Genomic DNA, 57,418 nt, shown 5'->3' with positions numbered 1-57,418 from the left:
CGGGGCCGGGGTGGAGAGCCTGGTGCTGTTCGGCATCGCCCTGGTGTTCAGCTGCAATGCGCTGGTTTCGCTGCTGCAACTGCTGGCGACCGAAGATGTGCTGCAACAACTAGTGTTCTGGACCTTGGGCAGCCTGGCCCGGGCCGACTGGCAGAAACTGGGCATCCTGGCCCTGGTGCTGGCGGTGCTGCTGCCGTTTTCCCTGCGCGCCGCGCCGGCCCTGACCCTGCTGCGCATGGGCGAGGACCGGGCGCGCAGTTTCGGCGTGGATACCAAGCGTTTGCGTATCGCCTCGCTACTGCGCATCAGCCTGCTCTCGGCCACGGCCGTGGCCTTTGTCGGCACCATCGGTTTCATCGGCCTGGTCGGGCCGCATATCGCCCGCCTGGTGGTGGGTGAAGACCAGCGCTTCCTGCTGCCGGCCAGTGCCCTGGTCGGCGCCTTGCTGCTGTCGCTGTCGTCCATCGCCAGCAAGCTGATCCTGCCCGGGGTCATCGTGCCGGTGGGCATCGTCACCGCATTGGTCGGCGTACCGGTGTTCGTGGTCCTGGTATTCCGTCGGGGGAGAAAACTGTGAGCCTGTCGATCGATGCAGTGTCCGTGGCCTATGGCGCCCGTTCGATCATCCGCGACCTGAGCCTGCCGGACCTGCCGTCAGGCAGCCTGGTGGCGCTGGTCGGGCCCAATGGCGCGGGCAAGTCCACCTTGCTTCGGGCCCTCGCCGGGCTGGAGCGGATGAAGGGACGGGTGAGCCTGGATGGCGAGGATGTGGCGCGGCTGAGTTTCGCCGAGCGTTCCCGGCGCCTGGCCTACATGCCCCAGCAACTGCCGCCGGGGATTGCCCTTGGAGTGCTGGAAAGTATCGTCGCGGCGTTGCGCGTCAGTGGTGGCGAGGACCTGCTCGGGACTGCCTATGACGCCTTGCAGCGGCTGGGGATCGAGCATCTGGCGGAGTATCCGCTGGACAGCCTGTCCGGCGGGCAACGGCAACTGGTGGCGCTGGCCCAGTTGCTGGCGCGCAATCCCCGGGTGTTGCTGCTGGACGAGCCGACCAGTGCGCTGGATCTGCATTACCAGTTGCGGGTCATGGATGCGGTGCGCGAGCGGGTGGTCGCGCACCAGCTGTTGGCGGTGGCCGTGCTGCATGACATCAACCTGGCCGCCAGTCATGCCGACTGGCTGGTGGTGTTGCACCAGGGGCAGGTGGTGGCCAGCGGGACGCCGGAACAGGTGCTTGAGCCTGGGTTGCTGGCCAAGGTGTATGGGGTGGAGGCAAGGGTCGAACGGTGCTCCCGGGATCGCTTGCAGGTGTTGGTGGACCGGGCACTGGCGGTGGGCTGAGGTTTTTGCAGCGTTCTTCAGGGCGCTATCGCTGGCAAGCCAGCTCCCACAGGGCTTTGTGTCGGTCACAGTATTTGCGGCCGACGCAGTCATTGTGGGAGCTGGCTTGCCAGCGATGAGGCCATCAGCCTCTACACGCATTCACCGCCGGAACCCGACCAACCCAAGGCTGCAACTGTTCCAACTGCGCAGCCAGCCCCAGCAACGTCCCTTCCTCGGCAAAGCGCCCGGCGAAATGCGCCCCGATCGGCAGCCCCTCCGGCGTCCAGTACAGCGGCACCGACATCGCCGGCTGCCCGCTGGCATTGAACAGCGCGGTAAACGGCGAATAGCTGTGGAAGTCCTCGATCACTGCGGCCAGGTCCAGCGTGTCATCGAACCGGTCCAGGCTGCCGATCAGCGGCGGCTCGCGGGTAAGCGTCGGCGTCAGGATGAGGTCGTAGTCCTGCAGAAAACCGGCAAGCTGCCGCCCTAACGCATGAATTCCCGCCACCGCCGCCGAATACTGCGCACCGCTGATCCCGCCTTTTTCCCGCAGGATGATCCGGGTGCGAGGCTCCAGTTCTTCCAATGTCACGGGCCGCCCGCGCATCTCACCGAGCAGATCGACGTAACTGCGAGTGCTGGCCCCGATTACATCGAACACCTGGTCGAGAAACGCCAAAGGCTGCACCGGCAAGTGCGCCGGCTCGACCCGGTGCCCGAGCGATTCGCACAAGCGCGCCGCATGTCGCACTGCCGCCACGGCCTCGGGACTGCTGGTCCAGGGCGCCAGGTGCTCGACCAGGGCAATGCGCAACGGCCGGAAGGGCTGGTGCAGGGTGTCGACGAAGGGCATGTCCTGCCAAGGCGCGGCATAAGGGGCGCCGAGGTCGGCACCGGCGGTGATATCCAGCAGCGCGGCGCTGTCGCGCACCGACAGGGTAATAGCGTGAGGCGTGCCCATCCCGGCCCAGCCTTCACCGACCAAGGGGCCGCAAGGCATGCGCCCGCGACTGGGCTTGAGGCCGAACACGCCACAGCAGGAGGCTGGCACGCGCAATGAGCCGCCGCCGTCGTTGCCATGGGCGAAAGGCACCACCCGCGCCGCCACCAGGGCCGCCGCGCCGCCACTGGACCCTCCGGCGCTACGCCGGGTATCCCACGGGTTGCGGGTAGCGCCGAAACGGGTCGATTCGGTGGTGTAGGACGTGCCGAACTCCGGTGAAGTGCTGGTCCCGATAAACTGGCAACCGGCCTCGCGCAGGCGCCCAACCAGCGCGTCGTCGAGGCCCGGGCGCGCTTCGCCCAAGGCCAGGGAGCCGTTGCTCATCCGCGCTTCACGCAAGGGCGAGAACAGGTCCTTGACCAGGGTTGGCACCCCGGAGAAGGCTCCGTCCACCGGGACCGCGCTACGGGCGCTGTCATAGAGCTTTTCGGCAACGGCATTGAGGTGCGGTTCGACCTGTTCGAGGCGGGCAATGGCAGCTTCCAGCAGTTCTTCACGGCTGATCTCGCGGTCGTGGATCAAACCGGCCAGGCCGGTGGCGTCGTGTTGGTCCATCAGGGCTTGAATGTCGTGCATGTTGATTTCCGGATCATTGGGCAGTGGAGGAAGCGCTTGGGCGGATCAGCGTGGCGCCGAGGCCCCAGGCGAAGGCCCCGGCAAGGCTGGCGAAGGCCAGCCAGTGGATGGCACCGCGCAGGTCGGCACCCAGGGCCATGACCAGCAGCGGGCTGGCGAACTGGCCCAGGTACAGGCAGGCAGTGAAGCCGCCAAGGCCGCGCCCCCGGGCCCGGGCGCTCAGGGCATTCATCACCGGGGCCATGGCATTGGGCACCAGCAGACCGGCGCCGACCCCGTGGATCAGCACGGCCCAGAGCACATCGGCGTAGCTGCGCGCGGCGCCCAGCCACCACAGGCCGGCAGCCAGCAAGGCGAGCAGCAGCGCATTGCCGCCACGAATCCCCAGGTAGGTGCGCACCAGCGGCCACAACAGCGATCCGGCGAGACTGGCCAGCAGCCCCAGCCCGGCAGCAAGGCCGATCAGGGTGCTGGAGGTGATGCCGATGCTCACCAGCAGGGCCGGCGCCTGCACCGGGACGATGAAGTTGAGCAGCATGCCGGCGAAGATCAGCAGGTAACCCAGGGCCACGGTGGGTATGGCGCTGCGTGACTGATCGTCCTGCCCGCTGTGCACCTGTCGCTGCGGTTCCCATAACCAGCGCAGCATCGCCGGCACCAGCAGCAGCGGCAGCAGATAGAGATAAAAGGGCGCGCGCCAGCCATGCTCGCCCGCCATACCGCCGATCACGAAGAACAGCGCGCCGACCAGGCCGATGCTGATCACCTGGTAGTTGATCAGGCGCAGGCGCTGTTCGCCCTGCCAGTAGTCAGCGATCAGGGTGGCGCAGCAGGTCATGATTGCCGCCTCGGCGCAGCCGAACAGCAGGCGGCTGATGACGATGGATGGCAGGTCGTGGAGTAACGCCGGCAACACGCCGAGCAGCGCATAGAGCAAGGTGGCGATGATCAGCAGGGCCTTGCGCCCGACCCGGTCGGCGAACCAGCCGGCCAGCGGCGCACAAAGGGCAATGGCCAGGGCCGGGCCGGTGACGGCCAGGGGAATCAGCGCGTCGGCATGGGGGGTGACCGGGCCGAATTCGGCCGCCAGCCGCGGCAGGATCGGCGCGACCATCACCGCGCCCATGATGGTCAGGCTGCTGCCCAGGACCAGGACGGCGCCTTCGCGGCCGACACGAGGAGTGTGTGGGTGCATGTCCGGCTCCTCAGAAACTGTGGGCGAAGCGCAGGGCGACGGTGTAGCCCTCGGCGCGGTTGACTGCGTCAAACTCCTTGTAGGCATGCAGCCAGACTGGCGGCATCCCCGGCTTGAACCAGCTGATCGCCGGGCCCACGGCCAGGACCCGGGCGCGGTTGCCATCGGTGAGGTTCGGGCCGTCGTCATCGCTCAGCTGGCGGTAGTAGTAGCCACCGAGGCCCACGGTCCACGGCCCGAAGTGCTGGCCGACGGCGAACTCATGGCGGTACTCGACGCCGTTGCGGTAGTCGGTGGCGTGGTTGCGGGTGTTGACGTCCACTTCGAAGCTCGACGACAGCTCCAGGCCGCTCGGGCTGATCCAGGTGGCGTTGAGGATCGGCGAGAAGGTCCAGTGATTGAGGCCCGGCGAGACCAGGCGGTCCTTGTCGTAGTCGCCGGTCGGCGCCTGGATCTGCAACTGGGTGTTGATGCCCAGGTTGGGCGCCGGGGTCCATTGCAGGATCAACGGAATCACCTGGGCGTCGGCCTGGCGAAATACCCGGGCATCCCGGGAAATCGTGCCGAAGGGCGTCGGTACGTCCAGCGAGGCGCTCATGCTGAAGAACGGCAGCACGGCGGCGTAGCCGTAGCGCGCACCGAACAGCTCGTGCTCGGTCATGCGCCCGTAGAACGCGCCGATCGACAGGACATCGATGGAGAAATCCACCGGTGCCTTGTTGCCGTCGCCATCCATCAGGCGATTGGCGGAATAAAAGGCAGTGCGCAGGCCGAAAGTGCCGGTCGGGGTGGGAGGCGGGGTGAACCCGGCGCCGAAATCGTAGACCCCGTTGGGCGTGGTGGGCGAGCCGTTTTCCACGGCCATGGCGCTGCTGCTGAGGCACAGCGCGAGGAGCGCTGCGGTTGTCTGGTTGAACATGATGATCCCCGGTGTTGGCGTTGTTGTGCCTCGATCCTGGGGCCGGGGACCCGCGACGGGTTATCCGGAATCGGCACAACCCAGGCTGCGCCGGCGGGTTTGCGAAGGCAGTTCGCCGAACAGCTGGCGGTAATCATTGGCAAAGCGGCTCAGGTGCCAGAAACCCCAGTGAGCGGCGATGTCCTGTACCGGTGCGGGTTGCTCGTCGAGCAGGGCGCGGTGCACGGCATTGAGGCGCACCGCGCGCAAATAGGCGAGGGGGTTGATGCCCAGGGTTTCCTGGAAGCAGTACTGCAACTTGCGCCGGCTGGCACCGATGCGGTTGCACAGCTCGACGATGGACGGCGGGTTGTCCGGGCTGGCCAGCACCACCTCACGGGCGCGGTCGACCATGCGCTTGCGGGCGCTGGGGGCGAGGGGCTGGACATCGTCCTGGTCCACCAGGTCGAGCAGGTGCATCAGCACGGTATCGCGGATGCCGTCGCGGATGGCCTGGTGTCCCAGAAGTGGCGCCTGCAAACCGTTTTCGGCGAACAGGCCGTGGAACAGCTCGATCAGCCCGGTCTGGCTGCCGCCGGCTTGCAAGCGGTAACAGCGGGGCAGGGCATCGAAGTCGAAGCTGTGCTTTTGCTGGTGCAGGGTCTGTTCCAGCAGGGTTTCGTCGATGCTGACGCTGAGCAGGTCGAGGCCAGCGGGGGCGCGCAGTTCGGGCAGGTTCTGTCCGCGCGCCACCAGCAGGTTCTGGCCGTTGATGGCATGGCCGGCGCAGTGGAAGTCGCCCGGATGGGCTTCGAGGGGCATGCTGAAGCTGATCGCGCCTGTCCAGGTCGAGCCGTTCTTGACCATGGCCTGGTTGGCCCGGTCGCGGACCAGTTGCATGCCGTCCAGGCGCAGCTCGCTCAACTGTCCGGCGAAACGCCCGGGCGTGAGCTGGTCATAGCGCAACTGCCAGCCGGCCAGGCGCTCGGCGTGTTCCTCGATATCCAGGGTCTGGTGGTGGTGCAGGACGCTGCTGGGCATTTCGGTAACCGTTTTGCGGGAAAGTGCTGACGAAGCAAGTTTTGCTCCGTAGCGGGTTGCAAAGCGGATGGTTTGCCGAAATCGGATAGTGAGTGCACTGAGAACCCTGTGGGAGCTGGCTTGCCAGCGATGAGGCCAGCCCCGACAACATCTTCGTCAATGCCGGCCAAATCGCTGGCAAGCCAGCTCCCACAGGGTTGGATGTCAACCTTTAGACCTTGAACTGCGCCACCATCCCGTTCAGTTCCACCGCCAGCCGCGACAGGTCCTGCGCCGCCGCGCTGGTCTGGTTGGCACCCGCCGAGGTCTGCATCGACAGGTCACGGATATTCACCAGGTTGCGGTCCACTTCCCGCGCCACCTGGGCCTGCTCTTCCGAGGCACTGGCGATCACCAGGTTGCGCTGGTTGATCGAGGCGATGGCTTCGGCGATCAGTTCCAGCGCTTCACCGGCCGCCTGGGCGATATCCAGGGTGCCGGTAGCGCGACCCTGGCTGCTGTGCATCGCGCCGACCGCACGCTCGGTACCCGTCTGGATCTCGGCGATCATCTGTTCGATCTCGCCGGTGGACTGCTGGGTGCGATGGGCGAGGGCGCGGACTTCGTCGGCAACCACGGCAAAACCACGGCCCGCTTCACCGGCCCGCGCCGCTTCGATGGCCGCATTGAGGGCCAGCAGGTTGGTCTGCCCGGCAATCGAACCGATCACATCCAGCACCCGGCTGATTTCATTGGCACTGGCCGCCAGTTGCTCGATATCCCCGGCCGTGCTGGTCACTTCGCTGACCAGCGCCTGGATCGATTGCAGCGCCTGGTTGACCTGGTCGCGGCCATCGCGGGTGGTCTGGTCGGCGCCCTTGGAGGCGTCGGCCGTGCTGACTGCGTTGTTCGCCACTTCTTCCACGGCCGCAGTCATCTGGTTGACCGCCGTGGCCGCCTGCTCGATTTCCGCGCTCTGCTGGTGCAGGCCGCGGCTGGTGTCTTCAGTGACCGAGTGCAGTTCTTCCGAGGCCGAGGCCAGTTGGTCGGACGACGCGCTGATGCGCGCCAGGGTCGAGCGCAGGCTGTCCTGCATGCGTTTCAGGGCAGTCAGCAGCAGGGCGGGTTCGTCCTGGCCTTCGATGCGGATGTCCTTGGTCAGGTCGCCAGTCGCGACGCGCTCGGCCACCGCCACGGCGTCGGCCAGGGGCACGACGATGCTGCGGGTGAGCAGGGTGGCGATGGCGACCAGGGCGAACATGATCACGACCAGGGCGATGCTGATCAGCAGGAAGGATTCGGCCGAGGCGTCGGCACTGCGCTGGGCAGCCTGTTCGGCCCCTCCGACGTTGTACGTGACCAGGTTGCGCAAGGCGGTCTGCATGGCGTCGGTGGCGTCACTCAGCGGGCCGTTGACCAGTTGCCGGGCATTGTCCATGCGGTTGTTGAGCACCGCATCGGTCACGTTGGCCTGGATGCCGGCATAGCGATCGCGGGCGCTGGCGAAGGCGTTGAACATCTCCCGGTCCTTGGCTTCGAAAATGGTCTTCTCGTATTCATCCAGCGGCTGCTGGATGCCCTGCATCACTTGCTCGGCACGCTTGAGGGTGGCTGCCCGGGCCTCCGGTTGGTCTTCGAGCAGGCTGCGCAGGATGATGGCGCGGACCCGGTTCAGATCGGTGCCGACCTGTCCCATGGTCACCACCGACGGCAGCCAGGTGACGCGGATCTCCGACGAGGCCTTGTCCATCTGTCGGGTCTCGTACAACGAAACCAGGCCGAGAGCCAGAACCAGTAGGCCGAGCACGGTGAACATGCTGGCGGCCCGTTTGCCGATTTTCATTTGCCTGAACTGCATGGGTACTCCTTGGGAAAAATCTGGCAGTCATCGAGCGACTACCCGGTCACACAACGTCGCAGCTCCGGGTTGAAACCGGATAACTGATGCGTTGGCGCCTCTCTTCGATGATGTCAGTTAGACATCGTTCCCCAAGGGTACCCGGTATTGATGAATAGATGTTTCAAATGAGTGATTCGATTCAGCCCCTTACGCCAGAGCCCTAGAGGAAATCCCTAGGGCATGTCGGCGAGGCTCAGGCCAGGCGTTCGAAACGGTAGGGCGCCGGGTCGATGATCGGGGTATCCCCGGACACCAGGTCGGCGGCCAGATGACCCGCCGCCGGCGATGTACCGAAGCCGTGGCCGGAAAAGCCGGTGGCCAGGGTCAGCCCTGGAATGGCTGCGACCCTGCCGATCACCGGGTTCGAATCCGGCGTGACATCGATGGTGCCGGCCCAGGCCTGGGCGATTCGCGCCTGTTCGAATACCGGCCAGGCGGCGCGCAGGTTGCGCAGGGCGTCGTCATTGAGGGTCTGGTTGGCCGCCGGGTCCTGGACCCGGACCTTTTCGAACGGACTGACCGCGCCGGCTTTCCAGCGCCGGGCCAATGACAGGTCGTCGAGGAAGTACTTGCCCAGGGAGATCTTCAGGAAATCGCGCTGGGCCTTGAGTTGCGGCAGGTAGCGCCGGCCCAGCAGCAGGTGATCGAGGGTGAGGAAAGCGTCCAGCTTGCCGCGCTGGGTGATGATGAACCCGCCGTCCTTGTGCTTGCGGAAGGAGAAGTCCGGCGCGCCGACGGCGATCTCGGTCGGGCCTTCCATGGGTTCGGTCCGCAGCACCGAGCAGGTCAGCGGCAGGGTCGGCAGGTCGACGCCGTGGTTGCCGAGGAAACGCCGCGACCACAGGCCGCCGGCCAGCAGCACCTGGTCGCAGCGGATCTCGCCGCGCTCGGTCAGCACGCCGCTGACCTTGCCGGCCGCAGTGACCAGAGTGCGTACCGCACAGTTTTCGACGATGACCACGCCCTTGGCCATGGCCGCTTTGGCAATGGCGCTGGAGGCCTGGGTCGGTTCGGCGCGGGCATCGGACTGCGTGAAGATCCCGCCCACCCAGTTGCCCTGGCCGCCGGGCACCTTGTCGGCGATTTCCCGGCTGCTGAGCAGGCGGGTATCGAGGTTCAGGTGCTCGACGCTTTTCAGCCAGGTGGCATGCATGTTCATCTGCGCCTCGTTGCGCGCGATGAACATGATCCCGGCCTGGCGATAACCCACGTCGGCGCCGACCCGTTCCGGCATTTGAGCCCACAGGCGGTCCGCGGCCAGGGCCAGCGGAATGTCGTCGGCGTGACGGCTGGTCTTGCGCACCCAGCCGAGGTTGCGCGAGGACTGTTCGCCGGCGATCCGGCCTTTTTCCACGACCACTACCGGGATTCCGCGTTCGGCGAGGGTCAGGGCGGCGGTCAGGCCGATGATGCCGGCGCCGATGATCACCACGCTGGTGGCGGAAGGCAGTTGCGGGCTGGTCTGTACGGGGTCGATGCTGGGCGACATGGGGGAGACTCTTTGAATGAAATTACTGGCCGAGGTTGATGTGCACGACTTCGGCTTTCGACGCGCCGCGATAGGCGGTGACCTCCAGCTCCACCTTGTAGACCGTGGAGCCCAGAGGCGGGCAGGTGGCGGTACAGGCCGGGTCGATACCGCGGAACTTCGTGCCGATGAAGTCCATGACCTTCGCCACATCGGCCGGATCCTGGATGAACACCCGCGAGCAGACCACGTCGGCCAAGGTTGCATCGACCGCGGCCAGGGCCCGCTCGATATTGGTGAAGACCTGTTCGGCCTGTTCGATCACGTCTTCCGGGATCAGCTTGGTGTCCGGGTTGCGCCCGGCGGTATTGGACACATAGATCCAGTTGTCGACGGCGACCAGCCGCGAGTAGCTGGCCTTTTCCTCGAAGATGGAGCCGCTTTTCACTTTGGTGATCTGGGTCATGGGGAAACTCCTCGTTGAATGGATAAAGGGGGAAATCAGCGCAGGACCGGCTCGTCCCACAGGTTCAGTTTCACGCCGATGCCCAGTTCCACGGCCTTGCGGTACACCACGGTGCCCCAGGCCAGGTCCTCGACCGGCATGCCGCCGACCGACATCAGGATGATTTCCTCGTCGTTCAGGCGGCCCGGGGCGTCGCCGGCGATGATCTTGCCGATGTCCTCGACCTGTTCGGCCTGCAGCGAACCCTCGGCGATCATGTCCATGAAGCGCACGCCCACCAGCGGCACGTAGTTGTGTGCGGGTTTCGGCAACTCTTCGAACCAGGCCTGGTACAGGCCGGTGTTGTCGACCACCTTGCGGATATCGTCCTGTTCCATGCCCGAGCAGATGCTGCACGGCGCCGGCATGGCCAGGAAGGCGCCGGGCTTGACCCACTCGCGGCGCACCAGCGGATAGGTGCTCGGGTCGCCGACTTCGCCGGTGCTGCAATAGGTGACCAGGTCGGAGCCGCGTACCACTTCTTCCAGGCTGTCGACGATGCGGATCGTGGTGATCTGCGGGTAGGTCTGCTCGACCCAGGTAATGAAGCTGTCGAGGCTGCGCTGGCCGCGGCCCTTGATCTTGATGGTGTCCACCTGCGGGCAGGCGGCCATGAACGCAGCGACGGTGGTCTTGCCCATCACGCCTGGGCCGAGCAGGCCGATGACTTTCGAATCCTTGCGAGCCAGATGGCGCGCGCCGACCCCCGGGATCGCCCCGGTGCGGTAGGCCGACAGCAGGTTGGCCGACATGTAGGCCAGGGGCGCGCCGCTATCGGCGTCGTTGAGGGTGAACATCAGGATCGAGCGCGGCAGGCCTTTGTCGCGGTTGGCGATATTGGAGCCGTACCACTTGCAGCCGGAGGTGCGGAAATTGCCGCCGAGGTAGGCGGGCATGGCCATCATGCGCCGGTCGGCGGTGGGCTTGGGCATGTCCGGGAACGGCGAGTTCTCCGGGAAGGTGATCATCGCCCCGTGGGAATCGTTGTTCGGCCCGGCCATGCGGTAATCGCCCCGGTACAGCAGCCCGAACATTTCCTCCATGGTGTCGACGCAGGCCGGCATATCGGTGACACCGGCGCGGATCATGTCCTGCTCGGAAAGGTAGATGAAGTCGATTTTGGTAGTCATGGGGTGATCTCGTGGTACGGCGGGTGTTGTTTTGGGTGTCGACGAGGACGGGTGAAGGTCTCGGCAGCGCCGGTTGGCAGCGTGCGGAGCGATGGCGGGGAGTGTTGCTAACGAGCGGTAGGCAAGTCTTGAGTCTGCGTGTCAGCGGGTTTGACTGTGCGTGACATGGGGGAGGTGTGGTGGGGCTGATGGCGTCATCGCTGGCAAGCCAGCTCTCACAGGTTTTTGTGTTGACCGCAGGATCCGTGACCGACTCGGATACTGTGGGAGCTGGCTTGCCAGCGATGAGGCCCTGAAAGCCAATACACAATCACCGGTGCTACTCTGCCCACCCAAGCCACCCCCGGAGCCCCCATGCCCCAACCCTGGCAAGGTCAGCTCTGGCTGGCCACCGACTACTGCCTGATCGTCGGCAAGGCAGGCGAGACCGGCGTCCATGCCCATTACCCCCACCAACTGCTGATCGCCAGCAGCGGCCAAGTCGAGGCGCTGATCGACGACGTCCCGGCGCACGGCCCGGTGCTCTCCATCGCCTCGGGCCAGTCCCACGCAATCATTGCGACCGGCCAACCCACCCTGACCCTGTACGCCGAGCCACTGGCCTTCGACCTGCCCGAATTACGCCAGCTCTGTGCGCAAACGAACCCGGATAGCGAACAGCTGATCGCAGCACTGTCCGCAATGCCACGCCGCCCCTTGCAACCCCGCCTGTCCAAGGCCCTGCAACGCATCCGTCAACTCGACGCCGACGCGCTACCCGCCGCCGAGATCGCCAGCGCAGCCGCGTTGTCCCTCAGCCAACTGGAACGCCTGTTCAGCGGCGAACTGGGCCTTTCCGTGCGCCGCCTGGTGCTCTGGCAGCGCCTGCGCTTCGCCCTGCAACTGGCACTGTCGGGCTACAGCCTGACCGACGCGGCCGCGACGGCGGGATTCTCCGATTCTGCCCATCTCTCGCGCAGCATCCGCCAGCACTTCGGCATCCGCGCCGACCGCAACCTGCGCCATCTAGACCTTCGCGTACTCGGCTAGCGCATCGCGCAGTCCGGCGGGCACAACGGCCGGCGGGTGGGTTGCCTGGGCGCCATGGAACGGCTGGAGCAGTTGCGCCGCATAGTCCACGGGATAATCCGGGCAGTCACCGATACCCAGATCGTCGTCCGCCAGTTCATAGTCCGGCAGGTACAACGCCGTACCTAACAAACGGTCCCAGACCGGAAAGAACAGGGCGAAATTCACATCGCCGTGGCGCCCGTACTTCAGGTGATGCAGGCGATGCAGCGGCGCCCAGGCGAACACATGGCGCAGCACGCCGAGGCGCATGTCGACATTGCTGTGCTGCAGCAGCAACTGGATCGAGATGCTGAACGCCAGCAGCGCCGTGACCTCCTGGGGCAAGCCGCACAGCAGCAAGGGCAGGGTGCCGCCGAGGGCTTCGAGCAACTGGTGCAGGGGATGCTTCATCAGGCCGTTGAAGCCGTACATGCGGGTGACGCTGTGATGCACCGCATGCAGGCGCCAGAGCAGCGCCGAGCAGTGGCTGGCGTAGTGGACCAGGGTGATCCCGAGGTCGGCGACGACAATCGCCAGCAGCAATTGCAGGCCCAGCGGCCAGTCGGCGGGCCAGATCCCCAGGTCCGGCAGCCACGGCGCAATAAGGGGGATCGCGGCGATGCTGAGCACGTTGAGGGATTCGTTGACGCTGGCGTGGAGCACATCCCGCAGGCGGTCGCGGCGATCGCGGTTCCAGTGCGGGCGATAGGACCAGCGCCATTCGCACAGCAGGCTTACGGCAATCGCCACCAGCAACAACGCCAGCAACCAGCCGAGGCCGGCGCCCCGGTCAGTGATAAGCACCGCAGTGCCGATGAATCCGAAGAAAAACAGCGGGGCGTAGACAAAGCGCATTTCGCGGCTCCAGAACGAGTGGAGCCACGATTTTCAAGCGCCGGCGAGGCATGGCGCTTGTAAAAACGGCGCATCCGGCGTCAGTGAATACTCGACGCCAACTCGAAGATCGGGATGTACATGAGGATCACGATCACCCCGATCAGCAACCCGATAAAGGTCATCAGCAGCGGCTCGAACAGGCGCACGAACCATTCCAGCCAGCGGCTGACTTCTTCGTCGTAGAAGTCGGCGCTGCGCTCCATCATCAGCCCGAGATTGCCTGACTGCTCACCTGCCCGCAGCAGGCGCAGCGACACCGGGGTGACCAACTGGTTGCGCTCCAGCGCGGTCGACAGCGACTGGCCCTCGCGCACCCGCTCGCAGGCCTGGTCGAGGCGCTGGCGGGAGGCGGGGGTGAGCAGGCCTCGGACCATGCCCATGGCAGTGACCAGGGGAATGCCACCTTGCAGCAGGATGCCCAGGGAACGGTAGAAACGCGCCAGTTCATACATGACGATGCGCTGGTGCACGGCCGGGAGCCTTTCGATCAGGCGATCAAGGCCGCGGCGAAACGCCGGCCGGCGCTGGAGCACGGCGAGGGCGCCGATGGCCGCGACGGCGAAGGCGAGAAATTCACCCTGGTGGGCATGCAGGAACAGCCCGCCATTCATCAGGATCCGTGACAGCCAGGGCAGGTCGTTGCCCAGCCCTTCGAACACCAGGCTGAAGCGCGGCACCACGTAGCCCATCAGGAACAACACCACGCCACTGCCGACCACCAGCAACAGCAGCGGGTAGACCGAGGCGCTGATGATCTTCTGCCGTACCTCGTCCATGCGCTGGCGGTAACCGACATAGCGGCCCAGCGCTTCGCCCACGGCCCCGGTCTTTTCGCTGGACTGCACCAGGGCGACATACAGCGGCGGAAACACCGCCGACAACTGGGCCAAGGCCTGGGAGAAGGACTTTCCTTCATACAGCAGGCGCACCAGTTCGCCGAGGGTCTTGCGGGCCTGGGGCGCGCTTTCCTTTTCGGCAAGGCTTTCCAGGGCGTCGATCAACGGCAGGCCGGCGTTGAGCAGGGTGGTCAGCTCCTGGCTGAACAGCACCAGGTTGAAGGCCTCGGCCCGGCGCAGGCGCAATGCCCGCCAGTGTCGCTCGGCCTGCAGGCTAAGCACGCGCAGGCCCTGGTCCTCGACGATGCGCCGGGCTTCGCCGTCGCCCGGGGCCTCGACCGTCAGCGAAACCACACCGGCCTTGCCAACCGCCTTGAGGTGATAGCGCATGGTTGCGGCTCCGGTCATTGCCAGCTGGTGACTTCGGCATTTTCGCCGTCGCCGCCGGGCTGGCCGTCCTTGCCCATGGACAGCAGGTCGTATTCGCCGTGTTCGCCGGGATAGCGATAGGTGTAGGCGCGGCCCCATGGGTCCTGGGGCAGGCTTTTCTGCAGGTAGGGGCCGGTCCAGCGGGACTCGTCGCTAGGCGCGCTGACCAGCGCCTGCAGGCCCTGTTCGGTGGACGGGTAGTGACCGACTTCCAGGCGATACAGATCCAGGGCCTTGGCCAGCCCCTCGATCTGCGCCCTGGCCACCTTGACCTCGGAACGGCCCAACTGGGCGAAGTACTTGGGCGCGACGATGCCGGCCAACAGCCCGAGCACCACCAGGACCACCAGCAGTTCGAGCAGGGTGAAGCCGCGCTGGGCGCGAGGGGAACAACGCAGGTGCTGATTCATGATGACCTCGTGCAGTTGGCGGCGCAGGTGCCGAAAGGACTTATGCAATAGCCGTGCAATAGCCGTGCTCATGCCCGGCATGTTGCCGCACGCCGCGAAAGGCGTGGCCTGGCACTTGCGGCATGGTGCTTGCGTAGGGCTGATCCACGACCGGCGACTGGGGCATAACCCCCACTTTTCGGGGCTGGTCGGGGAGGCCTGCATGACCAGATCACTTACCACCACGCTGCTCGGCGGACTGCTGCTGAGCAGCATCGTCCACGCCGACGTGTTCGTTTCCGTGGATGCCAATGGCAGCTACGTCCTGTCCAACGTCCACCGCCCCGGGCGCCACTATGAACGGATCATCCGCGATGCCGGGACGGCGCAAGCCAGCGTCGAATCCCAGCCGCAACTGATCGCCGGCAAGCCCTACGCCGAGCTGGTGCGGGCGGCGGCGCAGGCCAATCGCCTGCCGGAAGCGCTGCTCCACGCGGTGATCCAGAACGAATCGAATTACGACGCCAGCGCCACGTCGCGCAAGGGCGCCGGTGGCCTGATGCAACTGATGCCCGACACCGCACGGGAAATGGGGGTGGCCGATGTCTACGACCCCCAGGCCAACATCCAGGGCGGCGCCCGCTATCTCAAGCGCCTGATGACCCTGTTCGACAACGACATCAGCCTCGCCGTGGCCGCCTACAACGCCGGGCCGCAAGCCGTGCTCAGCCGCGGCGGAGTGATTCCGCCGTTCGCCGAAACCCAGCGTTATGTCCCCAGCGTGCTGCGCCAGTACCGGCGCCTGCAGGGCCTGGCCGTGGACGCGCCGCTGTGAGCGTTCCCCAACAATGGGTGAAGACCGGTGCTGCGCAAAGTGGGGAAACGGGTGGGGAATATCCCCCGATCCCTCAAGTGGGTGATGCAAGCAACTGAAATTAATAGGGATTTTTTGTGGCACAGGCTTTGCTCCGGCTGGTTCCAGTGAGAATCATCCCCCATGAGCGCCTACAGCGAGGTCCTTGATCATGACCGGCATTCCCCAGGCTCATCACTTGTTCACCCTGTTGTTGCTGGCCACGCAGCTGCTCGGCATGCAGGCGGCCACGGCCGCCGCCCGTTGCGAACGCAACCTGGTGGCGAACGTCGTGGCGCTGGACCAGCCGCTGATGTTCAACCGCCTCGGCGCGCAGAACGCCAACGGCATGATGTTCGCCCTGCGCCGCGATGTGGTCGACGAACATGACCGCTCGCTGGCCGACGGCGGCGCCGCCGTGCCGGGCAAGGTCTCGCTGCGCCCCGACAAGCGTCCGCGGCCCCTGGTGCTGCGGGTCGCCGCCGGTGACTGCCTGACCATCAACCTGCAGAACCTGCTGGCCTACCAGGCCAACCCCGGCAGCCACGAGCAGGGCGACGAGGGCGAGGTCGAAGGCGAAGAGGACATCCGCAACGACGACTTCAAGGTCGATGAACAGGTCACCGACCGCCATGTCGGCTTCCAGGTCAACGGCCTGCAGGCGGTCAACAGCATCGACGACATCGCCAGCTTCACCGGGCGCAACGCCAATACCCTGGTCGCCCCTGGTGGCAGCCGCAGCTACACCCTGTACGCCGAGCGCGAGGGCGCCTTTGCCGCCAGCAGCCGTGGCGCGACCTTCGGCGGCGAGGGCGATGCCGGCAACGTCGCCAACGGCCTGTTTGGCGAGGTGGTGGTGATGCCCAAGGGCGGGCGCAGCTACCGCAACACGATCACCGAAGAAGAAATGCGCCTGGCCTCCACCGGCCGCGCGCCCACCGGCCAGCCGATCGTCGACTACCAGGCGCGCTACCCGCAGCGCGAGCCGTGGATCCGCGAAGGCAAGGCCGGCACGCCGATCATCAACATGGTCGACGGCAATGAAATCGTCTCCAGCGAAAGCGATGCGATCGTCATGGGTAGCAACGCCGACGGCAGCTTCCCGCCTTCGACCTACGCCCTGGAAGCCGTTGGCAAGCGCAACCCGGCGGTGCCCAACCGGCTCGAACCGTTCCGCGACTTCGCCTCGCAATTCCAGGACGAAACCGCCGCCACCCAGGCCTTCCCGGCGTACTGGGACGACCCGGTCATGGCCCATGTGCTGGAGCCGACCCGCGATTCCTTCATGATCAACTACGGCTCTGGCGGCATGGGCGCCGAAGTGGTTGCCAACCGCCTGGGCGTGGGGCCGATGCATGACTGCCTGTCGTGCGCCTACGAAGAGTTCTTCCTCAGCTCCCACACCGTCGGCGACGTCGCCATGCTGGTGGACGTACCGGCCAACGCCGGCCTGGAGAACATCCGCCCCGGCGAAGTGCCGCGTGCCGACCAGATCGGGGTCAAGGCGAGCATGGCGCTGTACCCGTCGGAGCCGTCGAACGTCAACCACAGCTACATCGGCGACTTCGTCAAGTTCCGCAACACCCACAACGGCCATGAGCAACACATCTTCCACCTGCACGGGCATCAATGGCTGTTCAACCCCAACGACGACAACTCCGACTACGTGGACGCCCAGGGCATCGGCCCGGGCGCCGGCTACACCTACGAAATCGCCAACGGCGGCTCGGGCAACCGCAACCGCGTGGCCGGCGACGCCATCTATCACTGCCACTTCTACCCGCACTTCGCCCAGGGCATGTGGGCCATGTGGCGGGTCCATGATGTGTTCGAGGAAGGTACCCGCCTGGAAGTCTCGCAACAGGGCAACGACGGCTACCACACCGAACCCTTCGCCCTGCGCAGCGGCAAGCCGGCAGCCGGTGCCCGGGCCTTGCCCGATGGCGAGATCATCGCCGGTACGCCGATCCCTGCCGTGGTGCCGCTGCCGGGCAAGGCCATGGCGCCGATGCCGGGCAAGGTGGCGGTGGTGCCACGCATCAGCGAGACCCTGATCGCCGGCAACCACGATGATGATGACGAGGAAGAGGACGATGACGACGGCGGCCATCACGGTGGCGGCGCCCAGGCCATCGGCTCGCTGGCCCTGGTGGACCGCAGCGAAGCCAACCGCAATGCCGACGGCAGCCTGAAGAACCCCGGCTATCCGTTCTGGATCGGCGGCATGGAAAGCTCGGTCGGCCAGCGCCCGCCGACGCCACCGCTGGACATGCTCGACGCCGCCAAGGCCCAGGCCCTGAAGAACAGCGGCAAGGCGCTGTGGGCCAATATCGACCCGGCGCAGTCCGGCGGCTGGGACGGCGGCCTTGGCCGGCACTCGCTGGACGGTTTCTCGGCCGGCGGCGAGGCGCACACCATCACCACTTCCCTGGACTTCTCCAAGGAAGTCACCCGGGCCAAGCCGCTGTACCTGCCGGAGGAGGGCACCGAGGTGGAACAGGCCGCCATGGCCTTCCACGCGAAAAAGGACCACCCCAGCTACGCCTTGCTGCCCGGCAGCCAGATCGTCGCGCGCAACTTCCGCACCAACGGCGCCTTGCCGGTGGCCGGGGCGCCGTACTACGAGCCGTGCATGGATGACCGGCAGAAACGCCTGACCAGCAGCGCCGGCCTCGGCGAGTTCAACAGCGGCGAGCGCATGGACGGGCTGTCGTTCACCGGCTCGTCGACCTACACCGCCGATCGCCCACGGGTCTACAAGGCCGCCAACATCCAGTTCGACGCGGTGTACAACAAGGTCGGCTACCACTTCCCGCAGGCGCGCATCCTCGCCCTGTGGGAAGACGCCTGGCCGGTGATCACCAAGCAGCGGCCGCCTGAGCCGCTGGTGATGCGCATGAACACCTTCGACTGCGTGCAGTACCAGCAGACCAACCTGGTCCCGGCCACCTACGAGATGGATGACTACCAGGTGCGCACGCCCACCGACGTGATCGGCCAGCATATCCATCTGCCGAAATGGGACCTGACCGCCGCCGACGGCTCGGCCAACGGCTGGAACTACGAAGACGGCGTGCTTTCCCCCGGCGCGGTGCAAGAGCGCATCCATGCCATTCGCGTCTTCAACCAATGCAGCGAGGCTGACCCGCGCGACGGCACCCCGGCCTGCCCGAAAGCCCGCAACCACCCGTACTTCGGCCAGTTCGGCCGGGCCGACTGGGTCGGGGCGCGGACCGCGATGCAGCGCTGGTTCGTCGACCCGGTGGTCAACACCAAGGGCGTCGATCGCGGCCTGGGCACCATCTTTACCCACGACCACCTCGGCCCATCGACCCACCAGCAGATCGGCCTGTACGCCACCGTGCTCGCCGAGCCTGCCGGCTCCACCTGGTTCCACGCCGAGACCGGCGAGCCGCTGTACAGCGGCGCGCGCCAGGACGGCGGTCCGACCTCGTGGCAGGCAGTGATTTCCACCGGTGATCTGGACGGCGACGGCAAGAACGACAGCTTCCGCGAGTTCTTCCTGGAATACAGCGACTTCCAGCACGCCTATGAAGCCGGCGTGTATGTCGGTGCCGGGCCCAACGGCGTGCCCAATCCACAGGCGTTCCCGGCCACGGCGGACAGCTTCCGCTACGCCATCAACCCGCCGGTGCGCAACAACGCCAGCAACCTGCTCGAAGGCATCCTCGAAGTGCAGGGCGGCCAGGTCCCGGGGTGCCCGACCCGGCCGTGCCCGCAAGCCATCTCGGTGGATGACCCGGGCATGTTCGTCATCAATTACCGCAACGAGCCGCTGGCCCTGCGGGTCTACGACCCGAACAAGGTCGGCCCGGACGGCAAGCGCGGCATGCAGGCCGACGGCCTTGGCGGCGATCTCTCCTACGCCCTGCAAAGCCGCACCGACCGCGCCATCCCGGCGATGAACCTGGCGCCCAACCTGATCACCAGCGCCACCGGGCCTACCGGCGGCACCACCCTGTTCCCGCCGCACATCAACCGTGGCGGCGCCGAGCCGGGCGACCCGTTCACCCCGATGCTGCGCACCTACACCGGCGACAACGTGCGCCTGCGGGTGCATGCCGGCGGCCATGAAGAGGAGCACAACGTCACGCTGCACGGGGTGAAATGGCTGCAAAGCGGCTCCGGGTTCGGCAACAGCTCCAACTCCGGCTGGCGCGCCTCGCAGATGATCGGGATCTCCGAGCAGATGGGCTTTATCGCTCCGGTCTCGATGCTCTCCAGTTCGGCGGCGACCACCGGCGACTACCTGTACTCCATGGACGCCTCGCTGGAAGGCTACTGGAGCGGCATCTGGGGCGTGATGCGCAACTACACCGCGCAACGCGCCGACCTGTTCGCCTTGCCCAACAACCCGAAACCGGCGGGCATGCGCAACACCGTGGCCTTCGACGGCACCTGCCCGCGGATCAGCGCCAACCCCAACGGCATCGGCACCCGGCCGACGGTGCAGCGCAACTATGAAGTGGTCGCGGCGCTGGCCAACGACATCCTCGGCAACTCCCTGGGCCTGACCATCGGCGACCCGGCCGGCCTCGGCCAGCACGTCGGCGGCCCGCTGAATCCGGCGGGCGGCACCCTGGTCTACAACGCGCGGCCAGTGAATATCCCGCAGGTCACCGTGACCGACCCCGAGGATGGCGTGACCATGACCATCGGCGGGCAAAGCGGCCCGCTGCATGATCCGACCGCGATCCTGTACGTACGCAAGGCCGATCTCGACCCGGTCAGCGGCAAGCTGAAAGCCGGCGTGCCGGTGGAGCCACTGGTGCTGCGTGCAGCGGCCGGCGACTGCCTGAACATCACCCTGGAGAACCGCCTGCCCAGCGTCATGCCCGACCTGACCCAGACCGCCGTGATGCAGGGCGTGGTCAAGCGCGACCGCAACGCCGGCACCGGCTCGACCACCTTCAGCAACAACCTGATGCGGCCGTCCAGCCACGTTGGCCTGCATGCGCAACTGCTGGCCTACGACATCACCAAGTCCGACGGCGTCAACGTCGGTGCCAACCCGATCCAGACCGTGCCACCCCGGGTCGGCAACAGCGGCGCCTGGCCGACCCGCACCTACCAGTACTACGCGGGGCACCTGGAGCGCGAAGGCAAACCGGTGACCCAGGTGGGCCGCAGCGTCGACAACATCAACGCCACGGCAGTCGAGTTCGGCGGCCTCAACCTGACCCCGGCGGACGTGATCAAGCAGGGGCAGAAAGGCCTGGGTGGCGCCATGAGCATCCTGCCGATCGGCGCCACCTGGGTCGAAGACGCGCGCAAGGTCAACGCCACGGTGACCGCACCGGGGCAAACCCCGTACCGCGATTTCGCCATGGTCTGGCAGAAGGCGCTGAACCAGCGCTGGGCCAATGGCCGGCCGGTGGAAGGCATTGCCGCCGAAGGCATGGGCGTACCGACCGACCCGCAGGACAACTCCAGCATGGCCATCAACTACAAGACCGAGCCGCTGTGGTATCGCTTCGGCCTGGCCCCGGACGCGCCGTTCGGCCACGCCGATGGTGCCGGCTACGGCGACGTGCCCAATGCCCACATGGCCTACAGCAATGCGCTGGTGGGCGGCGATCCGCAAACTCCGGTGCTCTACGCCAGGCCGGGGCAGCCGTTCCGCACCCATATCCTGATGCCGACCGGTGGCAGCCGCGGCACCACCTTCCAGCTCGACGGGCACGTCTGGTCGGTCAACCCGTTCGTGTCGGAGAAGAGCGATACCGGTGGCTACCCGATGGGCGCGCCCGGCGTGGGTTCGGTGCGTTTCGGCTGGAACCCGATGTCGATGTTCATCGGCGCTCATGAAAGCGTGCTGCCTGCGGCGCACTTCAGCTTCATGCACCCGAGCGCCGGGGGCATCAATGCGATCCCCGGCGACTACCTGTTCCGCGACTACGCCGCCTACGGCAACACCGCCGGGCTCTGGGGGCTGCTGCGGGTGACCAACGACCCTGAACCGGCACCGCCAGCCCAGTGAGGAGCAGCGCCATGAACAAACGCGCATATGGATGGCTGGCCGCGGCCTGGCTGATGGCTCCCGGGGCCCAGGCCCTGGCAACCGGGGCCGAGCAGACGCTGGTCCGCGACGGGGTGTCCGTCGCCCTGCAAGTCGCGCCGCTGGCCAGGGACGGTGTGCTGCGCGAAGGGGAATTTGCCGATGTGCGCTTTCGCATCACCGACAGCGCCTCCGGCCAGCCCCTAGCCGGTGTGGCACCGGGCGCCTGGATCGACCCGCAGGTGGCGGCCGCCGATGCCGCCCAGGGCCGCGAACAAAGCTGCAAGGCGCGGGTCGGGGTGTTTCTCAAGTCGAATATCGGCGCGCGGCCGGTGCTCGACCTCAACAGCTACTTCCTCCTGGTGATGAACCGCGACGCCAGCGTGGCGGTGGTCGATCCGCAGGTGTCGGTCGGTGGTATCACCAGCACCCTGGCGCGGATCGAGCTGAACAAGCCGCCCATGGACTGGGTCACGCCGAAGGACAACAAGCGGGTGTTCGTCTCCATGCCTGCGGCCGGTGAAGTGGCGGTGATCGACAGCGAGCAGTTCAAGGTCATCGACTCGGTCAAGGCCGGCGACAACCCGGTGCGCGTGGCCCTGCAGCCGGACGAGCGCTTGCTGTGGGTCGGCAACAATGCCCCGGAAGTGGGGCAATCCGGGGTCACGGTGATCGATGCGCAGCGCCTCAAGCCGCTCAGGCACCTGGTCACCGGCGCCGGTCATCACGAGATCGCCTTCAGCAAGGACAGCCGGCATGCCTTCGTCAGCAACCGCGACGACGGCACGGTCAGCATCATCGACATCGCCAGCCTGACCCTGGTCAAGCAGCTCAAGACCGGTGCGCACCCCTTGTCGCTGGCGTACTCGCCGTTGTCCCAGGCGGTGTATGTCGCCGATGGCCGCGACGGCACGGTGACGGTGATCGACGCCGCCAGCTTCGCGGTGCGGCGTGTCGTGCAGTTGCAGCAGGGGCTGGGTCCGATGGGCTTCAGTGCCGACGGGCGCTTCGGCATCGTCCTCAATACCCTGGAAAACCGCGCTTCGGTGATCGACGCGGGGAATGACGCGCTGATCCATGAGCTGGAGGTGTCCGCCGAGCCGTACCAGGTGGTCTTCACCCAGGCCTACGCCTATATCCGCGGCCTGGCCTCGCCGAAGGTGACCTTGCTCAACCTGGCCTCGCTGGGCGCCGGGCGCACGCCGATCAGCCAGACCTTCGAGGCCGGCCCGCAGGCCCCGCGCCTGGCCGGCGACCTGCCGCTGGCGTCGAGCCTGGCGGTATCGCGGGATGACAACGCGGTGTTCGTGGTCAACCCGGTGGACAACACCACCTACTTCTATGCCGAGGGCATGAACGCGCCGATGTCCGGCTACCCCAACCGCGGCCAGGTGGCTCGCGCCGCGCTGGTCATCGACCGCAGCCTGCGCGAGCAGGAACCGGGGCTGTACAGCGCGCGGGTGCGGCTGCCACCGGCCGGGCGCTTCGACGTGGCCTTCCTGCTCAACCAGCCGAACATCATCCATTGCTTCAGCACCCTGGTCGAGCCCGCCAGGGACGTAGCCAGCGTTCCGGGCGTGGCCAAGGTGGAATTCCTCCTCGACAGCAGCACCGCTGCGATCGGCAGCCCGTACCTGGTGCGCTTCCGCATCGTCCAGGGCAAGCAGGCCGTGCAGCGCAGCGGGCTCAAGGACGTCCAGTTGCGCTACTTCCGCGCGCCATCCTCGCGGGCCACCACCGTGGCGGCGCGGGAGGTGGGCGAGGGCGTCTACGAGGTGCCGTTGACCCTCGACCAGCCCGGCGCCTGGTACCTGCATGTACGCGCCGCGTCGCTGGGCGCGGGGTTCGGCGACAAGACCTTTGCCAGCGTCCGGGTCGTGCCCGGCGCCGCCCACTGAGAGGACATCGACATGAAGCGATTCGCAAAAGCCGGCCTGCTGAGCGTCTGCCTGCTCGCCGCCGGCATTGGCCAGGCCCTGGCCCATTCGACGGGCGAGCACGCCGGACACGCCATGAAAGCCGCGCCGGCCGGCTTCCAGAGCACCGAGATCAGCATCGCCGACGTGCCCCTGGTGGACCAGGACGGCAAGGCGGTGCATCTGGAGAGCGACCTGGTGGCCAACCGCATCGTGGTCATGAGCTTCATCTACACCAGCTGCACCACGGTGTGCCCGGTGGTGTCCTCGATCATGGCGAAAGTGCAGAAGCAGCTCGGCTCGCGGGTCGGCGCCGAGGTGCAACTGGTGTCGCTGAGCATCGACCCGCAGCGCGACGATGCCCGGCGCCTCAACGACTACGCCCGCGCGTTCCAGAACGGCCCGGGCTGGAGCTGGCTGACCGGCTCGCCGCGTTCGGTGAGCGACACCCTCAAGGGCCTGGGCTCGGTCGGCGGCGACCTGAACAGCCATGCGCCACTGATCCTGGTGGGCGATGGCAACAGCCGACGCTGGACGCGTTACTACGGCTTCACCGATCCGGCGCTGCTGGTCCAGGAAGTCGAAAAACTCAGTGCGCAACGCAGTGCACACGCCGGCCACGCCGCAGTCGCAATGGAGCAACAGCCATGAAAAGCACCGAATGGATTGCCCTGGGCCTGTGTTTCTGCATTTTTAGCGCCGTCGCCTTCGCCCATGAGGAACATGCGCCGCCGCCCGCAGCGCCACAGGCCACCCAGGTCGCGCCACCGGCCAGCGGCACCCGCGATGCCCGCACCTGGTTCACCGACACCCTGCTGCAGGACCAGAACGGCGAAACCCTGCGCTTCTACAGCGACGCCCTGGAAAACCGCGTGGTGCTGCTCAACGTGATCTTCACCAGCTGCACCGACGCCTGCCCGCTGATCACCCGCAAGCTCAAGGAAGTGCGCGAAGTGCTGGGCGACCAGGCCGAGGGCGTCACCTTCATTTCCCTTACCAGTGATCCGCTGCGCGACACCCCGGCGGTGCTAAAGGCCTACACCTTGAAGCAAGGGGTCGATGACCCCCACTGGCTTTTCCTCACCGGCGACAAGGCGCAGATCGACCTGGTGCTCGGGCGCATCGGGCAGATCATTCCGTCGCCGGAGCAGCACTCGACGCAGTTGATCGTCGGCGACGTGGCCAACAAGCGCTGGAGCAAGATCCGTCCGGATGCCCCGGCGTCCGCCATCGCCCAGCGTTTGCAGTTGCTGCGCATGCCCGTGGCCAGCCGTTGAGCGCGCCCCATGAAGACCTTCCTTGTCCTCGCCCTGTGGTGGCTCGCCGGCCTGGCCGGCAGCGCCGCGGCGTTGCCGCTGGATGCCAGCGAAAGCGCCGGCAAGCGCCTGTACCGCGAGGGCCTGTCGGCGAGCGGTGAGGCGGTGATGGCGCGGGTCGGGGCGGCGGACATCATTCTGCCGGCGACCCGCTTGCCTTGCGCCGGTTGCCATGGCACTGACGGCCGCGGGCGGCCCGAGGGCGGTTTGCAACCACCGGACCTGAGCTGGTCGCGCCTGAGCAGTGTGCACGGCCAGCAGCAGGTCAACGGGCGCAGCTATCCGGCGTATTCCGACGCTGCCCTGGCCCGGGCGGTCCAGGAAGGTCGAGACCCGGCCGGCAATCGCCTGAGCCCGGCGATGCCGCGCTTCGTCCTGTCGATGAACGACCAGCGCAACCTCACCGCCTATCTCAAACGCATCGCCGATGACCAGGACCCAGGCCTCGATGCCACCAGCGTGCACCTGGGTACCTTGCTGCCCGGCAGCGGGCCGCTGGCCGAGGAGGGCGCCACCGTGGCGGCGGTGCTCAAGGGCTGCGTGCAGCGCATCAACGCGGCGGGCGGGATTCACGGACGGCAGTTGCGCTTGAGCATCGTCGATCCCGGCCCTGACCGGGCCAGTGCCGAGCAGGCGCTGGGGCGGTTGATCGATGAAGCGCAGGTGTTCGCCCTGGTCGCACCGCTGGCCCCGGCTTTGGGCCCGACCCTGGCGACACGCCTGGAGCGCGCGGGCATTCCGTTGATCGGCGCGGTGTCGTTGCTGGGTGATGCGCAGTCCAGCCGGCAGGTTTTCGAGCCGCTGCCGGGGCTGCGCGAGCAACTGATCGCCCTGGCCGACCATGCTCGTGAGCAACTGCAGGTGCAGCAGGGCCCGACCCTGATCACCTACCCGGACGAACCGGGCCAGCAACGGGCGGCACAGGCGTTGGGCAACCATCTGCAGGCCAATGCCTGGCTGGACGTCCGCGTGCAACCCTACGACCCGGCGCAGGAGGCGCTGCCCCTGGGCTTTCGTTCGATCTTCTACCTGGGCAGCGGCGCTGCGTTCAGCCGCTTCGCCGGGCATTTGCAGGAGGCCGGGCAGGCGCCGTACCTGTTCGCCGTGGCCAGCCAGGTCGCCGGCGATCTGTTCCAGGTGCCCGAAGGGTTTTCCCGGCGGGTGTTTCTTGCTTATCCGTTCATCCCGGGGGACTGGACCGCTGCCGGGCGCCAGGCGCTCGGCGAGGTGCGCCAGGCCGCAGGATTGGGCGGGCAGCATGCGGTCCTGCAAGTGGGCGCGTTCAGTTCGATGCTGCTGCTCGGCGAAGCCATGAAGCAGGGCGGACGCGACCTCAGCCGCGACAAGCTGGTCCGGGCGCTGGAAGGCCTGCATGACTTCGCCACCGGCCTGACGCCGCCGATGAGCTTCGGGCCGGGCCGGCGCCTGGGGCTCAGTGGCGCCCATGTGGTCACCCTGGAACTGCCCGGGCAGCGCTTCTACGTGGTCGCACCCTATAAACCGATTGCGGCACTGCCATGACGGGGGTTCACTCATGAAACTCAACGGCTGGATGATCCTGCTGACCTTGTGGGCGCCCGCGGCGCTGTGCAGCAACGAGCCTGTGGTGGCGCGGGTCAATGGCGAGGAAATCCCGGCGTTGCGCCTGGAGCGCTATTTCGCCGAATACCTTGAAGACCAGGGCAGGGCAGTGGGCAGCATCCGCAGCCCCAAGGCCTATCAACAGCTTCGGCGCCAGGCGCTGGACGCCCTGATCGACCGGGAACTGCTGTGGCAGGAGTCGCAAAAGCGCGGCGTGGTGATCAGCGACGAAGTGGTCAAGGCCCAGGTCGAGCAGACCCGCCAGGCCATGGGCGGCGCCGAAGTGTTCAGCCGCCGCCTGGAGGATGCCGGCTTCGACGAGGCCGGCTTTACCGAGTACACCCGCCGCGAACTGGCGGCGAAACAGGTATTCACCGAGCTGACCGAGGTCAGCCCGCCGGATGAACCGACGGTGCAGGCCTTCTATGCGCAGCACCGCGCCGAGATGAGCCGCCCCGAGCAGGTCCAGGCCCGGCATATCTTGGTCAAGGTGGCGCGCGATGCGGATGCCGCCACAGTCGAAGCGGCGCGACTACGCTTGCAGGAAATCAGCGGGGAAATTGCCCGCGGCGAAGATTTTGCCAGTGTCGCCAGCCGTCGCTCGGAAGATGCCTCGGCCAGCGCCGGCGGCGACCTGGGTTACTTCTCCCGGGGCCGGATGTTTCCCGAGTTCGAAGCGGCGGCCTTTGCCTTGCGCCCGGGGGAGATCAGCCAGCCGCTGCGCACCGACGCCGGATGGCACCTGATTTATTTACAGAACCACTTGGAGGCAGCCGATGTCTCAGAGGAACAAGGACTGGAAATGGTTCGCACTTACCTTCTCCGCGAGCAGCGCACGCTGGCTCGACAGCAGGCTTTGGCGCACTTGCGCGCGCGCAATCGAATCGAACGGATCGACGACCACTGAAGCGGTTTTCCCCACTATCGGGGAAAACCCTCAAGCCGTGCCCGTGGCCATCCCCGCCTTTGGGGGATGCCCGCCCGGTGTGAAAATCTTCTTCATGAATATCAACTACATGCAGCGGTAGTCGGACCGCCCTTCAGCCTGGCACGAAGCGTGCTCAAGCCTATTCAAGGCGCACGCTCCACCAGGCCCGGCACTCGGACCTGCGGTTACAAGGAGTCTGCCTTGTTAAACAAAGTACTGGTTGTTGAAGACGAACAGCTGCTTGCCCAGAACCTCCAGAATTATCTGCAGGCGCAAGGGCTGGAAGTCCGCGTAGCGCACGAAGGTGCAGCGGCCATCGGTGAAGCCGAGGGTTTTGCTCCCAACGTGATGGTGTTCGATTACCGCTTGCCCGATATGGAAGGTTTCGACGTTCTCGATGCAGTCCGCCAGGACAGGAAATGCCACTTCGTGCTGATCACCGGGCATCCCACCACGGAAGTCTGTGATCGGGCCCGCAAGCTGGGGGTCAGTCATATCCTGTTCAAGCCGTTCCCCCTGGCGGAACTGGCCCGCGCCGTCTTCGACCTGCTGGGCGTGGAGCGTGAGTCCACCACCAGCGCCAAGCGTTCCGAGGGCTTCGTCGAACGCCGCCAGCACAAGACCGAAAGCTTCCCGCTGCAGCTGTACGACGGCAGTTGGGTGCTGGCGGATCGCCGGAAACCCCAGGCATCCGTAGCCCCGGACGACGAACAGCTGCTCACCGGGAAGGACTGACGCGGCGGACCGCAACCGCTCGCCGCGTCGACAGGGCCCCAGGCCCCCGGCGTTGGAGAGCAAGCCATGGACCGTCGATCCCTTGCCGTCGAACCGGCACCGCAGGACTGCGTAGTCCCCCGATTCTCCAGTGAACAACTGGCCCAGGCCCGCTCCCGTGCTGCCACCTCCGGCGAACGGCTCCTCGACGCCCTTGGCGTGCTCTGCGAACTGGCGCCCATGCCGTTCATCCACTGCCTCGGTGCCACCCTGCATTACCCGGTGCTGGACACCGACAGCCTGTTCAAGGCCAGCCCGGTGTTCGACCGGGTCACCCTGGCGCAGTGCCTGAAGCGCGAATTCATTCTCCTGCGTCACGAGGACACGCTGGTCGGCGTGTTCGCCGATCCCTTCGACAATGCCCGCCTGGCCTGGATCGACGACTGCCTGCACGGCGCGCCGCTGTACCTGGTGCACGCCGACGACCTCAAGGCCTACCTAGCCCGCCACGAAGAAAGCTTCCATGCCGTCGAGTCGCTCAATACCCAGGCCGATGCCCAGGTCGAGCGCGACACCCTGCAAAGCCTGTCCCTGACCAGCATCAGCGAAGACGCCAGCGTGGTGGTCAAGCTGGTCAACTCGACGCTCTACGACGCGTTGAAGATGCATGCCAGCGATATCCACCTGGGCACCACCGGCAACGGCCTGGTGATCAAGTACCGCATCGACGGCGTGCTCAACAACATCAGCAAGGTCCAGGGCAGCGAGTTCGCCGAGCAGGTGATTTCCCGGGTCAAGGTCATGGCCGAACTGGATATCGGCGAAAAGCGCGTGCCCCAGGACGGCCGTTTCAAGATCGGCATCAGCGGCCGCCAGATCGACTTCCGCGTGTCGATCATGCCGAGCATCTTCGGCGAGGACGCGGTGCTGCGGGTGCTGGACAAGCAGGACCTGGCCGACAAGGTCAGCGGGGTGCAGTTGCAGGCCCTGGGCTTCGCCGACGAAACCCTGCGCCAGTTGCGCCGCCTGGCCGCCGAGCCCTACGGCATGGTGCTGGTCACCGGCCCCACCGGCAGCGGCAAGACCACCACGCTGTACGCGATGATCAGCGAGATCAACCACGGCGTGGACAAGATCATCACCATTGAAGACCCGGTGGAATACCAGCTCCCGGGGGTATTGCAGATTCCGGTCAACGAGAAAAAGGGCCTGACTTTCGCCCGGGGCCTGCGCTCGATCCTGCGCCATGACCCCGACAAGATCATGGTCGGCGAGATCCGCGACCCCGACACCGCGCAGATCGCCGTGCAATCAGCCCTGACCGGGCACCTGGTGTTCACCACCATCCACGCCAACAACGTTTTCGACGTGATCGGCCGCTTCACCCAGATGGAAATCGACCCCTATAGCCTGGTTTCCGCACTCAACGCCGTACTGGCCCAGCGCCTGATCCGCCTGGTCTGCGCCACTTGCGCCGCGCCGCACCAGCCCGATGCCGAGGAGCTGCAGCGCTCCAACCTCGACCCGCACCAAGTCGCCCATTATCACTTCGTCCAGGGCAAGGGCTGCGGCCATTGCCGCGGCAGCGGCTATCGCGGGCGTACCGCAATCGCCGAGCTGCTGAAACTGGACGACGAGCTGCGGCAGATGATCGTCGAGCGCCAGCCGGTGGCGAAGATCAAGGCCCTGGCCTGTCGTCGCGGTTTGCGCCTGCTGCGCGAATCGGCCCTGGAACTGGTCCAGCAAGGGCGTACCACGCTCGAGGAGATCAACCGTGTCACGTTTATCGCCTGATCGTTATATCGCCGTGCTCGGCGCCAGCGGCGTCGGCCTGGGCCGCCGCCAGGGCAGCGAAACCCTGTGGCTGGGCAGCGTCGGTTTCATCGACGAAGGCTTCCAGGCCTGGAGCGTCGCCCTGGACACCCTCGACCGCCTGCTCGGCGAACACTGCCCGGCAGGTGCTCAACTGAGCGTGGTGGTTTCCGCGCACTTCAGCCGCTTCTGCCTGGTGCCCTGGAGCGAGCAGATCGCCCGCCCGGATGAGCTGCTGGGCTTTGCCCGGCTGTGCTTCGAAGACCTCTACGGCACGGCGGACCAGCCCTGGGACCTGACCCTGTCGCCCGAGCCGGCCGGCTGCGACCGGATCGCCGCAGCCTTGCCCCGGGCCTTGCTCGAACGTCTGCGCAACGTGGCCAGCGGGCGCGGCCTGCGCCTGCGCTCGGTGCAGCCGTACCTGATGGCGGCCTTCAACCACTTCGACAAACAGCTTGATGCCGGCGACCTGCTGTTCGTGGTCGCCGAGCCGGTGCGCAGCGTGCTGCTGCTGGCCAGGGCAGGGCGCTGGGCGGCGGTGCGTTCGGTGGGCAGCAGTGACAGCGACGCCGCCCTGGGCGCGTTGATCGCCCGCGAAAGCCACTTGCAGGCGTCCAGCAGCGAGCGGCCCTTGAATCTCTACCTGCATGCCCCGGCGCGCCTCGAGTCGCCGGCGCAGGTAGCGGGTGTACGGGTGCTGGATGAAGCGGGCAGCGGCAGCCGCGACAGCCTGCACGCCATGTCACGGGCGGTGGCCTGAATGCGCCCCCTGACGCTGGAATTCCAGCCACGTCGCCGCTCTGGTCCGCTGGGCTGGGGCCTGCTTCTGGCCGGCGGGCTGCTCGCCGTGGCCTGCCTGGCCGGCCACTACGTCGTCGACAGCGGCACGGAACAACAGCAGGGCCACCTGCAAACCACCCGGCATGCCCTGACCGGCAGCAGTCCCGCCGCTGCCAGCCTGACCCCGGCGCAGACCCGCGAGCAGGCGCAGAACCTGGCGGAGATGAACAAGGTCTCGCAACAGCTGCGCCGACCCTGGGAACGCCTGTTCGCCACCCTCGAACGTCTGCCACGGGACAACATCGCCTTGCTTGCCCTGACCCCGGATGCGCGCAAGGGCCAAGTGCGGATCAGCGCCGAGGCCCGCGACCTGGAAGCGATGCTCGACTTTCACCAGCGTCTGGAAGCCAGCGACGAGCTGTCCGACGTGTCCCTGCTGAGCCACGAGATCGTCGCCAACGTGCCGGAGCACCCGGTGCAATTCAACCTGTCGGCGACCTGGGAGATGGGCGATGCGAATCCCTAGACTGATCGTTCACGAATACCTCCAGGGCCTTGGCGTGCCCGGCCTGCTAGGCGCCGGCCTGCTGCTGACGGCGGCGCTGTACGCCGTGGCCGGGCTGCAGCCGGCCTGGCAGGGCCTGCAACAGCTTGAACAGCAGACTCGTGATGCCCGCGAGTACCTGGCCAAGGTCGAAGACGGCAGCCTGGCGGCGCCCGTCGTGCCGCAACGCCAGCTCGACGACTTCCGCAGCAAGCTGCCGTCGCAGCCGCTGGCAACAGTCGCCATCGACCGCATCTACGCCCTGGCCGCCCAGGAGCACATCACCCTGGCTCGTGGCGAATACGCCCTTGGCGTCGATCCCAGGACCCACCTGGCGCGCTACCAGATTCTCCTGCCGGTGCGCGGCAGCTATCCGCAATTGCGTCGCTTCCTGCACGCCTTGCTGGGCCAGTTGCCGGCGGTGGTGGTAGAGGACGTCGAGTTCCAGCGCAAGAAGATCGCCGACACCGAGCTGACCGGGCGGATCCGTATGACCCTCTACCTGTCGAGGTCGTGATGAACAGCAAACGCAAGGCAGCCTGGCTCGCGTTCTTCGGTATCGCCGCGGCGCTGGGCTGGGCCCCGGAATACTTCGACAACGCTGAACGGCCCGTGGTCCCGGTCATTCAGGCGCAAGCCCCCGGCGGCGCCGGCCCGGCGCGCCTGGCGACGGCAGCCAAGGCCACCCCGATCCGCGATCTCAGCCCGGTCGGCGACCTGTTCGCCAGCCGCAGCTGGAAGCCTGCCGCGACCCTGGCCACGGTCATCGAGCAACCGCTCAGCGTCACGCCGCCGGTGCAGGCGCCCACGGCACCGGACATGCCATTCCAGTTCGTTGGCCGGCTCCATGACAGCAGTGATCTGCAGGTATTTCTACAGGACGGCGAAAAACTCTACGTCGTGCGCAAGGGCGACGTTATCGACGAAAACTGGCGGGTGGAGGGCATTTCCGATGTGGAACTGAGCTTCGTCTACCTGCCACTGCACGTGTCCCGGACCCTGTCCGTGGGGAGCTCGCAATGAACCGATTCCGTTTGATGATGAGTCTTGGCGTGTGCATCGCCCTCGCCGCGTGCAGTTCGGCCAGGGTGGCCAACAAGGAGGCCAGCGACCTGATCGAGTCCGGCCAGTACGAAGCCGGCCTGGCGCGGATCGAGGAGGGCCTGCGGGAAAACCCGCGGGACACCGAATTGCACCTGGCGCTGAACATGGGCCGGGCCCGGGCGATCACCGCGCTGCTGAGCGAAGGCGACCGCGAGCGGGCCCTGCGCAATGTCGCCCCGGCGCGCCTGGCCTACGGCCGGGTGCTGACTATCGAACCGAACAACCGCCGCGCCCAGGACGCCCTGCGCCAGCTCGACTACCTGCGCAGCATGGATGAAAAGCTCGAACTGGCCCGGGGCGACCTGCGCCGTGGCGATATCTACGGCGCCGACCGCCAGGTCAAGCAGATTCTCGAACTGGACCCGAAGAACGACGGCGCCCTGGAGCTGCAAGGCAGTATCCGCCTGGTGCAGAGCCGCAACGTCGTGCAGTACCCGCAACTGCGCACGCGCCTTGACCGGCCGGTAACCCTGGAGTTCCGCGATGCCAACCTGAAGACCATCTTCGAGGTGCTGTCCCAGGTCGCCGGCCTGAACTTCATCTTCGACAAGGACCTGCGCCCGGACATGAAAGCCACGATCTTCGTGCGCGATGTGCGCATCGAGGACGCCGTGGCCCTGCTGCTGCAGCAGAATCAGCTGCACCAGAAGGTGGTCAACGAGAACACCCTGCTGATCTACCCCGACTCGCCGCAGAAGCTCAAGGACTACCAGGAGCTGGTGATGCGCACCTTCTACCTGACCAGCATCGACGCCAACACCGCGCTGAACATGATCAAGACCATGCTCAAGACCCGCGACGTGTTCGTCGACGAGCGCCTCAACACCCTGACCATGCGCGACAGCGAAGACGCCATCCGCATGGCCGAGAAGCTCTTGCAGTCCCAGGACCAGTCCAACCCGGAAGTGGTGCTGGAAGTGGAAGTGATGGAAGTCGCCCGCCAGCGCATCCTCGACCTTGGCCTGCAATGGCCGAACACCTTCGGCGTGCTCAATAGCGATGGCGGCGCAGTGACCGTGCTGGATCAGCTCAAGGGCATCAACTCCAGCCGCATCACCATCGCACCGTCGCCCCAGGCCAAGATCAACGCCCAGGACAACGACATCAACACCCTGGCCAGCCCGGTGATCCGGGTCAGCAACCGCGAGCAGGCGCGCATCCATATCGGCCAGCGGGTGCCGATCATCAGTGCCACCTCGGTGCCCTCGACCCAGGGCCCGGTGATCACCGAAAGCGTCACCTACCTGGACGTCGGCCTCAAGCTCGAGGTGCAGCCGGTGGTGCACCTGAACAACGAGGTGGCGATCAAGGTGGCCCTGGAAGTCAGCAATGCCACGCCGCTGGAGCCGACTCGCCAGGGCACCATCCCGGTCCAGGTCGACACGCGCAACGCCCAGACCACCCTGCGCCTGCATGACGGCGAAACCCAGATCCTCGCCGGCCTGGTGCGCAACGACCATGGCGCCACCGGCAACAAGATCCCCGGCCTAGGCGATATTCCCGGGCTGGGCCGGCTGTTCGGCAGCAACAAGGACACCGTGGGCAAGTCCGAGCTGGTGCTCTCCATCACCCCGCGCATCGTCCGCAACCTGCCGTACCAGAGCCCGTCGGACATGGAATTCCCCACCGGCACGGAAACCAGCATGCATATCCAGGCGCCCGATCGCGCGCTGGGCACGGCAAGCCGGGGTATCGAGCAGGCCGACCCGGTCGCGGTGACCACCTCCGTCGTCGTCGGGAAGCCTTGAACATGAACGCCGCCGCGCAACGCTCGGCCCAGCGGGGTTTCACCCTGATCGAAGTGGTCGTGACCCTGGCCCTGATCGGCCTGCTCGCCGGGCTGGCCGCACCGCTGACCGAAACCGTGGTGCGCCGCGGCAAGGAGCAGGAGCTGCGCAGCGCGCTGTACCAGATCCGCGATGCCATCGATGCCTACAAGCGGACCTTCGACGCCGGCTATATCGAGAAGTCGCTGAACAGCACGGGCTACCCGCCGAACCTGCAGGTCCTGGTGGACGGCGTGCGTGATGTGCGCAGCGCCAAGGGCGCCAAGTTCTACTTTTTGCGCCGCGTGCCCCATGACCCGTTGACCACGGCCAAGGCCGACGACCAGGGCGGCTGGGGTCTGCGTGCCTACGACAGCCCCAGCGACAGCCCGCGTGAAGGCCAGGACGTCTTCGACGTCTACTCCAGGGCCCGGGGCAAAGGGCTCAACGGCATTGCGTACCGGGAGTGGTGAACTTATGCGCCGGGAAAAAGGCTTCACCTTGCTGGAATTGATGGTGGTCATGGCGATCATCGCCACCCTGATGACCATCGCCTTGCCGCGCTACTTCGACAGCCTCGAAGCGTCCAAGGAAACCACCTTGCGCCAGAGCCTGTCGGCCATGCGCGAGGCCCTCGATCACTACTACGGCGATACCGGGCACTATCCCGAATCCCTCGAGCAACTGGTGGAACAGCGCTACCTGCGCAACGCGCCGATGGACCCCATCGCGCAGCGCAAGGACGCCTGGGTGCTGGTCGCTCCGCCCGACGGGGTGGCTGGCGGCGTGGCGGATATCAAGAGCGGAGCCAGCGGGAGGGCGCGTGATGGCAGCCTGTATGCCGAGTGGTAAGCCGGCGCGCCAGGGCGGTTTCACCTACCTGGGCGTGCTGTGCCTGATCGCGCTGATGGGCATCGCCCTGGCCGGTGCCGGCGAGCTGTGGTCGACGATCTCGCGGCGTGATCGCGAGCGCCAACTGCTCTGGGTCGGCACCCAGTACGCCCAGGCGCTGCGCAGCTACTACCGCGCCTCGCCGGGCCTGGCGCAGTACCCGAAAAGCCTTGAGGACCTGCTGCAGGACGAGCGTTTCCCGTCGGCCCGCCACCACATCCGCCAGCTCTACCCGGACCCGGTGGGCGGTGGCGAATGGACCTTGCAGCGCGGTTTCGACGGGCGCATCACCGGCATTGCCAGTGCGTCCAGCCAGACGCCGCTCAAGCAGGCGGACTTTCCCAGCCAGTGGTCGGACTTCAACGGCATGGGGCGCTACAGCGACTGGCAGTTCGTCGCGGAAAAGGCCTTTCTCGAAGGCGCCTCCAACCGCGCGAAGAAGGCCCAGCCATGAACCGCCAGGCCCTGGCTGCACTGTTCCTGGCCCTGTTGCTGCCGTTCGCGGCGACCCGGGCGGAAGAAGAAATGCTCGGCTTTATCGTCGACGACACCATTTCCCATATCGGCCACGACTTTTATTACGCCTTCAGCGAACGCCTGCGGGCGACCAGCCCGATGGACTTCAACCTGGTGGTGCGGGAGCGGCCGTCGGCGCGCTGGGGCAGCCTGGTGACCGTCGAATATCAGCAGCGCCTGGTGTACCGGCGTTTCCTCGCGCCCAACACCACGGAACTCAAGGACGAGGCCTACGCGGCCGCCGACTGGGTTCGCGCGCAGATCGTCCAGCGCAAGCTGGAAACCTTGTTGCAAGACACCACGGACCTCGAGAGGGACGAACTATGAACAACAACATCCGTACCCGACGCCTCTGCCTGCTGCTGGCGGGCCTGGGCAGTTGCGGCCTGGTCCAGGCCACCGAACTGGTCTACACGCCGATCAACCCGTCGTTCGGCGGCAACCCGCTGAATGGCACCTGGCTGCTCAACAACGCCCAGTCGCAGAACGACTACGACGACCCCGACCTCAAGTCGCGGGTCACTCCGGCCGGGACCTCGGCCCTGGAAAGGTTCTCGGCCCAGTTGCAATCGCGGCTGCTCGGGCAATTGCTGGACAACATCTCGACCGGCAACACCGGCAGCCTGTCCACCGACGCCTTTATCGTCGATGTGGTCGATGATTCCGGTGCCCTGAGCATCGTCGTCACCGACCGGGCGACCGGTGAAATCTCGGAAATCCAGGTCAACGGCCTCGCGCCTTGACGGGGCCTTGGGGTGAAGGGGAGCAAGGACATGAAAAGAATACTGATGCTAGGGCTGCTGGTGGCTGCATTGCAGGGGTGCGGTCTGCGCGACACCGTACCGGCCGAACAGGACACCGAGTCGCCGACCCTGACACCGCGGGCGTCGACCTACTACGACCTGCTCAAGATGCCGCGGCCCAAAGGGCGGCTGATGGCGGTGGTCTATGGCTTCCGCGACCAGACCGGGCAATACAAGCCGACCCCGGCCAGCTCGTTCTCCACCAGCGTGACCCAAGGCGCCGCGAGCATGCTGATGGACGCGTTGCAGGCCAGTGGCTGGTTCGTGGTGCTGGAGCGCGAGGGCCTGCAGAACCTGCTGACCGAGCGCAAGATCATCCGCGCCTCGCAGAAAAAGGCCAACACACCGGTCAACATCCAGGGCGAACTGCCGCCACTGCAGGCGGCCAACATGATGCTCGAGGGCGGCATCATCGCCTACGACACCAACGTGCGTAGCGGCGGTGAGGGGGCGCGTTACCTGGGGATCGATATTTCCCGCGAGTACCGGGTCGACCAGGTCACGGTCAACCTGCGGGCGGTGGACGTGCGTAGTGGGCAGGTGCTGGCCAATGTCATGACCAGCAAGACCATCTACTCGGTCGGGCGCAGTGCCGGCGTGTTCAAGTTCATCGAGTTCAAGAAACTGCTGGAAGCGGAGGTGGGCTACACCACCAACGAACCGGCGCAGTTGTGCGTGCTGTCGGCGATCGAGGCGGCGGTGGGGCATCTACTGGCGCAGGGGATTGAGCGGAAGTTGTGGCAGGTGGCGGGAGAGGGTTCGGCGCCGGGGCAGAACGAGACGCTGGATCGGTATTTGTCGCAGAGCGGTATTGGGGGGGCTGGGGAGTAAGGATCCGCTTCAGGACATCAGCTTGATCTCATCTTGCGCGGCGGTTGTGGGAGTGGATTATTCCGGTCCCACACCCGCCGCCGCGCTTTGGCTAAAGTCGGAATCGCCAGACCACCGCGATTGCTGTAGTGAATCCACCATCGCAATCGCTGGCAAGCCAGCTCCCACAGTGACCGAGTCGTGCCCGGGATTGATGGCCGGCAGAGGACCCTGTGGGAGGTGGCTTGCCGGCGCAATGAGGCCGGCATGGGCAGTGAGGGTGTCTGGTCGGGCCAATCGCTGGCAAGCCAGCTCCCACAGTGACCGAGTCGTGCCCGGGATTGATGGCCGGCAGAGGACCCTGTGGGAGCTGGCTTGCCGGCGCAATGAGGCCGGCATGGGCAGTGAGGGTGTCTGGTCGGGCCAATCGCTGGCAACGCCAGCTCCCACAATGACCGAGTCGTACCCGGGATCGATGACCGGCAGAGGACCCTGTGGGAGCTGGCTTGCCAGCGATGAGGCCGGCACGGGCGGTGATGGTGTTTGGTCGGGCCAATCCCCACAGTGACCGAGTCGTGCCTGGGATTGATGGCCGGCGGAGAACTCTGTGGGAGCTGGCTTGCCAGCGATGAGGCCGGCATGGGCGGTGATGGTGTCTGGTCGGGCCAATCCCCACAGTGACCGAGTCGTGCCCGGGATTGATGACTGGCGGAGAACCCTGTGGGAGCCGGCGTTGCCGGCGATGAGGCCGGCACGGGCAGTGATGGTGTCTGGTCGGGCCAATCGCTGGCAAGCCACATACAGTGACCGAGTCGTGCCCAGGGTTGATGACCGGCAGCCCCTTGTGGGAGCTGGCTTGCCAGCGATGAGGCCCGGCCGGACACCCTCAGGATCAAGGGTGAAATCCACCCAAAAGCCTCACTGCTGCAACACACTCGCCTGGTTGGCCGCCCCAAACTGCTGCACCGTCGCCATCTGCCCCGTCCCGCTCTGATCCACCGTGGCAATGTTGCCATCCCCACCCTGGGTGACATACGCGACGTTCATGCTGTCCGCCTGCTTGACCGTGATCTGGTTGTCACTGCCATACAACTGCGCGGTATACGCCTGGTTGCCATCCCCGGACTGGTCGAACGAAGTGCTGTTGCCACTGCCATTCGAGAAGCCCTGCGCCAGGTTGGCCGTGCCACGCTGGTCGGCGATAAGCAGGTTGTCGCTGCCGTTCTGCTCGAAGTACAGCTCGTTGTAGTTCTCCGCCTGGCTGACCGTAGTCTTGTTGCCGCTGCCGTTCTGCTGGGTGGTCATGACGTGGCCGACGCCATCCTGGGTGAAGTTGGCGACGTTGCCGCTGCCGGCCTGGTTGATCGTGGCACGCTGGTCGAGGCCGAACTGGCCACCTTCCTGCGGGCCTTTCCAGTTGCTGGCATAGACCTTGTTGTCGTTGCCCAGCGAGGTGGCGTTGAGCACCAGGTTTTCCCCGGACTGATAGGTGAAGTGCAGGTTGCCACTGCCTTGCTGGTACAGCGCCAGGCTCGAGGCGGTGGATTCGTACTGGTCGGCGTAGATCGCGTTGAGGTCACCAACCTGGAACACCTGGGCCACATTGTTTTCGCCGAAACTCTGGTCGACCACCGCTTCGTTGGCCTGCCCGTATTGCTGGATCGTCGCCTGGCTGGCGGCCTGGCTATCCTGCCAGACTTCGTTGCCGTTGAATTCGCCCATCTGGGTGATGTTGACGGTACCGCCCAGGCCGTTGCGCTGGTCGCCATAGGCGTAGTTGCTGTCGCCTGCCTGGTAGATATCGATCTGCCCGCCGTTGTGCAGCACCTGTTCAGCGGTGCCGTAGTTGGCCGTGCCGTACTGGATGACGATGGCGTTGTTGCCGATGCCGGGGTAGAGCTGCTCGACGTTGGCTTCGTTGCCGTCGCCGAATTGCCGGGTAGTGGCGGTGCCGCTGTCCTGGCTCTCCTGATAGATGAAGGAGAAGTTGCCCGTGCCCTCCTGCTGTTGCAGCGCGACATTGCCGCCTTCGCCAATGGACTGGCTGGCGTGGCTGATGTTGAACGCGCCCTGTTGTTGTTGCTGGATGCTGCTGCCGTTTTCGAACAGTTGCTCGGCGTAGCCGGCGTTGTAGTCGCCGGCCTGGTACTGGTCGATGACGCTGGTGGCGGTTTTCTGCACCGCCGCCGCGTCGTTGCCCTGGCCGGACTGATGCTGGGTGGACAGGCTGTTGTCCGCCAGGGCCTGGGTACTGAGAATCACCAGGATCGCGGCGGTAAGGGGCGTCAGTTTGAACATGATGAAACCTCCGGGGAGCGCACTGCGTTAGCGATATTGTCGGACCGAGACGCTCATGCCGTTGCCGGACTGGCTGACGGCGCTTTGCAGCCCCGTGCCGGCCTGCTCGATGCTGGCGTCGTTGTTGTTGCCGTGCTGGGTGATCTGGGCGCGATTGTGGCTGCCGCTCTGGCTGATGCCCGCGCTGTTGCCGTTGCCTTGCTGGGTGATCGTGGCCATCAGGTCGTTGCCCTGTTGCAGGATCCAGGCTTCCTGGTTGCTCCCCGACTGCACCACATTGCCGAGCAGCGACTGGCCGTTCTGTTGCACACGCGCCTCGTTGGCCTGGCCGTTCTGCACGATCAGCGCCTGCTGGCCAACGGGTGGGGGCAGCTCGCCGAGGTCGCTGCCCGCGGCGAGGTCGTCGTTTTCCATCAGGTCGTCGGCCCCCGCGCCCACACTGCCCAACAGCAGGAAAAGGCAGAGCAGGGCGGCGGTCGACGTGTTCATGGATAGCTCCTTTGCCGGTTCAGTTGGCGGTAACCGCGACGGTACGCACGGTGCCCTGGGACGAGGTGATGGTCGCGCTCGGGTTGGCCGACGGCACCACGGTGGTGCTGTTGCTCACCGTCAGCCGCCAGCGCCCGGTGACCGGTACGGTGGTGGTGCCCAGGGTCGCCAGTCCGGTAGGCGTGCTGACCTGCACGGTGATGGTGTTGCCGGTGGTCACCGACGAGGTGCCGGCGAAGTCCCAGGTGAAGCGGTTGTTGGAGCGCGCCGAGACGCTGGCGGTGGTGACCGCGAAGTTTTCCGCTGCCGGCCGCGGTGAGACCTGGACAGTGACCGTCCCCGGCGTAGTGGCGACGGCGCCGAAGTTGTCCCGGGGGAGGTAAGTGAAGGTCGTGGTGAAGGCGCTGGTCACCGTGGCCGGCGGGGTGTAGGTGAGGACCGTGCCATTGCTGGTGACGGTGCCGCGCCCGGCCGCTGGCTGGGTGAAGCTGGCGACGGCCAGGGGCACGTTGCCTTCCGGATCGGTGTCGTTGGCCAGCACGTTGATCGGGATCGCCACGCCAAGGGTCGCGACGGCGTCGTTGACCGGCACCGGCGGCTGGTTCGGCGCGACGTTGATGGTCACCGTGGCCGGGTTGGTCGAGGCCAGGCCCTTGTTGTCCTGGGCCTTGTAGGTGAAGGTCGTGGTCAGCGGCGCATTGACCACCGCAGGCGGTGTGTAGACCACCGAGGTGCTGCCGCTCAGGGCCACCGTGCCTTGTCCGCTGGGCGGCTGGGTGAGGGCGGTGATGGCCAGCGGCGTGTTGTTGTCCGGGTCGCTGTCGTTGGCCAGCAGGTTGAGGGTGATCGGGACGCCGAAGCTGGTGCTGCCGCTGTCGGCCACCGCCAGGGGGGGCTGGTTCTCGGCCACGTTCGGCGCAGTGCCGACCACCACCACCGGCTCGGTGTCGCTGCCGCCGGCGGCGGACTTGACCGTGACGGTGGCTGGCGGCTGGGTCAGGCCGGTGACGGTGATCCGCTGCTGGGTGCCGTTCTTCGACAGGCGCCCGTACCCCTGGGCAACCATGTCGGGAATCTCCACTTCGTCAGTGGACGCGGCTTCGATCAGCAGGCTGTTGTTGTCCCAGCTGTAGCGCGCCGTGCCGATTTTCACCACGTCGGAGAGCTTGCTCGACACGGCGGTCGGGCGCGTGGTCCCGGCCGTATTGCTGGCGGTGACCACCACCACCGGCGGCACTGCACCGGTGAAGTTGCGCTGGGCGAAGAACAGGCCGTTGTCGCCGATCAGGCTGGTCTGGCACGGCGACTGCGGCGGGCCGGCCACCAGGGCGATGGACTCGCGGAAGCACAGCGCCGAGCCGGCCGCGGCCTTGGCGAACACTTCCACGCGAGTCGTGCCGCCGCTGCCGGATGGGCTCCGGCGGTAGGTGGCGCGGGTGATCTCCACCGGTGTTTGCTGACGGTTGTCGAGGACCTTGCCGGACAGCGTGAACAGGCTGGTCTGGATGGTGCCGGCCGGCCCGCTGATGCGCACGAAGTTGGTGTTGTTGGGGCTGCCGGTGACGGCTTCGGTGAGGTTCGGGTCACCGATGAAGGTTTCCACGGCGCCGGTTTCCGGGTTCACTTCGGTGTAGGGGCCGTTGACACTGCGCAGGAACGGGCCGATGGCGCCATTCACCGCACCGCTGAAGTTGCCCGGTGCGCCGATGCCGATGTCGCGGGTGATGTTGATCACCCGGCGGCCTGGGGCCGGTACGTTGACCGTTTCCACGCCATAGGGGTGGGTGATGGTGTAGGTGCCGGCCGTGGGCACGGAAACCCGGATGCGGATCCGCGCGAAGCTTTGCTGGTCGCCGTCCACCGGGTTTTCCGAGGCAAACGCGGCCTCGATCCCGGCCACATACGCATCCAGCTCGTAACCGCTGTTGCCGATCGCCGGAATCGCCGTTTCGGCGAGGAACCAGAACGCTTCCGGTGGCCAGTTATCCGGGAACACCATCGGCTGGGCGTCGTCGAAGATCCCCGGCTCCGGGAGCAGGGTGCACATGTAGGCCGGTGGCACGCTGGCCGGTACCCGCGAACTGGTCGCGCGCGACTGGCACAGTTCCATCGACAGCAGGTTGTTGTCCTGGTACCACATGGGGAATTTCCCCGTGGCGAAGGTATAGGGACCGGGGTCGACGGCGGCGAGTTGCGCGAAAGCGCTACCGGACAGCGACAGCGTCAGTCCCAGGGCGTTGAGCGCCAGGCGTGGCCAATTGTTCATGATGCCTCCTGATGAGGATCCGGGCAGTTGAGCGTTCATTGCACGATGAGCACTTCTTCGGTGTCGCTGCCGCCATTGGATGACGTCACGCGGACAGTGGCCGGCGGGATGGGCGAGATGCCGGTGGCCAGCGCCTTGACCGCGCCATCGCCACTCAAGGCACCGATGGTGGCGCCGCTGCCGGAGGTGGCGGTCAGCACCGGAGGCGAGGTTTCGTCGCTGGTCGTGGCTTCGAGGGTCAGTTGCCCGGAACTCAGGCTGTACTCGGCGCGGCGAATCACCACCAGGTCGGTCAGGGTCATGGGCAGGGTGGTCGGGGTGCTGCTGGCGATGGCCAGGTGATTGTCGGCGGTCACCTGCAGGACATGTGGCAACACCGGGTTCTGCGGGCTTTGCGCGTACCAGTTGCCGGTGCTGTCGGCCTCGCTCAGGCTCAGCGCCGGGCTGCTGTTGCTCAGGGTGACGGTGGCCGGTGCTGGCGGCGCCATGACGAACACGTCCTGCTGGGCGACCGGGCCGCTTGCACCGGGCGTGCGCGAGTAGGTGCTGCGCTGGGTGATCAGCGGCGTCGGCCGTACCACCTCCGACAGTTTGCCGGAGATGGCGAAGTCGCTGGTGCGCAGGTCGATGCCGCCAGGGCCTTCGATGCGGATGTAGTTGGTGTTGAACGGGCTGCCGGTCACCGCCTCGTTGAGGTTCGGATCGCCGACGAAGCGTTCCGCGCCACCGGTCACCGGGTTGGTCTCGGTGTAGGGGCCGTTGACGCTGCGCAGGAACGGGCCGACATCGCCCTTGAGTGCGCCATCGTAGGTTTGCGGCGCACCGATGCCGATGTCCCGGGTCATGTTGATCGCCCGGCGCCCGGGGGTTTCGATGTCGAACACCTCGACCCCGTAGGGGTGGGTGATCACGTAGGTGCCGGCGGAGGGAACGTCGACGCGGATGCGGATGCGGGCGAAGCTGATCTGGTCGCCTTCGACCGGCTCCTCGGCGGCGAAGGCGGCTTCGATGGCCGCGCCGTAGGACAGGTTGATCCCGCGGGCGGCATCGACGATGGCGCCGTCGGCGGTGAACCAGAAGGCTTCGTCGGGGAAGTTGCCGGGGAACACCACCGGTTGCGCGTCATCGAACACGCCCGGGGCGGGCAGCAGGCTGCACATGTAGCTGGGCGCGCCGGGTGCACCGGCCACTCGCGAACTCACCGCTTTCGACAGGCACAGGTCGAGGGTTCGCCCGTGGCTGTCCTGGTACCAGGCGGCAAAACCACCGTTGCCGGGGGTGTAGGGCCCGGGATCGACCGCGAACAATGCCGCCTGGGCGACGCCTTGGGCCAGTGCGCCGACGACCAGGACGGTCGCCGCTTTGGACAGTAAAGGGTGCATGAGTATTCCCTCTATTGGAGACCTGTCCCGCGGGGGAGGGTCAGTTGCGAGGGCAGGTACAACTTTCGTACCAAGGGCTGCCGACGGCCGTGCAAGGCCCGCAGTCAAAGGGTCCGGGTGAAAGTCCAGACCGCGAGGGCGCGGGCCTGTCCCCACAGTTGGGGGCGGGTGGGGCGCCGGGAAATGGGGCAGCTTCCCCACCCGAAACCGGGTAAACCTCGCTGGTTGGGCTATAACCCCCATAGGGACTGCCGTCGGGGACAACGTCGATGAACCTGTGGACCAGAACAATTGCGGTGGATGACGCCCAGCCCAGCCCGGGCCTGCGCACACCACCGTTCAACCTGCTGCGCTGGTTCTCGATGATCAGCCTGGCGGTGATCGGCACGGTCGCCCTGGCGCTGGGTGCGGTGTCCTCACGGTTCGTGATCAGCGAGAGTGTGCACCGGGATGCCCTGCTGACGTCGCAGTTCCTCCAGGCGATCGCCTCGGCGGAGGTCCGCCATGTCTCGATCGCCAACGTGCGGACCATGGGTGAATTGCTCGACCCCCGCCAGGACCAGGCCTTTCCCGATGTCGACCCGGCCGCACGGGCCAATGCCCGGGGCGAGTTCCTCGACCATATCGAGCACCTGCCGGACGTGATCCTGGCCAACATCTACGCCCCCGACCGCACGGTGATCTGGTCGACCAACCCGGCGCTGGTCGGCACCCGCATCCATACCGACGAGGACCTTGAGCAGGCGTTCACCTCCAAGACGCCGGTCTCGGCCAGCTATCACAGCGTCGACGAAGGGCGCATGGAACAGAAATTCCCGGTGCCGCCGAAATTCATGTTCATCGAGAACTACATCCCGCTGTTCGATGCCGACGGCGAAAACGTCACGGCGATGGTGGAGATCTACAAGGAGCCCAGCGACCTGATCGAACGCATGACCCGCGGCCTGCTGCTGGTCTGGCTGGCCACCGTCGCGGGCGCCGGCCTGATCTTCATCGGCCTGTACTGGATCGTGCGGCGAGCCGCGAAGCTGCTGGCGGTGCAGCAGAAGCAACTGGTCACCAATGAAACCTTCGTCGCCCTGGGCGAAATGTCCTCGGCGGTGGCCCACAGCCTGCGCAATCCGCTGGCAACCATCCGCTCCAGCGCCGAACTGGCGCTGGAGTTCGACAGCGGCGCGGCGCACAGGAACATCAACGATATCGTCGGCCAGGTCGATCGCATGTCGAAGTGGGTTCGCGAGCTCCTGCAGTCCCTGCGTCCGCTGGCCGGAGACGCCGAGCCGGTGGACCTGGTGGCCGCCCTGCGTTGCAGCCTGACGGCATTCGAGACACAGATCGAGCGGGGCGCGATACAGGTCGAGTTTGCGCCCCATGACTCGCCCTGGGTCTTGAGCCACCGGGAGCAATTGAGCCAGATCCTCGCCAGCGTGCTGTCCAATGCCCTGGACGCAATGGACAAGGGAGGCACCCTGAGGGTCTCGTTGAGCGCGAACGATGCACAGCGGGTGAGCCTGATCCTCAGTGACAACGGCCGCGGCATGAACGAGGAACAGCGCAGCATGGCTTTCCGACCGTTCTTCACCACCAAGCAGGGCGGGCTTGGCGTGGGCCTGGTGCTGGTCAGGCGCATGATGGAGCGCGTTGGCGGCTCGGTGAGCCTGCAAAGCCGTGAAGGCGAGGGCACCTGCGTCCTTCTGACGTTCAGGACACCACCGGGGAAACGCCGTTGAACGTTACCCGGTAATGGGTGTCATTCCCCAGTCGTCGAGGCCCATGGCCTTGAATTCAGCTCCAGGTCATTGATTTGAAAGGGCTGTAACTAGTCGTTACAAGTCTGGCGAGGTTTTTGCAGCATGCCATCACCCCCGTCATGACAGTCGAGGTGGTTGGTGATGGACCTGAATGCGCGTTCTCCCTTCAAGTGGCTCGCGGTGCTGACGCCGACGGGCATCCTGGTTTCACTGCTGCTCGGCACGACACCGCTGCGCGCCAGCCCCATCGACGATGAACGACAGCCCGAGCCCTCCGACCCTTCGGCCTACTACGACGAAGCGGCGGACAAAGCGGCGGCCCTCAATGCCATACTGACCATGCCGCAGGCCAATCTCGACGCCCTCGACCTGCCCGAGGGCGTCAAGGGCAGCCGCGACACCACCCGTCAGGAGAACGTGCTGCAACCGCTGCAGCAGACCAGCTTCAACTTCCCCACCAATGGCAAGCCGAGCCCGTTGTTCGGTGCGCAGCCGTTCACCCAGCAATTGCTGCTGTTCGAAGAGTTCGGCCCGGAAAAGCTCGATCCGACCACCCCGGCCGCACTCCTGGAGTTCCCGGCGCCGGCAGTGGGGCCGCTGCCCCAGCAGGATCCGGCCAGCGCGGCGCGTAGCGCACCACCCGGCGCGGCCCTCGACGCCTTCCTGCGCCAGCCCGGGCTGACGCCGTTCCCCAGCCAGTTCGCCAATGTGGTGGACCGCAACCCCTGGCAGGCGCAGATCGAATATTTCCTCAACCGGCATATCGGCTCGTCGGCGGAAGGCCGGCCGCCGGGAAAAGGCTGGTCGCACCAGCGCTGGAACGAGTTCTACCCGCAACAGGCGTACAAGACGGTGCAGACCGGGGTACGGGTCAACGGCGGCCTGCGTGACAGCCGGCAGATGCACGGCTACGCCGTCGGCGAGTTCGGCCCGGGCGGCCTGTATCACAATGTCGCCGGGGTACCGGCCACCGAGGGCACGGCCAAAGGTGTCGACCCGCGCTTCCACCCGAACATGCCCGTGCAAAACCACAATTCGGTATGGACCTTCGACGGCACCTTGCCGCCGAAGCTGCTCATGGTGCGTTACGGTCAGCCGGTACTGATGCGCCATTACAACGGCCTGCCGATCGACCCGGCCGCCAACATGGGCTTCGGCCTGCATACCATCAGCACCCACGAGCACAACGGCCATGCCCCGGCGGAAAGCGACGGCTACGCCAATGCGTTCTTCTTCCCGGGGCAGTACTACGATTATCGCTGGCCGATCCAGCTGGCCGGCTACGACAGCATCAACACCGACGCCCGTGACCCGCGCGCAGCATTCCCCTGTGCCCCCGGCGAAACCCTGTGGACCAACGACCTGAGCCCGAGCCGCAAGACCTGCGAGAACGGCACCATCCGCATTCGCGGCGACTGGCGCGAGACCATGAGCACCCACTGGTTCCACGACCACATGCTCGATTTCACTGCGCAGAACGTCTACAAGGGCAACGCGGCGATGATGAACTACTACAGCGCCCTCGACCGTGGCAACGAGGCGGTCAACGATGGCGTCAACCTGCGTTTCCCCAGCGGCAGCGCGCTGCCCTGGGGCAACCGCGACTACGACGTCAACCTGGTGCTGGGCGACAAGGCCTGGGATCAGAACGGCCAGCTGTGGTTCAACCCGTTCAACACCGACGGCTTCATCGGCGACCAGGTGCTGGTCAACTGGCAGTGGAAACCGACCCTCGACGTGCGCGCCCGCAGCTACCGCCTGCGCATCCTCAATGGCTCCGTGTCGCGCTACTTCAAGCTGGCCATGGTCCGCGAGATCAAGGGTTCCGGCGGCGAGTTCCAGGGGCCCAAGGGTTCCGGGCTTTCCTACGCCCGGGTGCCGTTCCATCTGATCGCCAACGACGGCAACATCATGGAGCACAGCGTGCCGTTCGACGGCTCCATGGACCTCGATGCCGACGGCGACAAGCAAAACCACAACGCGATCCTGCCAACCCAGGGCATCGCCGAGCGCTTCGACCTGATCGTCAACTTCGCCAGGAACGGGATCAAACCGGGCGACAAGCTGTTCCTGGTCAACCTCCAGGCCCATGACGATGGCAAGGGCCCCATTGCGCCGATCCCGCTGGGCGATGTGCTGTCGGAGAAATACCAGGCGGTGATCAAGCAGTCGAGCAAGGGCCCGCAGTGGGACAAGGGCGATCCGGCGGTGGGCAAGGTCCTGCAGTTCAACGTCAAGGCCTACAGCGGCCAGGATCTGGCCATGGACCCGGCGAACTACGAGCCGGCCAGGCCCGGCAAGGCCGAGGGCCTGGTGATGATCCCGCTCAAGCTGCACCGCGACAATGCCGCCGACAAGGCGCTGCTGGCCAGGGCGCGGCACCGTACTTTCATCTTCGGCCGTTCCGACGGCACCGACGAGGCGCCGTGGACGGTCAAGACCGACGGTGGTTTCGGCTTCCATATGGACCCGCGCCGCCTCAACGCTTCGGCCCAGCTCGCCAGCGGCCCCACCGATGCCGGCACGGCCGGGTTCGGCACCCTGGAGGTGTGGAGCATCAAGGCGGGCGGCAAGGGCTGGAGCCACCCGGTACATGTGCACTTCGAGGAGGGGATCATCCTCAGCCGGGGCGGCAAGGCGCCGCCGGAGTGGGAAAAATGGGCGCGCAAGGACGTCTATCGCATCGGCTCGGAAAACGACGGGCTGGACAGCGTGGAGATGGCGATCAACTTCCGCGAATTCGCCGGCACCTACATGGAGCATTGTCACAACACCCAGCATGAGGACAACTCCATGCTGTTGCGCTGGGACCTGGAAAAACCCGGGCAATTCCAGCTGATGCCAACGCCGCTGCCGAGCTGGGACGGGGTGCGCTACGTCAACTCGGCAGCTCTGCCGACCTTCCGCAATGGCGACGGCCTGGGCCCGCAGATCCAGGTGAGCAAATGATCCGCCGGGCGCTGGGCGCGCACCTGCTGTTGCTGCTGGTGACCTGCGCGCTGGCGGCACGGCTGCTGATCGCCCACCCAGGAGGCATGGCGCCGGCCAGCGAATCGGCCACGCCGTGGGGCGGCGACTACTTTCCCAATACCCTGCTGACCGACCAGGACGGTCGCCAGCTGCGCTTCTTCGACGACCTGATCAAGGACAAGGTGGTGGTGATCAACTTCATCTTCACCGCGTGCAGCGACTCCTGCCCGCTGGAAACCGCGCGTTTGCGCCAGGTCCAGCAGTTGCTGGGCGAGCGGGTCGGCAAGGACATCTTCTTCTACTCCATCAGTATCGACCCGGTCAGCGATACCCCCGAGGTGCTCAACGCCTATGCCCGACGCTTCAAGGTCGGGCCGGGCTGGCGTTTCCTCACCGGCGACTTCGCCGACATCACCGAACTGCGCCACAAGCTCGGGCTGTTCATCGAAGGCGTCGATAACGGGCGCAACAAGGATCACAACCTCAGCCTGATCGTCGGTAACCAGCAAAGCGGGCGCTGGATGAAGGCCTCGCCGTTCGAAAGCCCGTGGATTCTCGCCGACCAGTTGGCCAACACCTTGCACAACTGGAAGCAACCGAGCCTGGAGCAAAGCTACGCCGACGCCCCGCAGATTCGCCCGCCGAGCAATGGCGAGGAGCTGTTTCGCACCCGCTGCGCGTCGTGCCACAGCCTTGGGCCGCAGGACGGGCAGGGCATCGGCATGCGCAACATCGGCCCCGATCTGCTGGGCGTGACCACGCAGCGCGATCCGGCCTGGTTGAGCCGCTGGATCCGCGAGCCGGATCGCCTGCTCGCGGAGAAAGACCCGATCGCCGTGGAACTGTACGAACGCTACGCCAGGATCCCGATGCCCAACCTGCGCCTGGACGAGCGTTCGGCGCAGGCGATCATCGCTTTCCTGGCCGATGAGTCCGAGCGCCAGCGGACCTCGACGACGCCGATCCAATAGTGGCAAATGGCGCCTACACTCAACCCGAATCAACCCAGAGAAGGCTGATATCGGAAAAACGGGGGATACCATGCCTTTACCCGAACAACCAGTGCCTGCGTCCGCGGCCGAACCCCTCCAGCCCCTGGGCCCGCAGGGGCGGTTCAACCTGCTGCGCTGGTTTTCGCTGGGCAGCTTCCTGATCATCAGCGCCGTGGCCCTTGGCCTGGGCCATGTCTCGACCCGCTTCGTGGTCAATGAAAGCATCGAGCGCGATTCGATGCTGACCGCCCAATTCATCCAGGCCATCGGCGCCGCCGAGATCCGCCACGCCTCGATCAGCCCGCCGCGAACCATGGGCGAAATGCTCGATCCGCGCATGGACAACGCCTACCCGGATGTCCCGGCGCAGACCCGGGCGGCTGCCCGGGTAGAGTTCCTTGACCACGTCGAACACCTGCCGGACTTGCTCCTGGCCAATGTCTATGCCCTCGACCGCACGGTGGTCTGGTCGACCAACCCGGAACTGATCGGCCTGCAGATCCAGGACGACGATGAGCTGGACCAGTCCTTTGAAATGAAAGAGGCGGTGTCCACCAGCTACCACAAGATCAACGAAGAGCGGCCCGAGCAGAAGATGCTGCGCGAGCCCCAGTACCTGTTCGTCGAGAACTACATACCGATGTTCAACGCCGATCACAGCCATGTCATCGCCATGGTCGAGATCTACAAGGAGCCCGCCGACCTGGTGGCGCGGATCCAGCGCGGCTTCAAGCACATCTGGCTGGCGACACTGCTGGGCGGGCTGGTGATCTACCTGGCGCTGTTCTGGATCGTGCGCCGCGCCGCGCTGTTGCTGGAAAGCCAGCAGAAACAGCTGATCGCCAACGAAACCTTCGTCGCCCTCGGCGAGATGTCCACGGCCATCGCCCACAGCCTGCGAAATCCGCTGGCGACCATCCGCACCAGCGCCGAACTGGCCATGGAGATCGCCAGCCAGGGCGCGCAGAAAAACATCGGCGACATCATCAACCAGGTCGATCGCATGTCGCGCTGGGTCCGCGAACTGCTGGTGTCCATGCGTCCCGCCAGTGACGAGGGCGAGGCAGTGGACCTGGTCATCGCGCTGGAGGACACCCTGAGCGCCTACGATCCGTTGATACGCCGGTGCCACGTCAACGTCAGCTTCGTGGCACCGGAGGTGCAACCGGTCGTCAGCCAGCAGGTGCTGCTCACGCAAATCCTCAATAGCCTGTTCGCCAATGCCCTGGAGGCCATGCCCAAGGGCGGCGTGCTGAGCATCGAGCTGGATACCTCGCATCCCGGGCAACTGGGCATGACCCTGGGCGATACCGGCAAGGGTATGAGCGCGCAGCAGCAACAGATGGTCTTCAAGCCGTTTTTCACCACCAAGCAAGGCGGGCTGGGTGTCGGCCTGGCCCTGGTCAAGCGAATAATGGAGCGCTTCGGCGGCTCGGTCGAACTGACCAGCCGCGAGCAGGAAGGAACCCGCGTGCGACTCAACTTCAAAGTGGCAACGGGAGGCGACTATGGAACGCAGCATATTGCTGGTCGAGGATGACGAACTCCTCGCCGGGAACATCCAGACCTACCTGGAGCGCAAGGGCTTCGAGGTCACCGTCTGCCATTGCGCCGAAGATGCGCTGGAGCAGCTCGCCACCGTCGTCCCCGACGTGGTGCTGACCGACAACTCGCTGCCCGGCATGAGCGGCCACGACCTGATCCAGAAGCTGCGCATCAGCGCGCCGGAGCTGAAAGTGATCATGATGACTGGCTACGGCAATGTCGAAGATGCGGTCACCGCGATGAAGGAGGGCGCTTTTCACTACGTCACCAAGCCGGTGGCCCTGGCCGAGCTGAAACTCTTGCTGGACAAGGCCATGGCCACCGAACGCATGGAACGCACGCTGTCCTTCTATCAGGAGCGCGAGGCGCAGAAATCCGGGGTACAGGCGCTGATCGGCGAATCGGCGCCGATGCAGCAGCTGAAAAACACCATCGCCCAGGTCCTCGATGCCGAGCGGCGCATGGCCAATACCGACCTGCCGCCGGTGCTGGTGGAGGGGGAAACCGGAACCGGCAAGGAACTGGTAGCCCGCGCCCTGCATTTCGACGGCCCACGCAGCAAAGGCCCGTTCATCGAATTCAACTGCGCGTCGATTCCCGCCAACCTGGTGGAGTCCGAACTGTTCGGCCATGAAAAAGGCGCCTTCACCGACGCCAGGGAACGCCGTCTAGGGCTTGTGGAGGCGGCGGATGGCGGCACCCTGTTCCTCGACGAGATCGGCGAAATGGACCTGCTGCTGCAGGCCAAGTTGCTCAAGCTCCTGGAAGATCGCAGCATTCGCCGGGTCGGCTCGGTCAAGGAACGCAAGGTCGACCTGCGGGTGATCAGCGCAACCAACTGCAACCTGGAACAGATGGTCCAGCAGGGCAAGTTCCGCCGCGACCTGTTCTTCCGCCTGCGCATCATCTCGATCAAGGTCCCGCGCCTGTATGCCCGTGACGAGGACATCCTGCTCCTGGCCCGGCACTTTCTCGCCAGCCACGGCAAGCGCTATGGCAAGCCGAACCTGCACTTCAGCGACCAGGCCGAGGCCCTGATGCTGGGCTACAGCTGGCCGGGCAACGTGCGCGAACTGCGCAACATGCTTGAACAGACGGTACTGCTGGCACAGAGCGACACCATTGCCGCGCACCAGTTGAATGTCTGCCTTAGCCTGATGGACGACCCGCCGCCGCGGCAGGAAGCACAGCCCCCTGAACCGCGGCCGCTGCACAACGGCAGTGAGTCGATGAACCTGCCGGAAGTCGAGCGCGACATGGTGCGCAAGATGCTCGACAAGACCGACTGGAATGTCACCAAGTCCGCCCGGTTGCTGGGCCTGAGCCGTGACATGCTGCGCTACCGGATCGAGAAGCTCGGCCTGGAACGCCCGGACAAGCGTCACTGGTAAGGCCGGTCAGAATGCGGGTTTCTGTCGGTTCACGCAGGCGAGCAGGCAGTCGGGCTCGTGGACTTCCTCGTTGCGGTAGACGCCGTGTTCCGCGTCATAGACGCGGATGAACAGGCGTGTGCTGGTGTCGGTCACTGTCGGCAGGCGCGAATCCCTGAAACGGTGTTCGCTGGCGACTGGAATGAAGGTGCGCGGGGCGCTGGGGATGTAGGTCTGCGGTGGCAGCGACTCCAGGGAAGGGTAGGTGAAGGCGCTGCTGGCGGGAGTGATGCTGCAATAGAGCGCTGGCAATAACAGCGCTAATGCGATGGTTTTCATGATTGCACCTGTGGCGCGTGGAGCCCCCAAGGTCTTCAACTATAGCTGTTGGTCTGGTTTTGTGGGGACCTTGTGGGAGCGTGTTGCCGCGCGACACGCTGCCCGAATTGCATGGCGCAGGCTCAGTCATGCTCCAGCTGCACATACTCCAGCATCTTCTGACTCCCATCGAGAATATCCGCGCAGATCGCCTCACGAGCCGCCGCACCATCGCCGTTCTTCAGCGCCGCCAGCACATCCCAGTGATGATCGATCGCCATGCGCTCGTTGAAGCTGCTGTAGGCCCGGGCAATCAACGGCCCGGTACGCATCCACAAACCATCCAGCAGGCTCGACAGCACCGGCATGTCGGCAATCTCGGTCAGCGCATAGTGGAATTCATGGTTGTGGGTCAGCGCCGCAGCGAGGTTGTTGTCCTGGATCGCCGCCAGGTTGTTGCGAATGCAGGTTTCCAGGCGCTCCAACTGCTGCGGCGTGACCAGCGCCGCCGCCGTCTCCGCCGCCAGGCCTTCCAGCGCCAGGCGGATGCTGCGGATCTCCAGGTATTGCCGCGAGGTGAGCATGGGCACGCGGATATCCCGCGGTGTCTGCAGCACCAGGGCCTGTTCCTTGGCCAACTGGAGAATGGCATCGCGCACCGGCGTGACGCTGGTGCCCAGTTGCTCGGCCAGGTCGCGGATGCGCAGCCGGTCGTTAGGCTGGAAACGCCCGGTAATCAGCGCTTCACGCAACAGGCCGTAGATGCCGCTGCCCAGGTAGGAGTGCTTGAGGTTGTCGATGGGGTAGTTCATGGCGTGCTCGTGTGCGCGGAGGTTCCATCCGCGCGGGATTATCGAACAACTCAGACATGTTGCCCACCATTGACATGAATCTCCGCGCCGTTGACGTACGACGCGCCCTGGGTGCAGAGGAAGTGCACCAGCGCCGCGACTTCCTCCGGCTTGCCCATGCGCTTCATCGGGATCGAGCGTTCGACGATCAGCTCGGTGCCGGCCGAGAGGATCGAGGTGTCGATCTCGCCGGGGGCAATGGCGTTGACCCGCACGCCATGGGCGCCGAAATCATGGGCCATTTCCCGGGTCAGCGCCGATAGCGCCGCCTTGGAGCAGGCATAGGCCACACCGGCAAAGGGGTGCACCTTCGACCCGGCAATGGAGGTGACATTGATCACCGAGCCTTTCGCCGTCTTCAACTCCTCGAACAACCCCCGGGCGAGCAGGGCGGTGGAGAACAGGTTGACGTTGAACACGTTGAGCCAGGTGGCGTAGTCCGACTCGAGCACCCCGAGGCGCTCGCCATCCCGGCCCTTGGGGGAAACCCCGGCATTGTTCACCAGCGCATCCAGGCGCCCGCCGAGTTTCTCGCGTATTTCCGGCAGTCGCGCCTGCACCTCTTCGATATTGCCCAGGTCGAGGTGAATGTGGTTCGCCAACCCTTCGGACCACGGGCAGCCTTCGCCCAGGTCCTGCCGGGAAGCAGTGAAAACACGCCATCCGGCGGCATTGAAGTGTTTCACGGTAGCGTGGCCAATACCGCGGCTGGCGCCGGTGAGGAGGAGGGTACGTTGGTCGGTCATGGTGCGATCCCTTTCATCTGGTGGAAGGAGCATAGCCTGAAAAATATGATGCATCATATCTCTAATGTGTTTAAATGCCTCCACCCCGCAGAGGGTTTGACCGACTTCCGCCGACAGGAAGCGTCACGTTCGATCTGTTTGCTGCCACTACAAGAAAACTGCCATCCCTTGAAGCTGCCCCTTAACCGTGGCTCACCTGGAGAGACGCATGAACAAGAAAATCGCAGCGGTACTGATACTTGGAACACTCGCTGGCTCGTTGAACGCCGCAGAAAAACTCACCGTGGTGTCCTTTGGCGGCAACAACCGCCAGGCCCAGGAAAAGGCCTTCTACCAACCCTTCACCGCGAAAACCGCCACCAACATCACCGCCGATGACTACAACGGCGAGATGGCCAAGATCAAAGTCATGGCCGATACCGGCAAGACCAGTTGGGATGTGGTGGAAGTCGAATCGCCGGAACTGATCCGCGGTTGCAGCGAAGGGCTGTTCGAACCCCTGGACTGGTCGCGGATCGGCAAAAAGGAGGATTTCATTCCGGCCGCCGTGAGTGATTGCGGGGTCGGCATTTTCATCTGGTCGACCGTGCTCACCTACGACCCGAAAAAGGTCGCCTCGGTCCCGCAAGGCTGGGCCGACTTCTGGGATGTGAAGAAATTTCCGGGCAAGCGTGGCCTGCGTCGCGGTGCCAAGTTCACCATGGAGTTCGCCCTGCTGGCCGACGGTGTCGCCAACCAGGACGTCTACAAGGTGCTCGGCACCGAAGCCGGTATCCAGCGGGCCTTCAGGAAGCTCGACGAGATCAAGTCCAGCGTACAGTGGTGGGACTCCGGGGCGCAGCCGCTGCAATGGCTGGCGGCCGGCGATGTGGTCATGACCTCGGCGTACAACGGTCGTGTCACCTCGGCGCAGACAGAAGGCCAGTCCTTCGCTATGCAGTGGAACGGCAGCCTCTATGATCTCGACCACTGGGCAATCGTGAAGGGCAGCAAGAAAAAGGAGCTGGCCGAGTCCTTTATCGCCTTCGCCAGCGAGCCGGTGCAGCAGAAGAACTTCGTCGAAGCCATTCCCTACGGGCCGAGCAACAAGCAGGCGATGGGGCTGGTCGACAAGGCGGTGGGCGAGAAACTGCCGACGGCCCCGGAAAACCTGCAGAACGCCCGCGCCACCGATGCCGAGTTCTGGATCGACCATGGTGAGGACCTGGAAGAACGCTTCAATGCCTGGGTAAACAAGTGATACCGGGCGCCCGCGGGGTCGCGGGCGCTCATTGCGAGTCTGAGGAACCTGATTTATGCCGCATGAACGTTCAGCTATCGACGACAGCCTGCTGGAAGTCGCACCCGCCCAGGTCAGTGACCTGCAGGCGGAGGCGGTGCTCCGGCAGTTCTTTGGTTTAAGCGGCAAGCTCGAAAGGATGGGTGGCGAGCGCGACCTGAATTTCCGCGTGATCCTGCCCGACGGTTCGTCCCGGCTGTTGAAACTCTCCCATCCGCTGGAAAACCCGCAGGTCGTGGACTTCCACAACCAGGCCATGCGCCGGATCGAGGTGCGTGATCCGGGCTTGCCGGTGCAGCGCGTGCATCCGGCGCTAGGCGGGGCCTACACAACCTGGGTGGAGATCGACGGGCAGCGGATGCTGGCCCGCTTGCTGTCCTTCGTCGACGGCCTGCCCCTGTACCGCGTGAAATACACCAGCCAGCCGTTGCGTCGGGAGATCGGGCGCGCCCTGGCTCGTCTCGACGTGGCGCTCGAAGGCTTTGCGCACCCGGCTGCCGGTCATACCCTGCTCTGGGACATGCAGCACGCCGAGCGCCTGCGGCCGTTGCTGGTCCATATCGCCGAGGAGGACGGGCGCAACCTGGTCGAGCAGGGACTCGAGCGATTCGAGTCGCAAGTCCTGCCAAGGATGCCGCTATTGCGCAAGCAGGTGATCCATAACGACATGAACCCCCACAACATCATCGTCGATGCCGACAATCCCGATGTGCTGCGCAATATCCTCGACTTCGGCGACATGGTGCAGGCGCCGCTGGTCAATGAAGTGGCGGTCGCGGCGTCCTACCATCTTGGGCAGGACGGCGATGTGCTGGAGCCGGCGCTGGATGTGATCGGCGCGTATCACCAGCTCAATCCCTTGACCCACGACGAAATCGAACTGCTGCCGGAGCTGCTGACCACGCGCCTGGCGCTGGCCCTGTGCATCAACTCCTGGCGTGCAGTACTGCATCCGGACAATCGCCAGTACATCCATCGCAACTCCCAGCGCGCCTGGGCCAACCTGAGGGCGATGGCCTCTCTTTCTCGATCGGACATCCAGGAGCGGATTGCCGAAGCCTGCACCCGGGAGCTGAACGCATGAGCATGATCAATGGTTTCACTGGGGATGACGCCGCACGGCTTTCCGACACCGAACGCCGCCTGATCGAGCGCCGCGAGCGCCTGCTCGGCCCGGCCTACCGCCTGTTCTACGAGCGTCCGCTGCACACCGTGCGCGGCGAGGATGTCTGGCTTTTCGATGAGCAGGGCCGGCGCTACCTGGATGCCTACAACAATGTGGCGTCCATCGGGCACTGCCATCCGCGGGTGGTGGAGGCGATGTACCAGCAGTCCAAACAGTTGAATACTCACACCCGCTACCTGCAGGAAGGCATTCTCGAATACGCCGAGCAACTGCTGGACACCTTCAGCAGCGACCTGGACCGGGTCATGTTCACCTGCACCGGCAGTGAGGCCAACGACCTGGCGCTGCGGATTGCCCGGCAGTACACGGGCGGTACCGGGGTGATCATCACGCGCTTCGCCTATCACGGCGTCACCGGGGATATCGCCGAGCTTTCGCCATCGCTTGGGGCTGGCATCGTCTTGCCCGAGCATGTGCGCACCGTCCGTGCCCCGGATGCCTACCGACTTGGCGCGGAGAACGTGTCGTCGGTGTTCGCCGCCGATGTGCGGGCGGCGATCGAGGACATGAAGGCGCATGGCATCGAGCCTGCGGCGATCCTGCTTGACGGTATCTTCTCCAGCGACGGCGTACTACCCGGGCCCGCCGGTTGCATTGCCGAGGGCATCAAGGTGGCCCAGGCAGAAGGCCTGCTGTACATCGCCGACGAGGTCCAGCCGGGCTTTGCCCGCACCGGCCTGAATATGTGGGGCTTCTCGCGGCACGATGTGCGCCCCGATATCGTCACCCTCGGCAAGCCCATGGGCAACGGCCAGCCCATTGCCGGCATCGTCGGGCGCTCCGAGGTGGTCGATCACTTCGGCCGGAGCATGCGCTACTTCAATACCTATGGCGGCAACCCGGTGTCCTGTGCAGCGGGCAAGGCAGTGCTCGACGTTATCCAGGGAGACAATCTGCAACAGCGTTCCCACGATATCGGCGGTTACTTGCTTGAGGGCCTGTCCCGGCTAGCCGCGCGCCATGAACTGATCGGCGATGTGCGAGGTGCCGGGATGTTCCT

General features: G+C 65.7%; 49 protein-coding genes (2 of these 49 cut by a window edge). 31 read left to right on the top strand and 18 right to left on the bottom strand.

All coding sequences use genetic code 11. The features are described from left to right. Nucleotides 1–577: the 3' portion of a FecCD family ABC transporter permease gene (locus AC2CQI_RS06205; RefSeq protein ID WP_484580589.1), read on the top strand. Its footprint begins 476 nt before the window's first position; 577 of the gene's 1,053 nt are visible here — the last part of the coding sequence; the start codon falls outside the window, past its left edge; its stop codon occupies nt 575–577. Continuing rightward, a complete protein-coding gene (locus AC2CQI_RS06200) occupies nt 574–1,341 on the top strand; it encodes an ABC transporter ATP-binding protein (RefSeq protein WP_075805683.1) in 768 nt (255 codons plus the stop codon). Before AC2CQI_RS06205 ends, AC2CQI_RS06200 begins: the two co-directional genes overlap by 4 nt. A gap of 124 nt (nt 1,342–1,465) precedes the next feature. On the opposite strand, the gene AC2CQI_RS06195 is transcribed toward AC2CQI_RS06200, so the two are convergent. The 8 genes from AC2CQI_RS06195 to AC2CQI_RS06160 all read right to left on the bottom strand — a co-directional run bounded on the left by AC2CQI_RS06195 (nt 1,466) and on the right by AC2CQI_RS06160 (nt 11,021). Beyond that, the gene (locus tag AC2CQI_RS06195) at nt 1,466–2,905 is read right to left on the bottom strand and encodes an amidase (protein ID WP_484579547.1); all 1,440 of its coding nucleotides are present in this window, start codon (nt 2,903–2,905) and stop codon (nt 1,466–1,468) included. A 13-nt stretch (nt 2,906–2,918) separates the two neighbouring features. Then, nucleotides 2,919–4,100: an MFS transporter gene (locus tag AC2CQI_RS06190; protein WP_484579546.1), complete on the bottom strand. Its 1,182-nt coding sequence runs from the start codon at nt 4,098–4,100 to the stop codon at nt 2,919–2,921. A 10-nt stretch (nt 4,101–4,110) separates the two neighbouring features. Beyond that, the gene (locus tag AC2CQI_RS06185; RefSeq protein ID WP_484579545.1) at nt 4,111–5,019 is read right to left on the bottom strand and encodes a SphA family protein; all 909 of its coding nucleotides are present in this window, start codon (nt 5,017–5,019) and stop codon (nt 4,111–4,113) included. Nucleotides 5,020–5,079: 60 nt separating this feature from the next. Further along, a complete protein-coding gene (locus AC2CQI_RS06180) occupies nt 5,080–6,039 on the bottom strand; it encodes a helix-turn-helix domain-containing protein (protein ID WP_484579544.1) in 960 nt (319 codons plus the stop codon). A gap of 211 nt (nt 6,040–6,250) precedes the next feature. Next, on the bottom strand, nt 6,251–7,834 hold the full coding sequence (locus tag AC2CQI_RS06175; protein ID WP_484580588.1) for a methyl-accepting chemotaxis protein: 1,584 nt from the start codon (nt 7,832–7,834) through the stop codon (nt 6,251–6,253). A gap of 277 nt (nt 7,835–8,111) precedes the next feature. Next, entirely contained in the window at nt 8,112–9,407 is a 1,296-nt protein-coding gene (locus AC2CQI_RS06170; RefSeq protein WP_484579543.1) for an NAD(P)/FAD-dependent oxidoreductase, read from the bottom strand. 22 nt (nt 9,408–9,429) lie between these two features. Then, nucleotides 9,430–9,852, bottom strand: coding sequence for a RidA family protein (locus tag AC2CQI_RS06165; protein ID WP_484579542.1), 423 nt, complete (start codon nt 9,850–9,852; stop codon nt 9,430–9,432). A 35-nt stretch (nt 9,853–9,887) separates the two neighbouring features. After that, the gene (locus AC2CQI_RS06160) at nt 9,888–11,021 is read right to left on the bottom strand and encodes an ornithine cyclodeaminase family protein (RefSeq protein ID WP_075805690.1); all 1,134 of its coding nucleotides are present in this window, start codon (nt 11,019–11,021) and stop codon (nt 9,888–9,890) included. A 354-nt stretch (nt 11,022–11,375) separates the two neighbouring features. Between AC2CQI_RS06160 and AC2CQI_RS06155 the strand changes: the two genes are divergently transcribed. Then, on the top strand, nt 11,376–12,050 hold the full coding sequence (locus tag AC2CQI_RS06155; protein ID WP_484579541.1) for a helix-turn-helix transcriptional regulator: 675 nt from the start codon (nt 11,376–11,378) through the stop codon (nt 12,048–12,050). Here AC2CQI_RS06155 and AC2CQI_RS06150 read toward each other — a convergent pair. The 3 genes from AC2CQI_RS06150 to gspG form a co-directional block, all read right to left on the bottom strand. Further along, complete coding sequence (locus AC2CQI_RS06150; RefSeq protein ID WP_484579540.1) at nt 12,027–12,926, bottom strand: sterol desaturase family protein; 900 nt, start codon at nt 12,924–12,926, stop codon at nt 12,027–12,029. The two genes, AC2CQI_RS06155 and AC2CQI_RS06150, sit on opposite strands and share 24 nt — an antisense overlap. A gap of 80 nt (nt 12,927–13,006) precedes the next feature. Next, the gene (locus AC2CQI_RS06145) at nt 13,007–14,194 is read right to left on the bottom strand and encodes a type II secretion system F family protein (protein ID WP_484579539.1); all 1,188 of its coding nucleotides are present in this window, start codon (nt 14,192–14,194) and stop codon (nt 13,007–13,009) included. A gap of 14 nt (nt 14,195–14,208) precedes the next feature. Then, nucleotides 14,209–14,643, bottom strand: coding sequence for a type II secretion system major pseudopilin GspG (gene gspG, locus AC2CQI_RS06140; RefSeq protein WP_484579538.1), 435 nt, complete (start codon nt 14,641–14,643; stop codon nt 14,209–14,211). Between the two features lie 202 nt (nt 14,644–14,845). Here gspG and AC2CQI_RS06135 point away from each other — a divergent pair, with 202 nt between their 5' ends. The 20 genes from AC2CQI_RS06135 (at nt 14,846) to AC2CQI_RS06040 (ending at nt 36,996) form a co-directional block, all read left to right on the top strand. Beyond that, nucleotides 14,846–15,457, top strand: coding sequence for a lytic transglycosylase domain-containing protein (locus tag AC2CQI_RS06135; protein ID WP_484579537.1), 612 nt, complete (start codon nt 14,846–14,848; stop codon nt 15,455–15,457). A 190-nt stretch (nt 15,458–15,647) separates the two neighbouring features. Beyond that, nucleotides 15,648–21,476, top strand: a complete 5,829-nt coding sequence (gene mnxG, locus AC2CQI_RS06130; protein ID WP_484579536.1) for a manganese-oxidizing multicopper oxidase MnxG — start codon at nt 15,648–15,650, stop codon at nt 21,474–21,476. A gap of 53 nt (nt 21,477–21,529) precedes the next feature. After that, nucleotides 21,530–23,392: a cytochrome D1 domain-containing protein gene (locus AC2CQI_RS06125; protein WP_484580587.1), complete on the top strand. Its 1,863-nt coding sequence runs from the start codon at nt 21,530–21,532 to the stop codon at nt 23,390–23,392. A gap of 12 nt (nt 23,393–23,404) precedes the next feature. Beyond that, nucleotides 23,405–24,061: an SCO family protein gene (locus AC2CQI_RS06120; RefSeq protein ID WP_484579535.1), complete on the top strand. Its 657-nt coding sequence runs from the start codon at nt 23,405–23,407 to the stop codon at nt 24,059–24,061. Further along, nucleotides 24,058–24,687, top strand: a complete 630-nt coding sequence (locus tag AC2CQI_RS06115; RefSeq protein WP_484579534.1) for an SCO family protein — start codon at nt 24,058–24,060, stop codon at nt 24,685–24,687. The genes AC2CQI_RS06120 and AC2CQI_RS06115 overlap by 4 nt, the downstream gene beginning before the upstream one ends. A 9-nt stretch (nt 24,688–24,696) precedes the next feature. Further along, nucleotides 24,697–26,247, top strand: a complete 1,551-nt coding sequence (locus AC2CQI_RS06110) for a cytochrome c/ABC transporter substrate-binding protein (RefSeq protein ID WP_484579533.1) — start codon at nt 24,697–24,699, stop codon at nt 26,245–26,247. Between the two features lie 13 nt (nt 26,248–26,260). Continuing rightward, complete coding sequence (locus AC2CQI_RS06105; protein WP_484579532.1) at nt 26,261–27,214, top strand: peptidylprolyl isomerase; 954 nt, start codon at nt 26,261–26,263, stop codon at nt 27,212–27,214. 222 nt (nt 27,215–27,436) lie between these two features. Beyond that, complete coding sequence (locus AC2CQI_RS06100; protein WP_484579531.1) at nt 27,437–27,970, top strand: response regulator; 534 nt, start codon at nt 27,437–27,439, stop codon at nt 27,968–27,970. A 66-nt stretch (nt 27,971–28,036) separates the two neighbouring features. Beyond that, nucleotides 28,037–29,743: a GspE/PulE family protein gene (locus AC2CQI_RS06095; RefSeq protein ID WP_484579530.1), complete on the top strand. Its 1,707-nt coding sequence runs from the start codon at nt 28,037–28,039 to the stop codon at nt 29,741–29,743. After that, the gene (locus AC2CQI_RS06090) at nt 29,724–30,521 is read left to right on the top strand and encodes a hypothetical protein (RefSeq protein WP_484579529.1); all 798 of its coding nucleotides are present in this window, start codon (nt 29,724–29,726) and stop codon (nt 30,519–30,521) included. Before AC2CQI_RS06095 ends, AC2CQI_RS06090 begins: the two co-directional genes overlap by 20 nt. After that, on the top strand, nt 30,522–31,067 hold the full coding sequence (locus AC2CQI_RS06085) for a PilN domain-containing protein (protein ID WP_484579528.1): 546 nt from the start codon (nt 30,522–30,524) through the stop codon (nt 31,065–31,067). After that, nucleotides 31,054–31,602, top strand: a complete 549-nt coding sequence (locus tag AC2CQI_RS06080; protein WP_484579527.1) for a GspMb/PilO family protein — start codon at nt 31,054–31,056, stop codon at nt 31,600–31,602. Before AC2CQI_RS06085 ends, AC2CQI_RS06080 begins: the two co-directional genes overlap by 14 nt. Beyond that, nucleotides 31,602–32,108, top strand: coding sequence for a hypothetical protein (locus AC2CQI_RS06075; RefSeq protein WP_484579526.1), 507 nt, complete (start codon nt 31,602–31,604; stop codon nt 32,106–32,108). Before AC2CQI_RS06080 ends, AC2CQI_RS06075 begins: the two co-directional genes overlap by 1 nt. After that, nucleotides 32,105–33,937 (top strand): secretin N-terminal domain-containing protein, encoded by a 1,833-nt coding sequence (locus AC2CQI_RS06070; RefSeq protein ID WP_484579525.1) that lies wholly within the window; start codon nt 32,105–32,107, stop codon nt 33,935–33,937. Before AC2CQI_RS06075 ends, AC2CQI_RS06070 begins: the two co-directional genes overlap by 4 nt. Before the next feature lie 2 nt (nt 33,938–33,939). After that, nucleotides 33,940–34,428: a type II secretion system protein gene (locus AC2CQI_RS06065; protein ID WP_484579524.1), complete on the top strand. Its 489-nt coding sequence runs from the start codon at nt 33,940–33,942 to the stop codon at nt 34,426–34,428. Nucleotides 34,429–34,432: 4 nt separating this feature from the next. Continuing rightward, complete coding sequence (locus tag AC2CQI_RS06060; protein WP_484579523.1) at nt 34,433–34,807, top strand: type II secretion system protein; 375 nt, start codon at nt 34,433–34,435, stop codon at nt 34,805–34,807. Continuing rightward, nucleotides 34,782–35,300: a type II secretion system protein gene (locus AC2CQI_RS06055; protein WP_484579522.1), complete on the top strand. Its 519-nt coding sequence runs from the start codon at nt 34,782–34,784 to the stop codon at nt 35,298–35,300. The genes AC2CQI_RS06060 and AC2CQI_RS06055 overlap by 26 nt, the downstream gene beginning before the upstream one ends. Further along, nucleotides 35,297–35,689 (top strand): curli production assembly/transport protein CsgE, encoded by a 393-nt coding sequence (gene csgE / locus AC2CQI_RS06050; protein WP_484579521.1) that lies wholly within the window; start codon nt 35,297–35,299, stop codon nt 35,687–35,689. The genes AC2CQI_RS06055 and csgE overlap by 4 nt, the downstream gene beginning before the upstream one ends. Further along, nucleotides 35,686–36,105, top strand: a complete 420-nt coding sequence (locus AC2CQI_RS06045) for a curli assembly protein CsgF (RefSeq protein WP_484579520.1) — start codon at nt 35,686–35,688, stop codon at nt 36,103–36,105. The genes csgE and AC2CQI_RS06045 overlap by 4 nt, the downstream gene beginning before the upstream one ends. Nucleotides 36,106–36,135: 30 nt before the next feature. Further along, a complete protein-coding gene (locus AC2CQI_RS06040) occupies nt 36,136–36,996 on the top strand; it encodes a CsgG/HfaB family protein (protein ID WP_484579519.1) in 861 nt (286 codons plus the stop codon). Nucleotides 36,997–37,893: 897 nt separating this feature from the next. Here the strand turns inward: AC2CQI_RS06040 and AC2CQI_RS06035 are convergent. From AC2CQI_RS06035 to AC2CQI_RS06020, 4 genes are read right to left on the bottom strand one after another with little or no spacing between them, the layout of a single operon-like run. Then, entirely contained in the window at nt 37,894–39,273 is a 1,380-nt protein-coding gene (locus AC2CQI_RS06035) for a curlin (RefSeq protein ID WP_484579518.1), read from the bottom strand. A 27-nt stretch (nt 39,274–39,300) separates the two neighbouring features. Next, nucleotides 39,301–39,762, bottom strand: a complete 462-nt coding sequence (locus AC2CQI_RS06030) for a curlin (protein WP_484579517.1) — start codon at nt 39,760–39,762, stop codon at nt 39,301–39,303. A 19-nt stretch (nt 39,763–39,781) separates the two neighbouring features. Further along, complete coding sequence (locus AC2CQI_RS06025; protein WP_484579516.1) at nt 39,782–42,028, bottom strand: Ig-like domain-containing protein; 2,247 nt, start codon at nt 42,026–42,028, stop codon at nt 39,782–39,784. A gap of 35 nt (nt 42,029–42,063) precedes the next feature. Next, on the bottom strand, nt 42,064–43,410 hold the full coding sequence (locus AC2CQI_RS06020) for a hypothetical protein (RefSeq protein WP_484579515.1): 1,347 nt from the start codon (nt 43,408–43,410) through the stop codon (nt 42,064–42,066). 269 nt (nt 43,411–43,679) lie between these two features. Here AC2CQI_RS06020 and AC2CQI_RS06015 point away from each other — a divergent pair, with 269 nt between their 5' ends. The 5 genes from AC2CQI_RS06015 (at nt 43,680) to AC2CQI_RS05995 (ending at nt 52,059) form a co-directional block, all read left to right on the top strand. Further along, nucleotides 43,680–45,140, top strand: coding sequence for a sensor histidine kinase (locus tag AC2CQI_RS06015; protein WP_484579514.1), 1,461 nt, complete (start codon nt 43,680–43,682; stop codon nt 45,138–45,140). Between the two features lie 162 nt (nt 45,141–45,302). Further along, nucleotides 45,303–48,110, top strand: a complete 2,808-nt coding sequence (locus AC2CQI_RS06010; protein ID WP_484579513.1) for a multicopper oxidase domain-containing protein — start codon at nt 45,303–45,305, stop codon at nt 48,108–48,110. Further along, nucleotides 48,107–49,102 carry an SCO family protein gene (locus AC2CQI_RS06005; RefSeq protein WP_484579512.1) on the top strand — a complete coding sequence of 332 codons (996 nt, stop codon included), beginning with the start codon at nt 48,107–48,109 and terminating at the stop codon, nt 49,100–49,102. The genes AC2CQI_RS06010 and AC2CQI_RS06005 overlap by 4 nt, the downstream gene beginning before the upstream one ends. A gap of 70 nt (nt 49,103–49,172) precedes the next feature. After that, the gene (locus AC2CQI_RS06000) at nt 49,173–50,663 is read left to right on the top strand and encodes an ATP-binding protein (RefSeq protein ID WP_484579511.1); all 1,491 of its coding nucleotides are present in this window, start codon (nt 49,173–49,175) and stop codon (nt 50,661–50,663) included. Continuing rightward, nucleotides 50,632–52,059 (top strand): sigma-54-dependent transcriptional regulator, encoded by a 1,428-nt coding sequence (locus AC2CQI_RS05995; RefSeq protein ID WP_484579510.1) that lies wholly within the window; start codon nt 50,632–50,634, stop codon nt 52,057–52,059. The genes AC2CQI_RS06000 and AC2CQI_RS05995 overlap by 32 nt, the downstream gene beginning before the upstream one ends. A gap of 6 nt (nt 52,060–52,065) precedes the next feature. Here AC2CQI_RS05995 and AC2CQI_RS05990 read toward each other — a convergent pair whose 3' ends face one another. From AC2CQI_RS05990 to AC2CQI_RS05980, 3 genes are all read right to left on the bottom strand, one after another. Further along, nucleotides 52,066–52,377, bottom strand: a complete 312-nt coding sequence (locus AC2CQI_RS05990; RefSeq protein WP_484579509.1) for a hypothetical protein — start codon at nt 52,375–52,377, stop codon at nt 52,066–52,068. Between the two features lie 122 nt (nt 52,378–52,499). Continuing rightward, on the bottom strand, nt 52,500–53,168 hold the full coding sequence (locus tag AC2CQI_RS05985) for a GntR family transcriptional regulator (RefSeq protein ID WP_484579508.1): 669 nt from the start codon (nt 53,166–53,168) through the stop codon (nt 52,500–52,502). Between the two features lie 50 nt (nt 53,169–53,218). Then, nucleotides 53,219–53,953 (bottom strand): SDR family NAD(P)-dependent oxidoreductase, encoded by a 735-nt coding sequence (locus AC2CQI_RS05980; protein ID WP_075803385.1) that lies wholly within the window; start codon nt 53,951–53,953, stop codon nt 53,219–53,221. A gap of 208 nt (nt 53,954–54,161) precedes the next feature. Between AC2CQI_RS05980 and AC2CQI_RS05975 the strand changes: the two genes are divergently transcribed. The 3 genes in view from AC2CQI_RS05975 to AC2CQI_RS05965 are tightly spaced (at most 55 nt apart) and all read left to right on the top strand, a layout consistent with a single transcriptional unit that may run on beyond the window. After that, nucleotides 54,162–55,193, top strand: a complete 1,032-nt coding sequence (locus AC2CQI_RS05975) for a polyamine ABC transporter substrate-binding protein (protein WP_075803384.1) — start codon at nt 54,162–54,164, stop codon at nt 55,191–55,193. A 55-nt stretch (nt 55,194–55,248) separates the two neighbouring features. Then, nucleotides 55,249–56,316, top strand: coding sequence for a phosphotransferase (locus AC2CQI_RS05970; protein WP_484579507.1), 1,068 nt, complete (start codon nt 55,249–55,251; stop codon nt 56,314–56,316). Then, on the top strand, nt 56,313–57,418 hold the 5' portion of the coding sequence (locus AC2CQI_RS05965; RefSeq protein WP_484579506.1) for an aspartate aminotransferase family protein. 241 nt of this gene lie beyond the right edge of the window; the window shows 1,106 of its 1,347 coding nt (coding positions 1–1,106); the start codon lies at nt 56,313–56,315; its stop codon lies off the right edge, out of view. Before AC2CQI_RS05970 ends, AC2CQI_RS05965 begins: the two co-directional genes overlap by 4 nt.

This window comes from Pseudomonas sp. P2S-1 (genome assembly GCF_057197725.1).
Note: the sequence above shows the minus strand (reverse complement) of the source record. Positions and strands in the feature narration are given on the sequence as shown.

Excerpts from the sequence above, each read along its gene's own strand:
- AC2CQI_RS06195 (WP_484579547.1), bottom strand. The coding sequence starts at position 2,905 with ATGCACGACATTCAAGCCCTGATGGACCAACACGACGCCACCGGCCTG.
- AC2CQI_RS06190 (WP_484579546.1), bottom strand. The coding sequence starts at position 4,100 with ATGCACCCACACACTCCTCGTGTCGGCCGCGAAGGCGCCGTCCTGGTC.
- AC2CQI_RS06185 (WP_484579545.1), bottom strand. The coding sequence starts at position 5,019 with ATGTTCAACCAGACAACCGCAGCGCTCCTCGCGCTGTGCCTCAGCAGC.
- AC2CQI_RS06180 (WP_484579544.1), bottom strand. The coding sequence starts at position 6,039 with ATGCCCAGCAGCGTCCTGCACCACCACCAGACCCTGGATATCGAGGAA.
- AC2CQI_RS06175 (WP_484580588.1), bottom strand. The coding sequence starts at position 7,834 with ATGTTCACCGTGCTCGGCCTACTGGTTCTGGCTCTCGGCCTGGTTTCG.
- AC2CQI_RS06170 (WP_484579543.1), bottom strand. The coding sequence starts at position 9,407 with ATGTCGCCCAGCATCGACCCCGTACAGACCAGCCCGCAACTGCCTTCC.
- AC2CQI_RS06165 (WP_484579542.1), bottom strand. The coding sequence starts at position 9,852 with ATGACCCAGATCACCAAAGTGAAAAGCGGCTCCATCTTCGAGGAAAAG.
- AC2CQI_RS06160 (WP_075805690.1), bottom strand. The coding sequence starts at position 11,021 with ATGACTACCAAAATCGACTTCATCTACCTTTCCGAGCAGGACATGATC.
- AC2CQI_RS06155 (WP_484579541.1), top strand. The coding sequence starts at position 11,376 with ATGCCCCAACCCTGGCAAGGTCAGCTCTGGCTGGCCACCGACTACTGC.
- AC2CQI_RS06150 (WP_484579540.1), bottom strand. The coding sequence starts at position 12,926 with ATGCGCTTTGTCTACGCCCCGCTGTTTTTCTTCGGATTCATCGGCACT.
- AC2CQI_RS06145 (WP_484579539.1), bottom strand. The coding sequence starts at position 14,194 with ATGCGCTATCACCTCAAGGCGGTTGGCAAGGCCGGTGTGGTTTCGCTG.
- gspG (WP_484579538.1), bottom strand. The coding sequence starts at position 14,643 with ATGAATCAGCACCTGCGTTGTTCCCCTCGCGCCCAGCGCGGCTTCACC.
- AC2CQI_RS06135 (WP_484579537.1), top strand. The coding sequence starts at position 14,846 with ATGACCAGATCACTTACCACCACGCTGCTCGGCGGACTGCTGCTGAGC.
- mnxG (WP_484579536.1), top strand. The coding sequence starts at position 15,648 with ATGACCGGCATTCCCCAGGCTCATCACTTGTTCACCCTGTTGTTGCTG.
- AC2CQI_RS06125 (WP_484580587.1), top strand. The coding sequence starts at position 21,530 with ATGGCTCCCGGGGCCCAGGCCCTGGCAACCGGGGCCGAGCAGACGCTG.
- AC2CQI_RS06120 (WP_484579535.1), top strand. The coding sequence starts at position 23,405 with ATGAAGCGATTCGCAAAAGCCGGCCTGCTGAGCGTCTGCCTGCTCGCC.
- AC2CQI_RS06115 (WP_484579534.1), top strand. The coding sequence starts at position 24,058 with ATGAAAAGCACCGAATGGATTGCCCTGGGCCTGTGTTTCTGCATTTTT.
- AC2CQI_RS06110 (WP_484579533.1), top strand. The coding sequence starts at position 24,697 with ATGAAGACCTTCCTTGTCCTCGCCCTGTGGTGGCTCGCCGGCCTGGCC.
- AC2CQI_RS06105 (WP_484579532.1), top strand. The coding sequence starts at position 26,261 with ATGAAACTCAACGGCTGGATGATCCTGCTGACCTTGTGGGCGCCCGCG.
- AC2CQI_RS06095 (WP_484579530.1), top strand. The coding sequence starts at position 28,037 with ATGGACCGTCGATCCCTTGCCGTCGAACCGGCACCGCAGGACTGCGTA.
- AC2CQI_RS06085 (WP_484579528.1), top strand. The coding sequence starts at position 30,522 with ATGCGCCCCCTGACGCTGGAATTCCAGCCACGTCGCCGCTCTGGTCCG.
- AC2CQI_RS06080 (WP_484579527.1), top strand. The coding sequence starts at position 31,054 with ATGCGAATCCCTAGACTGATCGTTCACGAATACCTCCAGGGCCTTGGC.
- AC2CQI_RS06075 (WP_484579526.1), top strand. The coding sequence starts at position 31,602 with ATGAACAGCAAACGCAAGGCAGCCTGGCTCGCGTTCTTCGGTATCGCC.
- AC2CQI_RS06070 (WP_484579525.1), top strand. The coding sequence starts at position 32,105 with ATGAACCGATTCCGTTTGATGATGAGTCTTGGCGTGTGCATCGCCCTC.
- AC2CQI_RS06065 (WP_484579524.1), top strand. The coding sequence starts at position 33,940 with ATGAACGCCGCCGCGCAACGCTCGGCCCAGCGGGGTTTCACCCTGATC.
- AC2CQI_RS06060 (WP_484579523.1), top strand. The coding sequence starts at position 34,433 with ATGCGCCGGGAAAAAGGCTTCACCTTGCTGGAATTGATGGTGGTCATG.
- AC2CQI_RS06055 (WP_484579522.1), top strand. The coding sequence starts at position 34,782 with ATGGCAGCCTGTATGCCGAGTGGTAAGCCGGCGCGCCAGGGCGGTTTC.
- csgE (WP_484579521.1), top strand. The coding sequence starts at position 35,297 with ATGAACCGCCAGGCCCTGGCTGCACTGTTCCTGGCCCTGTTGCTGCCG.
- AC2CQI_RS06045 (WP_484579520.1), top strand. The coding sequence starts at position 35,686 with ATGAACAACAACATCCGTACCCGACGCCTCTGCCTGCTGCTGGCGGGC.
- AC2CQI_RS06040 (WP_484579519.1), top strand. The coding sequence starts at position 36,136 with ATGAAAAGAATACTGATGCTAGGGCTGCTGGTGGCTGCATTGCAGGGG.
- AC2CQI_RS06035 (WP_484579518.1), bottom strand. The coding sequence starts at position 39,273 with ATGTTCAAACTGACGCCCCTTACCGCCGCGATCCTGGTGATTCTCAGT.
- AC2CQI_RS06030 (WP_484579517.1), bottom strand. The coding sequence starts at position 39,762 with ATGAACACGTCGACCGCCGCCCTGCTCTGCCTTTTCCTGCTGTTGGGC.
- AC2CQI_RS06025 (WP_484579516.1), bottom strand. The coding sequence starts at position 42,028 with ATGAACAATTGGCCACGCCTGGCGCTCAACGCCCTGGGACTGACGCTG.
- AC2CQI_RS06020 (WP_484579515.1), bottom strand. The coding sequence starts at position 43,410 with ATGCACCCTTTACTGTCCAAAGCGGCGACCGTCCTGGTCGTCGGCGCA.
- AC2CQI_RS06015 (WP_484579514.1), top strand. The coding sequence starts at position 43,680 with ATGAACCTGTGGACCAGAACAATTGCGGTGGATGACGCCCAGCCCAGC.
- AC2CQI_RS06010 (WP_484579513.1), top strand. The coding sequence starts at position 45,303 with ATGGACCTGAATGCGCGTTCTCCCTTCAAGTGGCTCGCGGTGCTGACG.
- AC2CQI_RS06005 (WP_484579512.1), top strand. The coding sequence starts at position 48,107 with ATGATCCGCCGGGCGCTGGGCGCGCACCTGCTGTTGCTGCTGGTGACC.
- AC2CQI_RS06000 (WP_484579511.1), top strand. The coding sequence starts at position 49,173 with ATGCCTTTACCCGAACAACCAGTGCCTGCGTCCGCGGCCGAACCCCTC.
- AC2CQI_RS05995 (WP_484579510.1), top strand. The coding sequence starts at position 50,632 with ATGGAACGCAGCATATTGCTGGTCGAGGATGACGAACTCCTCGCCGGG.
- AC2CQI_RS05990 (WP_484579509.1), bottom strand. The coding sequence starts at position 52,377 with ATGAAAACCATCGCATTAGCGCTGTTATTGCCAGCGCTCTATTGCAGC.
- AC2CQI_RS05985 (WP_484579508.1), bottom strand. The coding sequence starts at position 53,168 with ATGAACTACCCCATCGACAACCTCAAGCACTCCTACCTGGGCAGCGGC.
- AC2CQI_RS05980 (WP_075803385.1), bottom strand. The coding sequence starts at position 53,953 with ATGACCGACCAACGTACCCTCCTCCTCACCGGCGCCAGCCGCGGTATT.
- AC2CQI_RS05975 (WP_075803384.1), top strand. The coding sequence starts at position 54,162 with ATGAACAAGAAAATCGCAGCGGTACTGATACTTGGAACACTCGCTGGC.
- AC2CQI_RS05970 (WP_484579507.1), top strand. The coding sequence starts at position 55,249 with ATGCCGCATGAACGTTCAGCTATCGACGACAGCCTGCTGGAAGTCGCA.